57 protein-coding genes and 3 pseudogenes are annotated in these 55346 nt (G+C 66.3%); 35 read left to right on the top strand and 25 right to left on the bottom strand.

The window, feature by feature from the left end; all coding sequences use genetic code 11:
* Positions 1-186: 186 nt before the first annotated feature.
* Both A5691_RS05765 and A5691_RS05760 read right to left on the bottom strand, forming a co-directional pair.
* The gene (locus A5691_RS05765) at positions 187-1071 is read right to left on the bottom strand and encodes an NAD(P)-dependent oxidoreductase (RefSeq protein WP_068016697.1); all 885 of its coding nucleotides are present in this window, start codon (positions 1069-1071) and stop codon (positions 187-189) included.
* Between the two features lie 9 nt (positions 1072-1080).
* Entirely contained in the window at positions 1081-1458 is a 378-nt protein-coding gene (locus A5691_RS05760; protein ID WP_067753252.1) for a carboxymuconolactone decarboxylase family protein, read from the bottom strand.
* Positions 1459-1653: 195 nt separating this feature from the next.
* Here A5691_RS05760 and A5691_RS05755 point away from each other — a divergent pair, with 195 nt between their 5' ends.
* The 3 genes from A5691_RS05755 (at position 1654) to A5691_RS05745 (ending at position 4592) form a co-directional block, all read left to right on the top strand.
* The gene (locus A5691_RS05755; RefSeq protein ID WP_067753254.1) at positions 1654-2310 is read left to right on the top strand and encodes a nitroreductase family protein; all 657 of its coding nucleotides are present in this window, start codon (positions 1654-1656) and stop codon (positions 2308-2310) included.
* Between the two features lie 124 nt (positions 2311-2434).
* Positions 2435-3433 (top strand): acyl-CoA dehydrogenase family protein, encoded by a 999-nt coding sequence (locus A5691_RS05750; protein ID WP_067753257.1) that lies wholly within the window; start codon positions 2435-2437, stop codon positions 3431-3433.
* Complete coding sequence (locus A5691_RS05745; RefSeq protein WP_067753260.1) at positions 3417-4592, top strand: acyl-CoA dehydrogenase family protein; 1176 nt, start codon at positions 3417-3419, stop codon at positions 4590-4592. Before A5691_RS05750 ends, A5691_RS05745 begins: the two co-directional genes overlap by 17 nt.
* Positions 4593-4648: 56 nt before the next feature.
* On the opposite strand, the gene A5691_RS05740 is transcribed toward A5691_RS05745, so the two are convergent.
* The 6 genes from A5691_RS05740 to A5691_RS05715 form a co-directional block, all read right to left on the bottom strand.
* The gene (locus A5691_RS05740) at positions 4649-5221 is read right to left on the bottom strand and encodes a hypothetical protein (RefSeq protein WP_067753264.1); all 573 of its coding nucleotides are present in this window, start codon (positions 5219-5221) and stop codon (positions 4649-4651) included.
* Positions 5218-6072, bottom strand: a complete 855-nt coding sequence (locus A5691_RS05735; protein ID WP_067889777.1) for a hypothetical protein — start codon at positions 6070-6072, stop codon at positions 5218-5220. Before A5691_RS05735 ends, A5691_RS05740 begins: the two co-directional genes overlap by 4 nt.
* A 55-nt stretch (positions 6073-6127) precedes the next feature.
* Positions 6128-6571 carry a hypothetical protein gene (locus tag A5691_RS05730; protein ID WP_197499097.1) on the bottom strand — a complete coding sequence of 148 codons (444 nt, stop codon included), beginning with the start codon at positions 6569-6571 and terminating at the stop codon, positions 6128-6130.
* Between the two features lie 113 nt (positions 6572-6684).
* A complete protein-coding gene (locus A5691_RS05725; RefSeq protein ID WP_067889774.1) occupies positions 6685-8049 on the bottom strand; it encodes a cytochrome P450 in 1365 nt (454 codons plus the stop codon).
* Between the two features lie 21 nt (positions 8050-8070).
* A complete protein-coding gene (locus A5691_RS05720; protein ID WP_067273711.1) occupies positions 8071-8265 on the bottom strand; it encodes a ferredoxin in 195 nt (64 codons plus the stop codon).
* Positions 8266-8313: 48 nt separating this feature from the next.
* Positions 8314-9015 (bottom strand): SDR family NAD(P)-dependent oxidoreductase, encoded by a 702-nt coding sequence (locus A5691_RS05715; RefSeq protein WP_067753277.1) that lies wholly within the window; start codon positions 9013-9015, stop codon positions 8314-8316.
* Positions 9016-9464: 449 nt separating this feature from the next.
* On the opposite strand from A5691_RS05715, the gene A5691_RS05710 reads away from it, so the two are divergent.
* The 9 genes from A5691_RS05710 (at position 9465) to A5691_RS05670 (ending at position 20609) form a co-directional block, all read left to right on the top strand.
* Positions 9465-10670, top strand: coding sequence for a CaiB/BaiF CoA-transferase family protein (locus A5691_RS05710; RefSeq protein ID WP_067889771.1), 1206 nt, complete (start codon positions 9465-9467; stop codon positions 10668-10670).
* 381 nt (positions 10671-11051) lie between these two features.
* Positions 11052-11870 carry an ABC transporter permease gene (locus A5691_RS05705; protein ID WP_067753283.1) on the top strand — a complete coding sequence of 273 codons (819 nt, stop codon included), beginning with the start codon at positions 11052-11054 and terminating at the stop codon, positions 11868-11870.
* 9 nt (positions 11871-11879) lie between these two features.
* Positions 11880-12725 carry an ABC transporter permease gene (locus A5691_RS05700; RefSeq protein WP_067753287.1) on the top strand — a complete coding sequence of 282 codons (846 nt, stop codon included), beginning with the start codon at positions 11880-11882 and terminating at the stop codon, positions 12723-12725.
* A gap of 19 nt (positions 12726-12744) precedes the next feature.
* Entirely contained in the window at positions 12745-14007 is a 1263-nt protein-coding gene (locus tag A5691_RS05695; RefSeq protein WP_067753290.1) for an MCE family protein, read from the top strand.
* The gene (locus A5691_RS05690; RefSeq protein WP_067753297.1) at positions 14004-15026 is read left to right on the top strand and encodes an MCE family protein; all 1023 of its coding nucleotides are present in this window, start codon (positions 14004-14006) and stop codon (positions 15024-15026) included. Before A5691_RS05695 ends, A5691_RS05690 begins: the two co-directional genes overlap by 4 nt.
* A complete protein-coding gene (locus A5691_RS05685) occupies positions 15026-16144 on the top strand; it encodes an MCE family protein (RefSeq protein ID WP_067753405.1) in 1119 nt (372 codons plus the stop codon). Before A5691_RS05690 ends, A5691_RS05685 begins: the two co-directional genes overlap by 1 nt.
* Positions 16141-17556: an MCE family protein gene (locus tag A5691_RS05680; RefSeq protein ID WP_067753300.1), complete on the top strand. Its 1416-nt coding sequence runs from the start codon at positions 16141-16143 to the stop codon at positions 17554-17556. The genes A5691_RS05685 and A5691_RS05680 overlap by 4 nt, the downstream gene beginning before the upstream one ends.
* Positions 17553-18851, top strand: coding sequence for an MCE family protein (locus A5691_RS05675; protein ID WP_067889768.1), 1299 nt, complete (start codon positions 17553-17555; stop codon positions 18849-18851). Before A5691_RS05680 ends, A5691_RS05675 begins: the two co-directional genes overlap by 4 nt.
* The gene (locus A5691_RS05670; RefSeq protein ID WP_067889765.1) at positions 18852-20609 is read left to right on the top strand and encodes an MCE family protein; all 1758 of its coding nucleotides are present in this window, start codon (positions 18852-18854) and stop codon (positions 20607-20609) included. It abuts the gene before it with no gap.
* A 55-nt stretch (positions 20610-20664) separates the two neighbouring features.
* Here A5691_RS05670 and A5691_RS05665 read toward each other — a convergent pair whose 3' ends face one another.
* The 3 genes from A5691_RS05665 to A5691_RS05655 all read right to left on the bottom strand — a co-directional run bounded on the left by A5691_RS05665 (position 20665) and on the right by A5691_RS05655 (position 22708).
* The gene (locus A5691_RS05665; protein ID WP_067753308.1) at positions 20665-21186 is read right to left on the bottom strand and encodes a hypothetical protein; all 522 of its coding nucleotides are present in this window, start codon (positions 21184-21186) and stop codon (positions 20665-20667) included.
* A gap of 131 nt (positions 21187-21317) precedes the next feature.
* Complete coding sequence (locus tag A5691_RS05660) at positions 21318-21959, bottom strand: hypothetical protein (RefSeq protein ID WP_067784116.1); 642 nt, start codon at positions 21957-21959, stop codon at positions 21318-21320.
* Entirely contained in the window at positions 21956-22708 is a 753-nt protein-coding gene (locus A5691_RS05655; protein WP_068016715.1) for a hypothetical protein, read from the bottom strand. The genes A5691_RS05660 and A5691_RS05655 overlap by 4 nt, the downstream gene beginning before the upstream one ends.
* A 266-nt stretch (positions 22709-22974) precedes the next feature.
* Here A5691_RS05655 and A5691_RS05650 point away from each other — a divergent pair, with 266 nt between their 5' ends.
* The gene (locus A5691_RS05650) at positions 22975-23358 is read left to right on the top strand and encodes a hypothetical protein (protein WP_197499169.1); all 384 of its coding nucleotides are present in this window, start codon (positions 22975-22977) and stop codon (positions 23356-23358) included.
* A gap of 5 nt (positions 23359-23363) precedes the next feature.
* Here the strand turns inward: A5691_RS05650 and A5691_RS05645 are convergent, their stop codons facing one another.
* On the bottom strand, positions 23364-23966 hold the full coding sequence (locus A5691_RS05645; RefSeq protein ID WP_067753315.1) for a TetR/AcrR family transcriptional regulator: 603 nt from the start codon (positions 23964-23966) through the stop codon (positions 23364-23366).
* 94 nt (positions 23967-24060) lie between these two features.
* Between A5691_RS05645 and A5691_RS05640 the strand changes: the two genes are divergently transcribed.
* Genes A5691_RS05640 through A5691_RS05625 form a run of 4 tightly spaced genes read left to right on the top strand, consistent with a single transcriptional unit; the run spans position 24061 to position 26535 of the window.
* Entirely contained in the window at positions 24061-24846 is a 786-nt protein-coding gene (locus A5691_RS05640; RefSeq protein WP_067753414.1) for a hypothetical protein, read from the top strand.
* Positions 24843-25655 (top strand): hypothetical protein, encoded by an 813-nt coding sequence (locus tag A5691_RS05635; protein WP_067753318.1) that lies wholly within the window; start codon positions 24843-24845, stop codon positions 25653-25655. Before A5691_RS05640 ends, A5691_RS05635 begins: the two co-directional genes overlap by 4 nt.
* Entirely contained in the window at positions 25655-26251 is a 597-nt protein-coding gene (locus A5691_RS05630; RefSeq protein WP_067753321.1) for a cytochrome c oxidase subunit 3 family protein, read from the top strand. Before A5691_RS05635 ends, A5691_RS05630 begins: the two co-directional genes overlap by 1 nt.
* Positions 26251-26535 carry a cytochrome C oxidase subunit IV family protein gene (locus A5691_RS05625; protein WP_068016718.1) on the top strand — a complete coding sequence of 95 codons (285 nt, stop codon included), beginning with the start codon at positions 26251-26253 and terminating at the stop codon, positions 26533-26535. The genes A5691_RS05630 and A5691_RS05625 overlap by 1 nt, the downstream gene beginning before the upstream one ends.
* A gap of 1 nt (position 26536) precedes the next feature.
* On the opposite strand, the gene A5691_RS05620 is transcribed toward A5691_RS05625, so the two are convergent.
* Positions 26537-27829: a cytochrome P450 gene (locus A5691_RS05620; RefSeq protein ID WP_067753324.1), complete on the bottom strand. Its 1293-nt coding sequence runs from the start codon at positions 27827-27829 to the stop codon at positions 26537-26539.
* A 205-nt stretch (positions 27830-28034) separates the two neighbouring features.
* Here A5691_RS05620 and A5691_RS05615 point away from each other — a divergent pair, with 205 nt between their 5' ends.
* Positions 28035-28745 (top strand): TetR/AcrR family transcriptional regulator, encoded by a 711-nt coding sequence (locus tag A5691_RS05615; protein ID WP_067753328.1) that lies wholly within the window; start codon positions 28035-28037, stop codon positions 28743-28745.
* On the opposite strand, the gene A5691_RS05610 is transcribed toward A5691_RS05615, so the two are convergent.
* Both A5691_RS05610 and A5691_RS05605 read right to left on the bottom strand, forming a co-directional pair.
* Positions 28661-29044, bottom strand: a complete 384-nt coding sequence (locus A5691_RS05610) for a hypothetical protein (protein ID WP_082950159.1) — start codon at positions 29042-29044, stop codon at positions 28661-28663. The two genes, A5691_RS05615 and A5691_RS05610, sit on opposite strands and share 85 nt — an antisense overlap.
* 41 nt (positions 29045-29085) lie before the next feature.
* Positions 29086-29832, bottom strand: a complete 747-nt coding sequence (locus A5691_RS05605) for an enoyl-CoA hydratase/isomerase family protein (RefSeq protein ID WP_067753334.1) — start codon at positions 29830-29832, stop codon at positions 29086-29088.
* 114 nt (positions 29833-29946) lie between these two features.
* On the opposite strand from A5691_RS05605, the gene A5691_RS05600 reads away from it, so the two are divergent.
* From A5691_RS05600 to A5691_RS05580, 5 genes are all read left to right on the top strand, one after another.
* Entirely contained in the window at positions 29947-30366 is a 420-nt protein-coding gene (locus A5691_RS05600; RefSeq protein ID WP_369827084.1) for a lipoprotein LpqH, read from the top strand.
* 85 nt (positions 30367-30451) lie between these two features.
* Entirely contained in the window at positions 30452-31642 is a 1191-nt protein-coding gene (locus tag A5691_RS05595) for an amidohydrolase family protein (RefSeq protein WP_067779271.1), read from the top strand.
* A gap of 41 nt (positions 31643-31683) precedes the next feature.
* Positions 31684-33087, top strand: coding sequence for a FadD3 family acyl-CoA ligase (locus tag A5691_RS05590; RefSeq protein WP_068016721.1), 1404 nt, complete (start codon positions 31684-31686; stop codon positions 33085-33087).
* Positions 33084-33710: a fatty-acid--CoA ligase gene (locus tag A5691_RS05585; RefSeq protein WP_067753345.1), complete on the top strand. Its 627-nt coding sequence runs from the start codon at positions 33084-33086 to the stop codon at positions 33708-33710. Before A5691_RS05590 ends, A5691_RS05585 begins: the two co-directional genes overlap by 4 nt.
* 13 nt (positions 33711-33723) lie before the next feature.
* Positions 33724-33915, top strand: coding sequence for a bacterioferritin-associated ferredoxin (locus A5691_RS05580; protein WP_068016700.1), 192 nt, complete (start codon positions 33724-33726; stop codon positions 33913-33915).
* Here the strand turns inward: A5691_RS05580 and A5691_RS05575 are convergent.
* A complete protein-coding gene (locus A5691_RS05575; RefSeq protein ID WP_369827081.1) occupies positions 33912-35657 on the bottom strand; it encodes an alpha-keto acid decarboxylase family protein in 1746 nt (581 codons plus the stop codon). The genes A5691_RS05580 and A5691_RS05575 overlap by 4 nt on opposite strands.
* On the opposite strand from A5691_RS05575, the gene A5691_RS05570 reads away from it, so the two are divergent.
* From A5691_RS05570 to A5691_RS05555, 4 genes are read left to right on the top strand one after another with little or no spacing between them, the layout of a single operon-like run.
* Complete coding sequence (locus A5691_RS05570) at positions 35656-36099, top strand: SRPBCC family protein (RefSeq protein ID WP_067753348.1); 444 nt, start codon at positions 35656-35658, stop codon at positions 36097-36099. The genes A5691_RS05575 and A5691_RS05570 overlap by 2 nt on opposite strands.
* Positions 36100-36104: 5 nt before the next feature.
* Positions 36105-37184, top strand: a complete 1080-nt coding sequence (locus A5691_RS05565) for a CaiB/BaiF CoA-transferase family protein (protein ID WP_068016703.1) — start codon at positions 36105-36107, stop codon at positions 37182-37184.
* A gap of 58 nt (positions 37185-37242) precedes the next feature.
* Positions 37243-37698: an SRPBCC family protein gene (locus tag A5691_RS05560; RefSeq protein ID WP_067753354.1), complete on the top strand. Its 456-nt coding sequence runs from the start codon at positions 37243-37245 to the stop codon at positions 37696-37698.
* A gap of 57 nt (positions 37699-37755) precedes the next feature.
* Complete coding sequence (locus A5691_RS05555) at positions 37756-38211, top strand: SRPBCC family protein (protein WP_082950154.1); 456 nt, start codon at positions 37756-37758, stop codon at positions 38209-38211.
* Here the strand turns inward: A5691_RS05555 and A5691_RS05550 are convergent.
* Positions 38203-39381 carry a pyridoxal phosphate-dependent aminotransferase gene (locus A5691_RS05550; RefSeq protein ID WP_067753357.1) on the bottom strand — a complete coding sequence of 393 codons (1179 nt, stop codon included), beginning with the start codon at positions 39379-39381 and terminating at the stop codon, positions 38203-38205. The two genes, A5691_RS05555 and A5691_RS05550, sit on opposite strands and share 9 nt — an antisense overlap.
* A gap of 205 nt (positions 39382-39586) precedes the next feature.
* On the opposite strand from A5691_RS05550, the gene A5691_RS05545 reads away from it, so the two are divergent.
* Positions 39587-40798, top strand: a complete 1212-nt coding sequence (locus tag A5691_RS05545; protein ID WP_067753360.1) for an acetyl-CoA C-acetyltransferase — start codon at positions 39587-39589, stop codon at positions 40796-40798.
* A gap of 4 nt (positions 40799-40802) precedes the next feature.
* Positions 40803-42947, top strand: a complete 2145-nt coding sequence (locus A5691_RS05540; protein WP_067753363.1) for a 3-hydroxyacyl-CoA dehydrogenase NAD-binding domain-containing protein — start codon at positions 40803-40805, stop codon at positions 42945-42947.
* A gap of 152 nt (positions 42948-43099) precedes the next feature.
* On the opposite strand, the gene A5691_RS05535 is transcribed toward A5691_RS05540, so the two are convergent.
* Together A5691_RS05535 and A5691_RS05530 are read right to left on the bottom strand one after the other, a co-directional pair.
* Entirely contained in the window at positions 43100-43960 is an 861-nt protein-coding gene (locus tag A5691_RS05535) for an LLM class F420-dependent oxidoreductase (protein WP_068016706.1), read from the bottom strand.
* Positions 43951-45192, bottom strand: a complete 1242-nt coding sequence (locus A5691_RS05530) for an FAD-dependent monooxygenase (RefSeq protein ID WP_067753369.1) — start codon at positions 45190-45192, stop codon at positions 43951-43953. The genes A5691_RS05535 and A5691_RS05530 overlap by 10 nt, the downstream gene beginning before the upstream one ends.
* A 77-nt stretch (positions 45193-45269) precedes the next feature.
* On the opposite strand from A5691_RS05530, the gene A5691_RS05525 reads away from it, so the two are divergent.
* A complete protein-coding gene (locus A5691_RS05525; RefSeq protein WP_068016708.1) occupies positions 45270-46259 on the top strand; it encodes an LLM class F420-dependent oxidoreductase in 990 nt (329 codons plus the stop codon).
* Here the strand turns inward: A5691_RS05525 and A5691_RS05520 are convergent.
* Positions 46256-46549, bottom strand: coding sequence for a putative quinol monooxygenase (locus tag A5691_RS05520; RefSeq protein ID WP_067778611.1), 294 nt, complete (start codon positions 46547-46549; stop codon positions 46256-46258). The two genes, A5691_RS05525 and A5691_RS05520, sit on opposite strands and share 4 nt — an antisense overlap.
* Positions 46550-46688: 139 nt before the next feature.
* Between A5691_RS05520 and A5691_RS05515 the strand changes: the two genes are divergently transcribed.
* Together A5691_RS05515 and A5691_RS05510 are read left to right on the top strand one after the other, a co-directional pair.
* Entirely contained in the window at positions 46689-47123 is a 435-nt protein-coding gene (locus A5691_RS05515) for a Zn-ribbon domain-containing OB-fold protein (protein ID WP_067778613.1), read from the top strand.
* A 1-nt stretch (position 47124) separates the two neighbouring features.
* The gene (locus tag A5691_RS05510; RefSeq protein WP_068016710.1) at positions 47125-48270 is read left to right on the top strand and encodes a thiolase family protein; all 1146 of its coding nucleotides are present in this window, start codon (positions 47125-47127) and stop codon (positions 48268-48270) included.
* 109 nt (positions 48271-48379) lie between these two features.
* On the opposite strand, the gene A5691_RS05505 is transcribed toward A5691_RS05510, so the two are convergent.
* The 3 genes from A5691_RS05505 to A5691_RS05495 form a co-directional block, all read right to left on the bottom strand.
* On the bottom strand, positions 48380-49564 hold the full coding sequence (locus A5691_RS05505; RefSeq protein ID WP_068016713.1) for an FAD-binding domain: 1185 nt from the start codon (positions 49562-49564) through the stop codon (positions 48380-48382).
* Between the two features lie 223 nt (positions 49565-49787).
* Complete coding sequence (locus tag A5691_RS05500; RefSeq protein WP_067753390.1) at positions 49788-51437, bottom strand: DNA repair helicase XPB; 1650 nt, start codon at positions 51435-51437, stop codon at positions 49788-49790.
* Positions 51438-51486: 49 nt separating this feature from the next.
* Complete coding sequence (locus A5691_RS05495) at positions 51487-53745, bottom strand: helicase-associated domain-containing protein (protein WP_067753393.1); 2259 nt, start codon at positions 53743-53745, stop codon at positions 51487-51489.
* Between the two features lie 118 nt (positions 53746-53863).
* On the opposite strand from A5691_RS05495, the gene A5691_RS05490 reads away from it, so the two are divergent.
* From A5691_RS05490 to A5691_RS05480, 3 genes and pseudogenes are all read left to right on the top strand, one after another.
* Positions 53864-54064: a hypothetical protein gene (locus tag A5691_RS05490; RefSeq protein WP_139273158.1), complete on the top strand. Its 201-nt coding sequence runs from the start codon at positions 53864-53866 to the stop codon at positions 54062-54064.
* Positions 54065-54072: 8 nt separating this feature from the next.
* The gene (moaC, locus tag A5691_RS05485; RefSeq protein WP_067753399.1) at positions 54073-54600 is read left to right on the top strand and encodes a cyclic pyranopterin monophosphate synthase MoaC; all 528 of its coding nucleotides are present in this window, start codon (positions 54073-54075) and stop codon (positions 54598-54600) included.
* A pseudogene (locus A5691_RS05480) lies at positions 54600-55073 on the top strand (molybdenum cofactor biosynthesis protein B); the annotation flags it as partial. The gene moaC and the pseudogene A5691_RS05480, both read left to right, overlap by 1 nt.
* On the opposite strand, the pseudogene A5691_RS27125 reads toward A5691_RS05480, so the two are convergent.
* Positions 55044-55265, bottom strand: a pseudogene (locus A5691_RS27125) (molybdenum cofactor biosynthesis protein MoaE); the annotation flags it as partial. The pseudogenes A5691_RS05480 and A5691_RS27125 sit on opposite strands and share 30 nt — an antisense overlap.
* Positions 55262-55346, bottom strand: a pseudogene (locus A5691_RS05475) (MogA/MoaB family molybdenum cofactor biosynthesis protein); the annotation flags it as partial. The pseudogenes A5691_RS05475 and A5691_RS27125, both read right to left, overlap by 4 nt.

The raw sequence follows: 55346 nt of genomic DNA, 5'->3' as shown, positions 1-55346 counted from the left end.
TAGACAACCTAACATTCTTCTCGGTGGCCGATCAATGGGGTTTCCGGTAAGCATTTCGTTTAATCGTTGTCCCTGGTAGCAGGCGCTTTCGAAGTCTGAGTGCAAGTATGGTTCTTAAATGTGGATAATACCATTCTCCCGCCCATCGAGAAGGGCCGTCCGCCCCTTGCCGACGGGGCAGGGACGCTAGGCGGGGGACGGACCGACGGTCACCCCGGCCGCCTTCTCCAGCGGTTTGATCACGGTCGTGAAGTCGGCATCGGGTCCCTGGTCCTCGGCGGCCGTCTCCCACAACCGGCTGATCGTGGCGGCGACCTCCGTCGGCACGCCGAGCTCCTGCGCCTCGTCGAGGTACAGCCGCACGTCCTTGACCATCAGGCCGGTGGCGAACCCGTAATCGAACGTCCGGGGCAGGATCGCGCGGGGGAATTTGTCCCGGCTCGCGCTCGTCGCGCCCGAGCCGGCGTTGAGCACCTCGATCATCACGGTGGGGTCGAGACCGGCCTTAACGCCCATCACCACGACCTCCGCGGTCGCGGCGAGGACGTTGGCCGCCAGGATGTTGTTGGCGAGCTTCATCGTCTGAGCCGAGCCGGGTTTGGCCCCGACGTAGAAGGGCCGGCCGATCGCCTCGAGCATCGGCCGGATGGCCTCGAATTCAGCGCGCGGGCCCGACACCATGACCGCGAGCGCGCCCTTCTCGGCCGCGGCAGCGCCGCCGCTGACCGGGCTGTCGATCCCTGCGATGCCCCGTTCCGCGAGTTGCCCATGGACCAGAATTGCCGTTCGCCTGCCCACCGTGGACAAGTCGACATAGCGCTTGATGCGTGCGCCCTCGGCCACGCCCATCGCCACCTCGAGCGAGGCGGTCGGTGTCGGGAGGCTGGCCAGGACGGTCTCGGCACCGTCGGCGACCTCTTTCGGAGACGACGCGGCCCGCGCACCCAAGGCGACGATGCGCTCCAGCGCCGCGCCGCGCGTGTCGAAGGCGACGACGTCGTGGCCTTGCTGAATCAGGCGGCGCGCGATGGGAAAACCCATGTTTCCCAGCCCGATGAATCCAACCTCCATGCCGAACTCCTAGTCCTCGAGGCCGGCGAACGCCTCGCGCGCGATGCGGAAGCTGTCCACCGCGGCCGGCACGCCGGCGTAGATGGCGACCTGCAGGAAGATCTCGCGAATCTCGTCGCGGGTGACGCCGTTGGTCAGCGCGGCCTTGACGTGCGTGCGCAATTCGTTCGGCCGATTCAGCACCGAGATCATCGCCAGGTTGAGCATGCTGCGCGTCTTGCGGGGCAGCTCTTCACGACCCCACACTGCGCCCCAGCAGTATTCGGTGACGAGGTCCTGCAGGGGCTTGGTGAAGTCGTCCGCCTCGGCCAGGGCGCGATTGACGTACTCCTCGCCGAGCACCTCGGAGCGCACGTGCAGCCCGCGCTGGTAGGTTTCGCGATCCAATGGTCTTCTCCTTCGTCGTGTCGGCGTGGCGCTGTCATCGCCTGAGCGCAGTCTCGCATCGACGCACTTTCGCGCGGTCTACAGTCGGGGGTCGATGCATCGCCTCCCAGCTTCCGCGGGCCCACGCGGCAAACCGTCCGGGCTGCAGCGTCGCCGGAATCGGCTGTCCCGCATGGCAATCAACGAGGAGAGACCATGACCGGAGTAAGCTCCGACATCTGGGAAGTCATGTCGACCGCTCGGACCATCCGGCGCTTCACCGACGAGCCGGTCGACGACGCCACCCTGGTGCGCTGCCTGGACGCGGCCAGATGGGCGCCCTCGGGCGCGAACGCCCAGGGCTGGCGCTTCGTCGTGCTGCGGTCACCCGAGCTTCGCGCGGTGGTGGCCCAGGCGGCGGCCCGCGCCCTGGAGGTGATCGAGCCCGTCTACGGCATGAGCCGCCCCGCCGCCGATGACCGCAGCCGCCGGGCGCGCACCTATCGCGCGACCTACGAATTGCACGACCGGGCCGGCGAGTTCACCTCCGTCTTGTTCGCCCAGCAGCACTATCCGACCGCGTCGGAGCTTCTGCTCGGCGGATCGATCTTCCCCGCCATGCAGAACTTTCTGCTGGCCGCACGCGCTCAGGGGCTCGGGGCTTGCCTGACCAGTTGGGCGTCCTACGGCGGCGAGCGCCCGCTGCGCGAGGCGATCGGCGTACCGGAGGACTGGCTGGTGGCCGGCCACGTCGTGATCGGTTGGCCCAAGGGCAGGCATGGGCCGCTGCGCCGTCGGCCGCTCGCCGATTTCGTGGCGCTCGACCGCTGGGATCGGCCCGCCGACGACCTGTTTGCCGCTCCTGCGGGCTGAACGGCGAACCGGTCCCTGGCAGCCGGGCGCTCGGCCTGGCACGCCATAACCCGTTTGCGAGATTATTACTTCCGCGTGCGAGAATGATATTCTCGCACGACGGCGGTGACAGGAGGCGGCCTTCATGCTGTTGGAGTTCGATGCCGATCAGCGGCTGTGGCAGAAGACCGTCCGCGACGCTGTCGCCAAGCAATGTCCGCCGTCGCTGGTGCGCAGCGTGGCCGAGGATGGCGTCGACCCAACCCCGTTGTGGAAGTCGTACGTGGATCAGGGCTGGACCGAGCTGGGCGATCCCGAAAGCGCCGTCGAGTTGGCCATCGTGCTCGAAGAATTGGGGCGGGCGACCGATCCCACCCCGTTCCTGGCGACGATGAGCCAGTACGCACCGTTGGCGGGCGAGCAGTTCGACCCCCACGAGTCGGGCACCGCCGTCCACGCCGGGGTGACGGCGCACCGCGACGCCGAGGGTTGGGTCTTGGACGGCACGGCCCGCCATGTCCTCGACGGCGACCGTGTCGACCGCCTCGCGGTGGTCACCGACGCCGGGGTGTTCATCATCTGGGCAAACCAGGTCTCAGCGCGGCGCGCCGCGGCCTTCGACCCCGTCCTGCACGTCGCCGACTTGTCATTCAACGAGGTTCGCGTGCCGGACACCGCACGGCTCACCGTCGACTCCGAACGCGCGCACCACATCGCCCTGACGGGCTTGGCGATCACCATGGTCGGGGCCTGCCAGCGCATCCTCGACCTGGTGCTCGAACATGTCGGCAGCCGACAGCAATTCGGGGTGCCGATCGGTTCGTTCCAGGCCGTCCAGCACAAGGCCGCCGACATGCACGTCGCGGTGGAACGCGCACGGGCGCTGGCGTACTTCGCGGCGCTGACGATCGCCGCCGACGATCCCCGCCGCCGGCTGGCGGCGGCGATGGCCAAGGCGTCGGCGGGGGAGTGCCAGTCACTGGTATTCCGGCACGGCCTACAGCTGCATGGCGCAATGGGATTCACGTGGGAGAACGACCTGCAGTTCGCGCTGAAACGGGCCAAGGCGGGTGAGCTGATGCTCGGCGGCGCCGCCGAGCACCGCGCGCGGATCGCGGAGGAATACCGTGCAGCTGACTTTTGATACCGACGTCGAGGAATTCCGCGCCGAGTTCTCCGCCTTCCTCGACGAGAACCTGCCTGCCGCAAGCGAAACGCTCGAGCGCCCCCGGTCGGTTTCGCACATGCCGCAGTGGGCGCGCCGGTGGCAGCGGCTGCTGTTCGACAACGGGTGGCTGTTGCCGAGCCAGCCGCCGGAGTTCGGTGGCCGCAACGCTACGGTCATCCAGCAGTTCGTCTACCTCGAGGAACTCAGCCGCCGCCGGATCTACCACAGCTTCAACCCGCAGGGCGTCAACATCGTTGCGGCGTCGCTGTTGTCGTTCGGCAGCGACGAGCAGAAGCGGCGCTGGGCGGTGCCGATTCTGCGGGCCGAGATCACCGCGTCGCTCGGGATGAGCGAACCCAGCGCGGGCTCAGACCTGGCGTCGTTGCGCACCCGCGCGGTGCTCGACGGGGATCACTTCGTGGTCAACGGGCAGAAGGTGTGGACCTCGGGCGCCCACGACGCCGACGTCCTGCTGACCTTCGTGCGGACCAACCCGGATGCGCCGAAACACAAGGGAATAAGCGCGCTGATCATCCCCACCGACACCCCGGGTCTGGTGCGGCGGCCGTTCCCGTCGATCTGCGGCGCCGACGATCTGGACTTCAACGAGGTCTTCTTCACCGACGTGCGGGTGCCGGCGGAGAATCTGGTCGGTGAGCTCGACCAGGGATGGCGGGTGGCCAACGGCTCGCTGGGGCACGAGCGCACCATGATGTGGCTCGGTTTCGCCGATCGACTTGAGAACATGATCGACGACTTTCATCCCAGCACCGACGTCGAGCGCGACCAGTACGCCAGCACGATCATGGACAAGCAGGCGTTGCGGCTGTTGGGTTCGGTGGCGTTGGCGCGTGCGGCGCGCGGTGAAGACGACGTGGCCGCGATTTCGGTGCTCAAGCTGCTCGGGTCCGAGGCCGAGCTGCGTGGCATGGAGCTCGCGCTGACGTCGGCGGGGTCCGACGGGCTCGTGCACCCCGGGCTGACCGGGCCGTACGCACACATGAACCTGGACCATTATTTCGCCAGCTGGTTCGAGCGATACGCCCGCAGCTTTTCCGGGACGATCGCCGGGGGCACGTCGGAAATCCAGCGCAACATCATCGCCCAGCGGGTGCTCGGCCTCCCACGGGGCTAGCGGCCGGCGCTATCGCGGGTCGCGAATTCCGCTCTAGTGCAGCGGCATTCGGCGTTCTAGACCGGGTCGAATTTCGTGATCAGCCACTGGCCGTTGACTCTGGTCAGACTCACCAGCACACTGCTGGACGCCATCGCGGGGTCCGGGTTGTCCTTGCTGGTGGTGCTCTGGTCGACCAGCACGAGCACGACCGCCGAGTTCGGATGTAACTCGGAGACCGCGGCACCGATCACCCGGGCGCTGGTCTTCAGCGACTTTTGTTTGGCAGCCGGGGCGACGATCTGGTCGGTGAACTGGTTGTAGTACGACAGGAAATCCCCGGACAGGTGCGACTTCGCGGCGGCGAAGTCCTTGTCGAGGGTGTCGGGCGAGTAGGACAGCAAGGCGACCGTTCCGTCGGATGCCGCACCTACGACAGCGCTCGCAACGCGGGGGTCGGTCTGCTTATCGGGCCGGTACTGCTTGAAGTACAGCCAGGTCGCCACGCCAGCGGAAATCAGCAGCAGCGAAATCAGGATGGCGGGAACGGCTTTCACTCTCCGCCGGGCGCGAGGTTCGATGCTTTTATTGCGGTCGGTCTGTTCGGCAGAGTCGTCGGCGGTTTCGGTGCTCTGCTTGTCCTCGCTCATGGGATGAACTCCACGTTGGACATCTTGTATTGCCCGGCTTCGTCTTTGACGGTTACCTTGAGTCGCCAATTGCGTGGTTCATCTTTTGCGCCCGCGGCGTTGGTGATGTGCGATGTCGCCGCGACGAGAACCAACGCGAAATCCCCGTTTATGGATTGCACGGCCGCCGCATTCACGGTTCCCTGGGTGACCACTTTCGACTGCTCGACAACGGTCGTGAAATCTTTTGCACGGGCCTGGAAGTCGTCCCGGAACTGGCCGGTCGAGCTGTCGATCACCCGCTGGACATCCTCCTTAGCCTTGTTGAAGTCCATGGAGGTCAGGTTGACGACACCCTGGCGGGCCCCCGCGATGAAGTTCGCGGCGCGCTGATTGCGCTCGACGGTTTCGTGGCGGTTCCACATCATGTATCCGCTGGCCGCGGTGAAGGCGCAGATAAGGACGATGACGGCCGCCTTCCACACGACGGACCAGGAGGGCACGTGCACGCGTCGCCTGCGAGTCGGCTTGGATTCCGATTGGGGGTCTTCGGCGGTTTCGCCGGGGGCCTCTTCGTCCGTTGTTTCGTCGTCGTCGGTTATCGCGGCCGTGTCGGTGACGACAGTCTCCGGCTCGTCGGCGTCGGTGGTGTCCTCGTCGACCTCCGGCGCTTCTTCCGTGGTCTCGGCCTCCGGCTCGGCCTCAGACTGGGCCAGCGCCTCGCGCCGGAGCCGGGCGGCACGAGCGCGGGCGCGAGCCGCGGCCGCCAGCGCTTCGGCTTCGGCTGCCTCGGCCTCGGCTTCCTCGAGTAACGCCTTCACGTCGGCTCTCGAAGTGGCCGAATCGTCCTGCGTTTTCTTTGCCTCAGCCATCGTGCTTACTGCCCGCAGCCCTCATGACCGACCGACTCCTATACCTCTCACGCGGCTACCATCGCACGAGCGAGAACGGCCAACTGCTGGTGCCCCCCGGTCCGCCGCCGCAGCCGGTGTCGAACGTCGAGTCGACCTGACCCGCCAGCGTCACCGCATCCCACGAGTAGACGTCATGCGAGGGAAAGAACTGGACCACGCAGCGCACACCGAAGGGATCATCAACGGACAGGGTGTAGCGACCGTTCGACAGATGGGCGTCTCCCCGGTAGGGCGCCGCTTGCCCGTTGGGCTGCGGAGTTGCGTACACGCTCACGCATTCCGGCTCCGGATGGGCGCACGGGTTGATCGACCAAATCCAGCTGTGGCCGGGGTCCCGGGGCGTGTCCACCCGGTAGTTGGCATACGGCATGCCCGCGTGGGCGCTGGGCGGGACAGTCAGCGCGACCATGGCAAGCGCAAGGCTCACTGCGAAAGTCTTCACGGCTGCGTCTCCCATCTCTGCATACGCGCTTGGCCCAAATATAGGGTGCGGCCACCCTGAGCAGGGCTACTCGTAAGAATTGGCGCAGTCGGCGTCCGGCTGTCGCCGGGGCGAGGTCGCGGGCCCACCTAGTCGATTACCGCGGCTTCCTTGCGTTCGGTGATCGGCCGGGCGAGTTCTTGCTCATCGCAGATGCGCTGCAGCTTTTCCAGTGTCTCGTCCAGCCCGGCCCCCACCCTGCGGCCGGGCCTGAAGGTGGCCGGCAGTTTGCGCATGCCCTGGATGACGCCGATGGTTTCGTAGTGAACGGTGCCGTCGGGGTCGCATCGGTAGTCGGGGATTCGATCGAGGACCGCGGTCAGCATCGACTTGAACACCGTGCGGGCGACATTGGATCCGATGCATCGATGGACGCCGAGACCGAAACTGAAGTGGCGGTTGCCCTTCCGGTCCAGGACGATCTCGTCGGGGTCCCTGAACACCGCTGGGTCGCGGTTGGCCATGGCCCACGAGATCCACAGCCGCTCACCCTCTTTGAACTGGGTGCCGTCGAGCTCGACGTCGTCGGAGAAGGTCCGGCCGTCACCGGGCGCCGGCGTGAAGTACCGCAGGAATTCCTCGGTCGCGGGGTCGAGCAGGGCATCGCGTTGCTTGCTGAGCAGCTCGCGTTGATCGGGGTGCTCGGAGAGCCATTCCAGTGAATGGGCGGTCAACGCCGTGGTGGTGTCGAAGCCGCCGCCGATCACCAGCCCGAGGTTGCCGAGGATTTCCAGGTCCGGGGCGGGCTCGCCGTCGATGCGCATCTCGAGCAAAGCATTGACGATGCCGGGCCGGGGATTCTCGCGGATCTCGATCATGTTGTTGACCAGGTCGAGCCCCATTTGCCGATGCATCTCGGTCACCCGCTGGATGTCCGGGGAATGCTCGGGCGTGTACACGGCCGCATGGGTCGGCTCGCTGTACATCTGCCAGTTCTTCAAGGGAATGCCGAGCATGGCCAGAGTCAGCACCGCCGGCACGACGTTGGCCAGATCGTCGACGAAGTCGATCCGGCCGCCTTCGATCTTCTCGTCGAGGCAGGCCCGAGTCACGTCGTCGATGAACGGCTTCCACCGCTTGACGGCTGCCGGTGACAGATAGGGGTTGAGAACGTTGCGATAGATGCGGTGCTCGGGGTCGTCCATCTCCAGGATGCCGCCGCGCACCCCGTTGATCCGGCTGGCCGTCGGAATCGAAATGCCTTTGTAACCGCGGCGCTGGTTGTTGACATCGTGATCGTTGGACACCGCGGGGCAGCGAGCGAGTTCGAACACCTCGTGGCTTCCTGCCGCCACCCAATGGCCGCCGTAGGTGTCGCTCCAGGCCATCGGGCAATTCGCGTGCATCTCTTCGGTGATGGCCTTGAAGTTCGACCGGTAATCCGCGGAATGCCGCTCGAACTGATACCGCTTCTTCTTACGGTCGCTATCGCTGACCGTGTCGTCGACACTCAACGCTCTGTCTCCCTTTGCGCGTCATTCGGTGATGATGATGGCTTGCTCCGGGCATGATTGCGCCGCTTCGCGAACCTGGTCCTCCCGATCGGCCGGCACCACTTCGTCGATCGCCGACGAACTGCCGTCGATGTCGCTGAGCTCGAACGAATCCGGTGCGATCATCGAGCACAGCGTGTGACCCTGGCAGCGTTCCGGATCGACCCAGACCTTCACGGTGTCTCCTTGCGAATTAGTTGCCGACGATCGCCTAGGTGCGACGGCTCAGGTGTTGCGGCCGCCGTTGACGCCCAGGATCTGGCCCGTGATGTAGCCGGCTTCCTCGGACACCAGGAAGGCACATGCCGCCGCGATGTCTTCCGGCTTACCCATGCGGCGCACCGGCGTTCGGGCGATGGTCTCGTCGATGCTGCCCAGATACCCGTTCTTCTCGGCGGCGCGCAGCATCGGGGTGTCGATGAAGCCCGGCGGCACGGCGTTGACCGTGATGCCGCTCGGTCCGTACTCGAGGGCCAGGGATTTGGTGAGCCCGTTGACCGCGGACTTGGCCGCGACGTAATGGCTCATGTAGGGCGCGCCGGAATGGGTGCTTGACGAGGAGATGTTGACGATGCGTCCCCACTTCGCTTCGATCATGTCGGGCAACACCGCCTGGATGGTGTGGAAGACGCCGTTGAGGTTGACGTCGATCACGCGCTGCCAGTCGTCGAACGTGATGTTGTTGAAGCGCTTGAATCCGTCCAGGCCGGCGGCGTTGACGAGAACAGTGACCGGCCCCAGCTTGGCGCGGATCGCCGCGAAGGCCGTCTCGACCTGAGCTCGGTCGGTGACGTCGGCGGTGAACGAGTGGTCGCTGTCGGACGGTGTGAGGTCGATGACGGCAACGTCCAGACCGTCGGCGCGCAGGCGCCGCGCGACGGCAAGCCCGATGCCGGATCCGCCGCCGGTGACCACCGCAGTCTTCACGTTGAGACCTCTAATCCACAGGTGACCGTCTCAGCCACAAAGAATCTCGCTTGCAATTATGAGAACCCTACTCTCACGGCAGAGTGGGTTGCAACAAACCCGGGAAACACTGTTTGGCCTGCGTTGAACTGGGTGGCCAGGCAACCCGCTGGCGCTTGCGTCGCTGGTCAGGGGCCGGTCGCATTCCTGTGAGTTTCTTGAATTATCGAGACACGAATGTAAGATTCGCCGGGGAAGAGAATGAAATTATCGTGACCGTCACCACATGAGGGGGTCGGAATGCCTGCGCAGGACACGGCAGAACTAGCCGCGACCATCGCGGATGCCGCGCCTGAGTCACAGGTCGACCGTCGACTCCTGATCGGTGGCCGGCTGGTCACCGCGGACAGAACCTCCCCGTCCAGCAATCCCGCCACCGGCTACCGGATGCCGGCACCGGGGGCCCCGGCGTGAGGCCGCTCGAGGGCATCCGCGTCCTGGAAGTCGCGATGTACGGATTCGTTCCATCGGCGGGCGCCGTGCTCGCCGAATGGGGCGCCGACGTCGTCAAGGTCGAGCACGCGGTCACCGGCGACCCGCAACGCGGTCTCCGGCAGACCGGAATGTTGCGCGTCGAGGGGGATCCGAACCCCAACATCGAACACGCGAACCGCGGCAAGCGCAGCATCGGACTGGACATGTCGGTGCCGGAGGGCAAGGACGTGCTCTACGAGCTGGCCCGCCGCTCGGACGTGTTCCTCACCAGCTTCCTTCCCGCTCATCGGAAGAAGTTCGGCATCGACGTCGACGACATTCGTACGGTCAACCCGAACATCGTCTACGCCCGCGGCAGCGCGCTCGGCCCGCGTGGCGCCGAGTCGCAGAAGGGCGGCTACGACATGACCGCGTTCTGGTGCCGGGCCGGAACCGCCGCGACCATCACCCCGGCGGGGATGCCGGGGATGATCGCGCCGCCCGGACCGGCCTACGGCGACACCATCTCCGGCACCAACCTCGCCGGGGGCATCGCGGCGGCATTGCTCAAGCGCGAACGCGCGGGAGAACCGTCGGTCGTCGACGTGTCGCTGCTCGGCAGCGGCCTGTGGTCGATGGGGCACACGGTCGCGCTGACGAACCATCTCGGGCAGCGACTCGAGGCCCCGCCACCGGGAGTGCATGGCGCACCCAACAATCCATTGGTGGGGCTGTACACGACCTCGGACGGCCGGTACATCTCCTTCGTGATGATGCAGCCCACCAAGTTCTGGGCCGACGTGTGTCGGCACGTCGATCTGCCGGAGCTGGCCGACGATCCGCGCTTTGCGACCGTCGAGGAGATCGCCGCCAACACCGCAGAGGCGGTCGAGTTGTTGACCAAGGCCATCGCGGCCCACACGCTGGCCGAGTGGAGCGAACGGTTTGCCACGCTGGCCGGACCGTGGGCGCCGGTGCAGGACACGCTGCAGGCGGCCGAGGACGCGCAAATCCGGGCCAACGAGTACATGGTCCGCGCGGGCGAGCTGGAACTGGTCGCCAACCCGGTCCAGTTCAATGTCGCGGCGCCACAGACCGGTCCGGCGCCCGGCTTCGCCGAGCAGACCGACGAAATATTGCGGGAACTCGGCCTTGATTGGGATCGCATCATCGAGCTCAAGACGGCCGGCGCCGTCACTTAAGAGTGGAGCTGCTTGTCTATGTTGGGATTACGGCCCGCCCTCGTTGTCGCCGGGACCCGCTCGCGGCCCCCTGAGCTCGCGGTTACGGGTTGTTCCATAACGGTTAAGCGTTTTTTGCTCCACCTGGACTCGGCATGAGTCATAATCGCCGAACGCTTCAAGGCGCGGAGCACTCTGTCTTGCGGCGTCAACTCACGCGACCGAACGGAGGCACCGGCGTGAGGATGAGAAGCGTTACCACGCCGGCCGAATTTCGGCTGTTCGCTGGGCGTTTCGTGGTCGGCGGCATCCGCTTGGGATCGCCGGTTCAGCCGAATCTACCCCAGCCGGTGCGCAACAACAAGACTGTCAGTCTCGTAGCGATGGAAAGGGTCGGCGCCGATGGCAACTAAGGGTGCCGACCACTGGTCAGCGGGATTGCCGCAGCTGAAACTGAAGTGGAACATGTCGGGGTCGATGCAGGCCGTCGGCGCCCTGTTCGCCATGTCGGCCGACGCGGTCAAGTTTGCGTTCCGCCGGCCCTTCCAGTGGCGGGAGTTCTTGGAGCAGTCCTGGTTCGTCGCGCGGGTGTCACTGGCGCCGACCCTGTTGGTCGCAATTCCCTTCACCGTGCTCGTCAGCTTCACGCTCAACATCCTGCTGCGCGAACTGGGCGCGGCGGACCTATCCGGCGCGGGGGCCGCGTTCGGCGCGGTCACGCAGCTCGGGCCACTGGTCACGGTCTTGATCGTGGCGGGCGCGGGCGCTACAGCGATGTGTGCTGACCTGGGCGCCCGAACGATTCGTGAAGAGATCGACGCGATGGAGGTGCTGGGCATCAACCCGGTGCAACGGCTGGTCACACCGCGCATGTTGGCTTCCGGCCTGGTCGCGTTCTTGCTCAACAGCCTCGTCGTCATCATCGGAGTGCTTGGTGGTTACGTCTTTTCGGTGTTTGTCCAAGACGTCAATCCCGGCGCGTTCGCCGCGGGTATCACCCTGCTCACCGGCGTGCCCGAGGTGATCATTTCGTGCGTCAAGGCAGCGCTTTTCGGCCTCATCGCCGGCTTGGTCGCTTGCTATCGCGGCCTGTCGATCACCGGCGGGGGCGCCAAGGCCGTCGGCAACGCGGTGAACGAGACCGTGGTCTACGCCTTCATGTCCCTGTTTGTCGTCAACGTGGTCGTCACCGCGATCGGCATCAAGATGACGGCGAAGTAGGGGCTGTCAATGGCGCTGAGGGCCACGTATCCGCGACTGTTCCGTCAGCTCGAGCGGCCGGTCGCCTTGATGGGCCGGATCGGCGACCACACCCTGTTCTATGGCAAAGCGCTTGCCGGGATGCCCTTTGCGGCCACCCGGTACACGCGCGAAGTCGTGCGACTGGTCGCCGAGATCAGCATGGGCGCGGGAACTTTGGCGATGATCGGCGGAACCGTGGTAATCGTCGGGTTCCTGACGCTGGCGGCCGGCGGCACATTGGCGATTCAGGGCTACACCTCGCTGGGCAACATCGGCATCGAGGCGCTGACGGGCTTTCTGGCGGCGTTCATCAACGTGCGCATCGCGGCACCGGTGGTGGCCGGAATCGGGCTGGCGGCCACCTTCGGCGCCGGGGTGACCGCCCAGCTGGGTGCCATGCGGATCAACGAGGAAGTCGACGCGTTGGAGAGCATGGCGATTCGGCCGGTCGCCTACTTGGTGAGCACCAGGATTCTGGCGGGAATGCTGGCCATCACGCCGTTGTACAGCATCGCCGTCATCCTGTCGTTCGTGGCCAGTCAGTTCACCACGACGTTCTTGCTCGGACAGTCGCAGGGTTTGTACCAGCACTACTTCAACACGTTCCTGAACCCGATCGACCTGTTGTGGTCGTTCCTGCAGGCCATCTTGATGGCGCTCACCATCCTGCTCATCCACACCTATTACGGCTATTTCGCTTCGGGTGGCCCTGCCGGCGTGGGCAACGCCACCGGCAACGCGGTGCGCACCTCGCTCATCGTCGTGGTGTCGGTAACGCTGTTGGTTTCGCTGTCTATTTACGGTACGAACGGCAACTTCAACCTGTCCGGTTAGCAAAGGAGGTGGTACGGCAATGACGCAGAGTGTGCCAGCGGGTCGCGGCGCGGTCGCCGGCCGACCTGTGCGCACCGGCCATGCGCGTCCGCCGGCCGGAAGGCATTACCTGCCGCCCCTGATCGGGTTGGCCACGGTTCTCATCATTGGCTTGATTTTCGCCGTGGCGGTCGGTCTGTTTCAGGGCTCCTTCACCGAAACCGTGCCGGTGACGGTGATCTCGCAACGAGCCGGCCTTGTCATGAATCCCGACGCCAAGGTCAAGATGCGCGGCGTGCAGGTGGGCAAGGTCTCCTCGATCGAGCCGCTGCCCAACGGCGAGGCCGCCATTCATCTGGCGATGGACCCGTCGCAATTGCGCTTCATCCCCAGCAACGTGCTCGTCGACATCGCGTCGTCGACGGTGTTCGGCGCGAAGTCCGTCCAGCTGGTGGAGCCCGCCCAGCCCGCGGCCCAGCGTCTGCACGGGGGCCAGACGCTGCAAGGCCAGCACGTCATGGTCGAAATCAATACCGTGTTCCAGCAACTGGTTTCGGTGCTCAGCCACATCGACCCGCCCAAGCTCAACGAGTCACTGGGCGCCCTCGCCCAAGCGTTCAGCGGGCGGGGCCCACAGCTTGGTCAGTCGCTGAGCGACCTGGATTCGTTCCTGGCCAAACTGGAGCCGAGCCTGCCCGCGTTCCGTCATGACTTCTCGGTCTTACCGGCGGTAGCCAACGCCTATGCCGACGCGGCACCCGACCTGGTGAAGACCGCGGCCAACGCGACCCGAATCAGCAAGACGATTGTCGATGAGCAGCACAACCTTGATGCGTTGCTGATCAGCACGATCGGCTTGGCCGACATCGGCAACGACGTCCTGTCGACGAACCGCCAACCGCTGACGGACGTCATGCATCTGTTGGTGCCAACCACCGATCTGACCAATGAGTACAACCCCGCGCTTACCTGCGCTTTTGGCGGACTCGTACGCCTATCGCACGCGGCGCCACTGTCGGAACCCAGTATCAACATCTCGGCGAGTCTCGTCTGGGGTGCCGAACGTTATCGGTATCCGACGAACCTGCCCAAGGTTGCGGCGACGGGCGGTCCGCGCTGCGTGGGTCTGCCGTCGCTGCCGTTCAATACGAGTCCCCCGCAGCTGATTGCCGACATCGGCGCGGACCCGGTGGTGTACGGGAATCCGCAGCTGATGATCAATTCCGATCTGCTCAAACAGCTGCTGTACGGACCGATCGCCGGACCGCCGCGCAACTCTGCCCAGATCGGACAACCGGGATGAGAACACGCGCCACGCTGGTCAAATTCACGATCTTCGCGGTCGTGATGGCGACGCTGACCGCCTTCCTGTTCTTCATCTTCGGCCAGTACCGGACGGGTGCGACGAATGGGTATTCGGCGGTGTTCACCGATGTTTCGCGTCTCAAGCCGGGGCAGTCGGTGCGGGTCGCCGGGATCCGGGTCGGCACCGTCAACGGCGTCTCTCTGCAGCCGGACAAGAAAGTCGTGGTGAAGTTCGACGTCGACCGCAACATCGTCTTGACGGAGGGCTCCAGGGCGGCGGTCCGCTACCTGAACCTGGTGGGCGATCGCTACCTCGAACTCGTCGATGGCCCGGGCTCGACCAAGCGGCTGCCGGCCGGCGGGCAGATCCCGGTCAACCGGACGGCGCCAGCGCTAGACCTCGATCTGCTACTCGGTGGACTCAAACCCGTCACCCAAGGCCTGAATGCGCGCGACGTCAACGCGTTGACCGCGGGATTGTTACAAGTTTTCCAGGGGCAGGGCGGGACCCTCGACTCGCTGTTCGCCAAGACGACGTCGTTCTCAAACGCTCTGGCCGACAACGATCAAACCGTGCAGCAACTGATCGACAACCTCAACATCGTGATCGGCACGGTCTCCAAAGACGGCAAACAGTTCTCTGGCACGATCGATCGACTCGAGCAGCTTGTCAGCGGCCTGTCGAATGACCGCGACACGATCGGCTCCGCCATCGACGCCTTGGACAAGGGAACCGCGTCGTTGGCGGATCTGCTTGCCGAGGCCCGCCCGCCGCTGTCTGGCACAGTAGCTCAGCTGAATCGGCTGGCGCCGATTCTCGATAACGACAAGGACCGCCTCGACGGCGCACTTCAGAAGGCGCCGAAGAACTACCGCAAGCTGGTCCGGCTCGGCGTGAACGGCGCCACCATCCCGTACTACCTCTGCCAGTTCGGGATCCGCGGCACAGATCTTCAGGGCAAGACAGTGCGCGCCAACATCTATCGTTCAGATGCAGGAAGGTGCACGGAACCCTGATGCTCAAGTATCGCGGAGCTCAGCTCGTCAAGCCTGGCTTCATCGGCGTCATCCTGGCGGTGATGGTCATCCTGGTCGGCCTGTCACCCGACCGATTCATCCAATGGGCGACGATGGTCAGGTACCAGGCGCTGTTCACCGAAGCCGGCGGCCTAGCGAAGGGCAATCCGGTAATCGTGTCGGGGATTAAGGTCGGCACGGTGTCGGACGTGAAGCTGCGGCACGGCGACGCTCTCGTGACGTTCGCGATGAAGGGCAACGTCCTGCTCGGCTCGGAAACGTCCGCCCACATCCGCACGGGCACACTGCTCGGCGAGCGCATGCTGACGGTGGAGTCCGCCGGCACCGGCACGATGCACCCGATGGCTCTCATTCCCGTCTCGCGCACCTCTTCTCCGTACTCGCTGACGGAAGCGGTCAGCGACTTCACGTCGGATACGGCCGGCACCAACACCGCCGCGCTGAATCAATCGTTGGACACGCTGGCGGCAACGCTCGACCAGATCGCACCCCAAATGGGGCCGGCCTTCGACGCGCTCACCCGGCTATCGCGAACCCTCAACAGCCGTAACAAGAACCTGGGCGAGTTATTCAAAAGCGCCGGCGACGTCACCGGGATACTTTCCGAACGCAGCATGCAGGTCAACAAGCTCATCCTCAACTCCGATTCCCTGCTCCAGGTGCTGGTCGCACGCCGGCAAGAGATCGTGGACCTGCTGGCCAACACCTCGGCAGTGGCCAAGCAGCTGACGGCATTGGTGCACGACAACGAAAGCACCTTGGCGCCAACGCTGGAGAGGCTGAACAGGGTCCTCGCGGTCTTGGAAAAGAACCGCGACAACATCGGCAAAGCCCTTCCGGGCCTCGCCAAATTCCAGATCACGGTCGGTGAGGCCATCGCCGGTATGTACGCCTACCAGGCGTTCGTCCCGAACTTCCTTGTCCCGCAACTTTTCCAGGAGTTCTTCGACTACCTCTGGGGATTCCGCACCTTCGATACTTCAAAGGGTCCGGGCTTCCCGTCACCGGTACCTCGGGCGCTGACCCCCTGGCCGTACAACTCCATTCCGCAGTGCCCTGGCTGCACGTTGGGCGGACGGATCGGGGGATCACAATGACCTCCCGGATTCCGCGCAAGCGGCTGGCGGCCGTCACGGCGGTTGTCTTGGTCGGGCTGACAATTGCCGCCGCCGCCGTGCTCGTCCGTAATACGTTTTTCGGCCCACGAACGATCACCGCCTACTTCACCACCGCCACCGCGATCTATCCCCATGACGAGGTACGGGTCTCGGGCGTCAAAGTCGGCAGCATCAAGTCCATTGCGCCGCAAGGCACCCAGGCCAAGATGGTCCTCACGGTCGACCGCGGCGTGCCCATCCCGGCCGACGCGAAGGCCGTTATCGTCGCCCCGAATCTGGTGGCTGCCCGCTACGTCCAGCTCACGCCGGCTTACCGCGACAGTGGGCCGGTGATGCGCGACGGGGCGGTCATCCCGGTCGAACGGACCGCGGTGCCGGTTGAGTGGGACGAGGTCAAAACCCAGTTGATGCGGCTGGCAACGGATTTGGGTCCCAAGAGCGGGGTATCGGGCACGTCGGTGGGCCGATTCATCGACAGCGCCGCCAATGCGCTCGACGGCAACGGCGACAAGCTGCGCCAGACGCTCGGTCAATTGTCGGGCGTGGGCCGGATCCTCGCCAACGGCAGCGGCAACATCGTCGACATCATCAAAAACCTGCAGACCTTTGTCGGCGCCCTGCGCGACAGCAACGTCCAGCTCGTGCAGTTCAATGACCGCCTGGCCACGCTCACCAGTGTGGTCAATGACAGCAAATCCGAACTGGACGCGGCTCTGACCGATCTGTCGACGGCGGTCGGCGAGGTGCAGCGATTCATCGCCGGGACTCGCAACCAGACCAGCGAGCAAATCGCCAGGCTGGCCGATGTCACGCAGAACCTGGTCGATCACCACATGGCCCTGGAAAACATCCTGCACGCGGCGCCGAACGCGTTCGGCAACTTCTTCAACGACTACAACGCCGACACCGGAACCATCATCGGAGGATTCGGGCTCATGAATGCGGCGAATCCGACATGGGGCGGTCAGGTTCTGCTGTCCGTACCGGGCTGCACGCAAATCGGCGCCATCGAGAACATCACGGCGGTCGAATCCGGCAAGCTGTGCTCGCTGTTCCTCGGACCCGGACTGCGGCAGACCAACTGGAATAACTCGCCCATTCCCATCAACCCGTTCCTACACAAGTCGATTGACCCGTCCAAGGTTCTCTACACCGAACAGCGCCTGGCGCCCGGCGGCGAGGGTCCGAAACCCGGACCGCCCGAGATTCCGCCCGCGGTGTCGGCCTACACCGGGCTGCCGGGCGATCCGGTCGGCCCCCCGGGGGCGGTGCCGCCGGAGCGGATACCGGGCGCGGCGATGCCGCTGCCGCCCCCGCCTTCGACACCGCCACCACCGCCGGCGCCCAGCGTGTCGGGCATGCTGCTGCCAGACGGAGGGCCACAACAATGAGCGCACGGGTTGCGGCCAAGCGGGTATTCGCCACCGGCTGTTGCGTGGTGGTGACGGCCACGGGATGCGCATTTCACGGCCTGAATTCGCTACCGCTACCCGGCGCGGTCGGACGCGGGCCAGGGGCCAACATCTACCACGTCGAACTCCCGAATGTCGGTACGATGGAGTCGAATTCGCCGGTGATGATCGATGACGTCGTCGTCGGCAGTGTCGGTGCGATGAAGGTGCAAGGCTGGCACGCGGACGTCGAGATCTCGGTCAAGCGCGATGTGGTGGTCCCAGCCAATGTGGTGGCCACCGTCGGTCAGACGAGCCTGCTGGGCTCGATGCATGTGGAGCTCAATACTCCGCCGGGTCAGCAGGGAAGCGGACGGCTGCAGCCGGGCGCCACCATCCCGCTGAGTCGGTCATCGGCCTACCCGTCGACCGAGCAGACGCTGTCGTCGCTGGGCGCGGTCGTCAACGGCGGTGGACTGGGACAGATCGGGGAGGTCATCCACAACTTCTCGGCCGCCCTGTCCGGGCACGAGGGCGCCGTGCGTGATTTGATTACCCGCCTGGACACGTTCGTCGGGACTTTGGACGACCAGCGCGACGACATCGTCGCCTCCATCCAGGCGCTGAATCGGCTGTCGGCAACGTTCGCCGACCAACGCGACGTTCTTACCGATGCGCTGCGTAAAATACCGCCGGCGCTCGAGGTGTTGACCAGGGAGCGGCCTCGTCTGACGGCCGCGCTGGACCACCTCCGTGTGTTCAGCAACACCGCCAACAGACTGGTCAACGATGCCCAGGCCGATCTCGTCACGAACCTCAAAAACCTGGAGCCGACCATCAAGGCGCTCGCCGACGTCGGACCGGAGTTCGGCGCGGCCATCGCGGGGTCGTTCGTGTTCCCGTTCACGCAGAACTTTGTCGACCGAGCGGTCCGAGGCGACTTCTTCAACCTGCATTTCGACTTCGACCTGACGATTCCCCGGCTTAAGAGGGGCTTGTTGCTAGGCACCCACTGGGGACAGCTGGATATGCCCGAGCCGCCGGTGCCCGGGGACCCGTATCGCCTGAATTACACACTCGATCCGCTGCATAACCCGCTACGGCCGCCGTGGATCGATCCCGATGCCTTACCGCTGCCCCCGCCACCGCCGGGTGCGGTACCGGGACCGGGGCCGGGGCCGGGCAATTATGGACCGCTACCCGGACCTCCGCCGGCTGCGGCCTCGCCGCCCGACGCGGGTCCTGGTCAGACGCCGGCGCCCGCAGAGGCGCCTGGAACGGGAGCCGGTGGATAGATGCTGACGCGCTTCGTTCGGATCCAGCTGGCGATCTTCGCGATCGCCGGGACCATTGGCGTGATCGCGATGGTCCTGTTCTACATCCAAGCGCCGACGCTACTGGGCATCGGTCGGATGACGGTGACGCTGGAGCTGCCGGCCACCGGCGGCCTCTATCGGTTCTCCAACGTGACCTATCGTGGAGTTCAGCTCGGCAAGGTCACCGCCGTGGGTTTGACACCGACCGGCGCCAAAGCGACGCTGTCGCTTAGCACTTCACCCAAGGTCCCCGCGGACTTGACCGCCGAGGTGCTCAGTGTCTCCGCGGTGGGTGAACAGTACGTGGACCTTCGGCCCAGAAACGACTCGCCGCCCTACCTGCACGACGGCTCGGTTATTGCCATGCGCGACACGACAATTCCGCAACCGGTCGCCCCAATGCTCGAGCAGGTCAATGCGTTGGTCCAGAGCATCCCGAAGACCAAACTCGGCCAATTACTCGACGAGTCGTTCCAGGGCTTCAACGGTTCCGGTTACGACCTGGGGTCACTGCTCGACTCCTCACAGACGTTGTCCCGCGACGCCAACGGCGTGGTCGATCGCACCCGGGCCCTCACCGAAGACACCGGGCCGCTGCTGGACACCCAGGCGCGCACCCTCGATTCGATAAGAACGTGGGCGCGCAGCTTCGCGGGCATTTCGGATACGCTGGTGACCAACGATTCTCACTTCCGCACCATCCTGCAAACGGGTCCGGAGACTGCGAACGAAGCCTCCCGGCTTTTCGAACAAATCAAACCGACACTGCCGGTGTTGCTTGCCAACCTCACCACCATCGGCCAGATCGGCGTCACCTACCATCCCTCGCTCGAGCAGCTGCTCGTATTGCTTCCGTCGGGCGTCGCGATCGAGCAGGCCGCTGCGGGTGAGAACCACCCCGACGGTAGGGCTTACGGTGACTTCGCAGCCACGGTCGAGGATCCACCCATCTGCACGGTCGGCTTCATGCCGCCCAACACATGGCGATCCCCGGACGACCTCACCGACATGGACACACCGGACGGGTTGTATTGCAAACTCCCGCAGGATTCACCGATCGCGGTTCGCGGCGCCCGCAACTACCCCTGCATGGGTCACCCGGGTAAGCGGGCGCCGACCGTCGAAATCTGTAACAGCGACAAGCCGTTCATGCCGCTGGCGATGCGCCAGCACGCCCTCGGTCCCTATCCGCTGGATCCGAATCTACTAGCCCAGGGCGTCCCGCCCGATGACCGGATCACCACCAACGACAGGATTTTCGGCCCAGTCGAGGGAACGCCGCTGCCGCCTGGGGCGGTGCCGCGCGGCGCACCCGCGGGGCCCCGGGGTGAAAATCCCCCACCGGGCACGGTGGGAGCTGCTGTACCGCCCATGCCTTCGTCCGGACCCCCTGCGCTGGCGCCCATGTCGAGAATGTCGGCGGACCTTCCGCCCTTCGCGCCACTCGACGTCCCTGCGCCGGGAGAGCTTCCCGCACCGCCCGCTGCGCCGGCACCGCCGCCGGCCCCACCCGTTCCTTCCGATTCGGCACCTGCAGACACAGCTGGCGGCGGAGGACCCCAGGCTGCGCCAAGCTCGTTCGGAGCCAACGCATCCAAACCCGCGCCCTCGGTCGTGGTGGCAAAGTACGATCCGCGCACCGGTCGTTATGTCGGCCCGGATGGGAAGCTGTATCAGCAGTCGGACCTCGTTGCTCCGAAAGCGCCCAGGACGTGGAAGGACATGCTTCCCACCTGAATTCGCCCCGACATGAAGCGGTCGGCAGGGCTGGCCTGCGGCTACGACCGCCCGGTCAGGAGAGCTGGTCCAGGCGCAACGGCATCGTGATATCAAGCCAATTGTTCTGCCCGCAGGCGCCGCTTGGGCCGACGGTCTTGTCCTTGCCCGAGAAGACGCGCGACCCGAGTTGGAATCCACCATTGTCATTCACCGGGTAGAAAAAGAAGGCCTGCATCCCGGGGAACGCGGTACCGTCTTCGCACCGCTCCCAGTTCGGCACTTCGCGTTTCACCTTCCACATCTGGCCATCGTTCATATACATGGGCGCGCTCCAACCCTGGTCGCTCGTGACCGTGCCATGGCACTCCTGGGTGGTTTCGCACGTCGAGTTGATGGTCCATACTTGGTAGACCGTCGGTTCGCCGAAGTACTGGTCATTTCTCTGGGCCCAGTCGCCGATGGACGTGGCACGGTAAGTCCCATTGATCGCCACGTCTTCCTTGGTTATAGCCTTGGCCGTGGGCGCAGTGCTCAGACCGCCGAAGGCGGTGAGAGCCACCAGCGTTGCAGTGCTGAGTGTTTTGGCTGGACGCATCGGCTGCTCCTCGAACCGGGTAATCCGAGAGTGCCTGTGGCACCTTTTCGCCGTCGGTTGCGGCGCTCTTGAGCGATGACGTTACACCGCTTCGGGCCGCCGGTTAACGGTTAGGGCAAGATCAGCCGCGCTCATCCGGAGGGGTCGAATTTCGCGATCAGCCAGGAGCCGTTGACTTTCCACAGCGTGACCAGGACGCTGCTCTGCGTGTTCTCAGGATCCTTCTTTTGCTCGCTTTTCGTCGTCTGGTCGACGAAAACCAGCACGACGGCCGAATCGGGATGCAATTCCGAGATTGCGGCCCGAATCACCTTGGCAGAGGCCGTCAGCTGTCCCTTCTGCGCCGTCGGCGCGACGACATCGTCGCTGAATTTGCTGTAATACCTCAGAAGGTCACCGGTGAGATGTGACTTCGCGTTGGTGAAATCGCGGTTCAAATGGTCATAGGAATACGACAACACCGCCACGGCGCCATCTGACGCCGCCTGGATCGCCCGGTGCGCCGCCACATCGTCGACCTGCTGATCCGGCCGGTACACGATGAAGTACACGCCGCCAGCGACTCCCAGTGCGGCAATAACCAACGTTGTCGCGACGATCGAACGCCACCTCGCCGCATACCGGCGGCCCCGGCGCCCGATCTCCGCCAGCCGGTGCAAGCGCGCCGGTCCCACTCCAGCGCGCGCCAGTCCGTCCTCGCCGTCGGGCGAAGTATGGGCGCCGTCAATCGCCTTTCCGGTCCCGTCCGGCGGCGAGCCGGGTTCGACAGTCATCGCACGAATTCAACTTTCGACATCTTGAGCTGGCCGCCGTCGCGGTCCATATTGACGCTGAGCCGAAACAGGGCGGGCGGCGGTTTGGCGGTATCTGGCCCAATGGGATCGGTTTTCGCCGCCACAAGCACGACTCCGGAATTGTCGCTAAACGACTGGACGGCGACGGCTTCGATGGTGACCTTGGCGCCGACCTTAGTCTCCTCGGCCCTCTTGACCATCAGGGGCGACAGCACGGAGAGCTGGTCCTTCTGGTCGCCCGTGGAGGCATCGATGGCGCGCTGGACACTCTCCTTGGCGTGATCGGGGTCAATCGACATGAAGGCCTTAATCCCTTGCCGGGCGGCTGCACTGAACTCCGCGGCGAGTTGGCGATTATGCAACGCGGTGTGATGCTGCCACAGCATGTAGCCGCTCGCGGCGAGAGAAGTGGAGAAGAGAACGATGCCGATGCCGGCGGCTACAGTCTTCCGCCCTGGGCGCCGTAGCCACCGTGGCCGCCTGGGTCGTCGCGGCAAACGTAGCCGTTTCCGCGTGGACGTCGCGGATCGCTGCTCGACGTCGTGGGCGTCGTCCCCCGCGTCCTCGGTTTCGGCTGCCCCGCGCAGGCTCTCCAGGCGCGCCCGAGCCGCCGCGGCGCGCGCTTCAGCCTTGGCAACTTCGTCTTCTTCCGGATGCTCTCCGGATGCGGCCGCTACGTCGCCGCTCTCAGCCCCTGCGTTTGACCGCGGTTCGTCGGGATCGGTCATATCCCTCGGGTCACCACAATCGTCGGTGTCGGGTCCCACCGGATCGTGCACGGGGAGGAAGCTTATCACTCCGACCTGGGGTCAACGCCTTCACCGGACGGCTGGGTTGTGCCCCTGACATGCGGAACTGCTCCCCCCGGGAGGCGCGCGGAGCGGCGTTCGAGACGGCCTGGCGCCCACCCCCGGTTGCCCGAAGTGATCTTCTCCAAGCAGGAGAATTTTCTTTTCGGGTGTGGCAAAGTAATTGGGTGCGATTCATCGTGGCGATGGCAGCCGCGTTGGTCGGCGCCGGCCTGCTGGCGGCGCCGCCATCCTTCGCGGGGCCGACGGTCTGCGACTACCCCGCCTGCACCCCGGGGATCATGCCGCATCAGGTTCTAGGTGCGCCGTGTGACAACACCTCCTATTACGCCTTCGGCGTCGCCGACGGTTATGTCTCGTTCGCCTCGGAGCCCGGACGCTTGATGTTCTGCGGCTCGCCGAGGAGGTACCAGCCGCGTTGGTTCCGCTCACCTCCGATGGCGGGGGTCAAGGAGGAGAACGCAAACTGCCAGAACTACCTGAACTACGTCGCGCAGGCACCTGACGGTTTGTTCCTGATTTGTATTGCTCACGACGGCATAGCCAGTTGGGTCCGCGCTGACACGTAGCCGCGTCAGCCGCGGCCTTCCCGTGGCAGACCCAGCAGGCGTCGGCTCAAATCGGTGACCCGGTCGAGCAATGTGTCGTCGTCGATGTCGGCGACCAGCGGATGCATGACGGCGGTGCTGAGCGCGCCGGAGAACATGGCCGCTTCGATCCGTCCGTCCAGACCGGCATCGCTGAGCAGCACCCGGTACAGGCGGTCCATGAAGAGCTGAAACGGCTTGTGTTCGGCCAGCAATCGGACTACGACGGGATCGAATTGCAGCGTGCGCACCAGCCGGCGGTCACGGACGGCCATCTCAATCACGCGGACCAGCAAGGCATCTCGCGCTTGCGGGCCGTCGTCGTACGCTTCGGCCTCCTCGAGTGCCGGCTCGAGCCGGCCGAGCTCGCGCTCGGTCACGGCGATGACGATCTGCTCTTTGGTCCGGAACTGATGGTAGACAGCAGCTTTCGTGATGCCGACGGCGTCGGCGATCATCTGCAGCGACGTGCCGCTGACACCGTGCATAGCGAACAGATCCAGCGCGGCATCGAGTACCCGCGTCCGGGCCGGGCTGTGCTCGATCAGCCAGAATTGCTCGCCGGTGAGGTGTTGCCGCGCTGTTCCCACGCACCGAGACTAGACGATGCCCTTGACCGAAGCTAGCCGATCGGCTAGCTTCGCTGACGAGCCGTGTGTGTAGCCGATTTCGGGAGGGGTGCAGATGTCCGACGCCGACGGGGGCGATGCACCGGGCCGGGGGAGGACGCGGGCCGCGCAGCGGCGGACCGACGGTGAGCTGATCCTGCTGTGGACTCTGCCCGCGGCCCTGATCCTGTGGATCACCTCGTTCCTTCTCTTCCCGGGTTTCAACCCGCCGATGTCACCGTCGATGTCCGCGGAACAGGTCGCCGCGTTCTATCGCGATCCGGCCCACCTGCCGGAGATCCGGTACAGCATGATCGTGTTCAACTGGTTCGGCGTATGCCTGATCCCGATCCTGGCCCTGATCGTGCTGCAGATCCGCCGGATGGCGCACCGGACGCCGATCTTCTCCTACGCGATGCTGGGTTGTGCGGCCGGCGGCCCGACCCTCTTCCTCGTCGCCAACGTCTGCTGGTTACTGGCCGCCTTTCGTCCGGAACGCAGCCCCGGGCTGACCCAGCTGCTCAACGACTTCGGCTGGATCACCTTCACGATCCTGGTTCCTTTCCTGATCGGCCAGAGCGTGATCCTCGCCCTGGCAATCTATTTCGATGATCAGCCGCGCCCGGTCTTCGGTCGCTGGGTGGCTTACTTCAACCTTCTGGTGGCAGCCGCATTGGTCCCCGCCGCGTTCGTCGGCGTCTCGTTGACCGGGCCGCTGGCGTGGGACGGCTTCCTGTCGTTCTGGGTGAAAAACGCTGCGATCGCCGTCTGGATCGTCGTGATGGGCGTTGTCCTGGCGCGTGCCCTATATCGCGAGCGCGCCGAGAACCACGGGCCCGCAGGCGAATTGGTTGGCGCATGAGCGCGGTGATCACACCGCCGACTTCCCCGGCCCCACCCCCCGCGGGCTCGCTGCCCGAGCGAATCCGCTGGCACATCAGGCATAACCCCAAGCGAGAACTGTGGTTGGCGTGGGGGGCCCTGATGGTGTTCTACACCATCTTTTTCCCGATGTTCTTCATCGTGGCGCAGGTCCAGCCCCCGCCGGAGCCCACCTGGGATCTCGCCACGCAGGCGCACTGGTTCTCCGAGCGCCATCTTGGGATACCGGTCGGCTTCGGCATCATCTTCGCGATCAGCGGCATGATCGCGTTCAACAATGCGATCATCGCGTACTCGATGCGGCGCATGTCGGTCAGCCGCGCCTTCGCGTATTCATATCTGCTCATCTATTCGCTCAGCGCTGTTCCCGGCATGCTGCTGCTCAACATCGCGCTGATCGTCGGCACCCTGCGACCCGAGCGCGACCCCGAGGCGATCGGCTGGCTGTACGACTTCGCCTTCTTGTCCTTCGACGGCACCATGGGGGTGTTCCTGATCGGCTCGCTGATCTGGATGGTCGCCATCCTGCTCGACAAGAATCGGGTGTTCCCCAAGTGGTTCGGGTATTTGAACCTGTGCAACGCGCTGACCGAGGTGGTGGTGGCACCGTGCTGGATCTTCCGGCGCGGCGTGTTCGCGTGGGACGGCGAGATTGCCTGGTGGCTGGACATGGTCGTATTCGGCGTCTACCAAGTCACTTTCATCGTGATGCTATTTCAAATGATCCGCCGCGAAGACTTCGGTACCGGACCACTGCCCAAGCTGCCGGCAAAAGAGGCAGCTGCCTGATGACCGAGGTGGCCGACGAGAACCAACGATCCAGATTCGTGCCCGGTCAACCCGACATGTGGGCCTTCGTGCTGTTCGAGACACTGGTCTTCACAGCGTATTTCGGCTTCTATCTGTTCTCCCGGGCTCGCGATCCCGAGCTGTTTCTGCAGTCGCAGGCGCACCTCGACCTGCGCATCGGGGTATTCAACACCCTTGTCCTGCTCCTGAGCTCGTGGTCGGTGGCGCGGTGTGTCCAGTCCGCCCGCGCCGGCGCCTACCCGGCGGCACTGCGGGACGCGTTCATCACGGCGGGGTTCGCGGTGGTCTTCCTGCTCGGCAAGGTCTTCGAGTGGGCCCGACTGGTCGGCACGGGTAACGGTTTGGGCAGCAACGATTTTTTCACCTATTATTTCTTCCTCACCGGCATCCACTTCGTACACCTGCTGATCGGTTTCGTCGCCCTCGGCGTCATCGTCTACCAACTTCGCGGGAAGGCGCGAAAAGCCCACGAAACGCGGGAATCTCAGCAGCTCGTCGAAACCTGCGCGACCTACTGGCACACCGTCGATTTCCTGTGGGTACTCATCTTCGCGTTGCTGTATGTGGTGAGGTGATCGGAATCAAATTCAACAAACGGCTGCTGGTGGTGTGGCTGATCCTGGCGTCGCTGACGCTGACCTATCTGTGGCTAGACCATTCCGCGGGCGGATCGCTGAGATCCAGCGCGGTGGTCACGTCGAGCGTCATCGTGATCGCACTTGTCAAGGTGCGCATCATTTTTCGAGAGTTCATGGAGGTGCGCAACGCTCCCGTGCTGCTGTGCCGGCTTATGGACGCGTGGGTGCTGCTGATGGGCGTCGCCCTGCTCAGCTGTTACTTCGTCGGCTTGTACCTCTGATTCAGCCCGCGACCGCGACCGCGTCCGCGGTGGTGAACGTGAGGTGGAGTTCGCTCAGGCCGCGCAGGATGTACGTCGGCTCGTAGGTGTAGCGACGCTCGGCGGCCGGGCCGTGATGGGCTTCGTCGATCTCGATGTGCGGCATCCGGTCCAGGATGCGTTCGATCGAAACGCGGCCCTCGACTCGGGCGAGCGGACCGCCCGGACAGGAGTGGACACCCCGGGCGAACGCCATGTGCTCGCGAACGTTCTTGCGGCGCAGGTCGAATTCGTGCGGGTTGGAGAACCGACGCGGGTCGCGGTTCGCGGCGCCCGGCAGGATCATCACCACCGTGCCGGCGGGGATGTCGACACCCCCGACGGTGGTGGCCTTGCGGGCCAGCCGCGAGTCGCTCTTGACGGGGCTGTCCATCCGTAACGATTCCTCGATGAACCCCGGGATCAGGCTGCGGTCCTCGCGCAGCTCCTGCTGGATGTCCGGTCGGTCACCGAGCACCTGAAGTGCCGCGCTGAGCAGCTTGGCCGTCGTCTCCTGGCCCGCGGCGAACAGGAACGTCGCCGAGCGGACCACCTCGATCACCGGGGGCGTCGACCCGTCCGGATACTTCGCCGAGGCGAGCGAGGTCAACACGTCGTTACGCGGCTCGCGCCGCCGGTCCTCGATGTAGTTGCAGAACTTGTCGTCGAGCCACTCCAGCGGGTTGATGCCGACCGACTCGTGGTCGAGGGCGCCCACTCGACCGGGCCTATCGGCACCGAGGACTGAGCGGAACTCCTTGTGGTCTTCCTCGGGCACGCCGAGCAGGTCGGCGATCACCAAGGTGGCGAACGGCTTTGAGTATTCGGCGATGAACTCGCACTCGCCGTTCTGCAGGAACTCGTCGAGCTGCCGGTCGGCCAGGCGCCACATGAACTCCTCGTTGTGCTTCAGCCGGCTGGGGGTCAGCAGCTTGGCCAGCACGGACCGGGCCTTGGTGTGGTCCGGCGGATCCATGGTGACCATGTGCTCGAACATGGGGAAGGAGCTGCGGTGCGCATCGATCTGGGCGCTGATGTCGTCGCCTTCGGGCGTGAACGGCAGCGGCGGGAACGGGCCGCCCAGCGCGACGATGTTGGAGAACGTGTCGGGATCCTTGTAGATCTCGCAGGCTTCGTCGTAGCCCGTAACCGCGACGACGCCATAGTGCGGCAGCCGCAACACCGGGTTCTGGCTGCGCAGGTAATCGAAGTAGGGGTGCGGATCGGGCACCAGAGACGGGTCGGTGAAGAAGTCGATCGACTCGTAATCGCTCATCGGATTGCGTCTCCCTGGCTTGGATTACCGGCTGTGTTCGGCGGCAGGGGCATGGGGCCGCGCGATCTCGAAACCGAAATGTGCTGAGCACCTGCTTAGCATGGCGGTAATGTCAGGGTCAAGATCGCAACGCCGGGGCAGAGCGATGACCTGGCTACGATTTGACTAGGTCGACACCGGAATCTCGAGAGCATGGAGTGACGGCATGACATCTGCTTCTGCGGCCCGCCGGATCGGGGCGCCGGACGCGAAGAATCGCGGCCTGCTGCTCGACGCGGCCGAGCAGCTGATGCTCGAAGAGGGCTATGCCGCCGTGACGTCACGCCGCCTCGCGAACAAGGCGGGGCTGAAACCGCAGTTGGTGCACTACTACTTCCGCACCATGGAGGAGCTGTTTCTGGAGGTCTTCCGCCGCCGCGCCGACGAAGGACTGCAGGCGCAGGCCCAGCTGCTGCAATCGCCGCAACCCTTGTGGGCGCTCTGGCGGTTCGGCACCGATCCGGGCTTCACCCGGATTTCGATGGAATTCATGGCGTTGGCCAATCATCGCAAGGACATGCGGGCCGAAATCGCCTACTACGCCGAACGTTTCCGCGAGGAGCAGCGCAAAGCGGTGGCCGCCGCGTTGCAGCGTTACGGCGCGGGCAACGAGGACGTGCCGGCGGTGGTCTGGACGGTGTTGATGACCAGTTTGTCGCGCATGCTGGTGCTCGAGCAGGCGATCGGCATGTCCGGCGGTCACGCCGAGACCGTGGAGTTGGTCGAGCAATACCTGCGTCGCCTAGAGGGCGAGCCGCGACCGATCGAGGATGTCCCGCCGACCTGGGTAGTTCACCAGTTGCGCAGCGAGCAGAGCACGCCTTTGGGGCCGTCCTTGGACACGACGACGGCTCCGTCCACCGCCAGATCACAGTGAAGCCCCGGCGTGCCGGGCTCGGTGCCCGTGCTCGCCACGACCATCGCGTAGTCATCGGGGTTGGACATGTCCAGGTCGAAGCTCCACGGTTTGCCCGGGCCGAGATCGACATCGACGTGCGGCGTGAAGGAGTAGGGGTTGTGGCTGTAGTCGGAGAACTTCTCCGGCTGGTGGTCCAGGTAGTAGATGTCGGTGTAGATCGGATTCTGCGCGGTGACGGTGTACTTGACGTGGTGCATCGCCGGGTCGGCGACGGCGTGCGCGGCGCTCACGACCGAACCGGTCGCACCAACCAGCAACGCCGACAGGGTCGCTGCGCCCACGCCCAATCGTCTGTCCGTCATCTCGCTCCTCCAGCCGCCCGTCCCGCACTCGTGGTGCGGTTCATGACTCGCTCCGCGGCCCGCCAGTGTGCGTCGGCGACCCACAGCCGCGCAAAGGATGCTATCGCTTCGTCGGCCGAAACCCCGCTGATTACGCGCTTTATCTCGGTCGCCGGGTGCCGGGCCAACGACCTGGCGACGGATTGCCATCCCGCGTCGAACTCCGCGCGCGGCAGCACCCGATCGACCAGGCCGACTCGTTGCGCCTCGGCCGCCGTGAGGGCGGTTCCGGTGCCGGCCAGCAACAGCGCCCTGCTCTTGCCGACGAGCGCGGCCAGCCGCTCGGCGCCGCCCCAGGCCGGCATGATCTCCAGCTCCACCTGGTTGAAGGCGATCTTGACGTCGTCGGCCGCCAGCCGGATGTCGGCCGCGACCGCGACTTCGGCGCCGCCGCCGAAGGCGTGGCCATTCAGCGCGGCGATCACCGGCGCCGGGAAGCTGGCCAATTGGTCGCATATCGCTCGCATCCGCTTGGCCATCGCCGCGGCATCCTCTTCCGTCCGCAGTGCGCGCAACTCCTTGAGGTCGCCGCCGGATACGAAGGCCCGATCACCCGCGCCCTTGATCACCAGGGCTTTGGCGCCCGCCGCCGCGTCGAGCGCCTTCTCCAGCTGCTGCATGGTGTCCAGCGCGATGGCATTGCGCGCTTGCGGGCGATCGATGGTCAGCACCGCCAACCCGTCGTCGATCTCCAGGTCCACCATGCGTCATTCGCTCCTCGGATGAAAATGCACGATATTGGCATTCTCTCGGTGCGAGAATAACATCGTCGTCGCAGGCCGAAGGGCTATCGTCAACGAAGACAGGGGTGCTCGGTGCTGGATCGAAGCGTGGCCACGGTCGCGGCGGCACTGGCCGTCGCCGCAGTTGCGGGTTGCGCGTCGCGACCGTCGACCCAGATCTCCAGCACCGCCTCGGTGACGGTCGACGGTAACGACCGGACCTTCCACATCGTGAAGTGCGGCCAGTTGCAGTGGACCCGGACGATCGACATCGGCGGCAACTTCGCCGGCGCCAAGATCGTCATCGACGAAAACGCGCAACCCGCGTCCGCCGAGTCCGTCCGCATCCAGAACCTGGGCGGGTTCAGCGGGATGTACTCCCGGGGCGACGGCGGCAACGCCGACCTGAGCGTTACCGGTGACAAGTTCACCGTCAGCGGCACCGCCAACGGCTACAAGACCGACAAACCCGGTGAGCCGGCCACCGCGACGTTCAAAATCGTCGTCACCTGCTGACCGCTCGGAACCGCAATCGGCGGGCGGCGTTGCGATTCGACGCCCGTAGAGAATAGTATTCTCGTAAATCAAGAAGGAGGATTCCATGGGCCAGTTGTCGCATCGTGAAGACGTCCCGTTCCCGATCTTTGACGCGGACAACCACCTCTACGAGCCGCCGGAGGCGCTGACCAAATACCTGCCCAAGGCGTACCAGGACTACGTCCAGTACGTGCAGGTCAACGGGCGGACGAAGATCGCGATCCGCGGCCACATCAGCAACTACATCCCCAACCCGACCTTCGAGGTCGTCGCCCGGCCGGGCGCCTGGGAGGAGTACTTCAAGTACGGCAACCCGGAGGGCAAATCCAAGCGCGAACTGTTCGGCGAGCCGATGCGCGCGATTCCGGCGTTCTTCGAACCCGGCCCGCGGCTGGAGAAGATGAACGAGCTGGGTCTGGACCGCACCCTGATGTTCCCGACGCTGGCCAGCCTGCTCGAGGAGCGGCTGCGCGACGACCCGGTCGCCATCCACGTCCTGGTCCACGCGCTGAACGAGTGGCTCGACGACGTCTGGGGGTTCAACTACCAGAACCGCATCTTCACCACGCCGGTCATCACCCTGCCGATCGTCGAGAAGGCGATCGAGGAGCTGGAATGGGCGGTCAAGCGCGGTGCCCGCTGCATTCTGGTGCGCCCGGCTCCGGTCCCCGGCTTCCGCGGCCCCCGGTCGTTCGCCCTGCCGGAGTTCGACCCGTTCTGGGAGCGCGTCGTCGAGCACGACGTCCTGGTCGGCATGCATTCCAGCGACAGCGGCTACTCCCGCTACACCTCCGAGTGGGACGGGGCCGAACAGGAAATGCTGCCGTTCCAGACCAACGCGATGGGCATCCTCAACGAGTGGCGGCCGATCCAGGATGCGGTGGGCTCGTGGGTGATCCACGGCGCGCTCTATCGCCACCCCAAGCTGAAGGTCGCGATCGTCGAGGCGGGTTCGAAGTGGATGACCCCGCTGCTCGACGGCCTCGCCGAGGTCTTCCGCAAGGCGCCGGAGGCGTTCCCGAGCGACCCCGTCGAGATGGTCAAGAACCGGATCCACGTCAGCCCGTTCTTCGAGGACGGCATCGACGACCTGATCAGCCTCGTCGGGGTGGATCAGGTGCTGTACGGCTCGGACTGGCCGCACCCGGAGGGGCTTGCGGAGCCGACGTTCTACGTCAACGCGCTGTCGCACCTGTCCGTCGACGACCAGGCGAAGATCATGGGTGGCAACCTCGGTCGGCTCGTCACGGTGTGACTGGCGCGCCGGCCGGCCAGCATTGGGAGACCATCCCCGCGATGGTCTCGAGCGCGGCGGACCGCTTCGGCGACTCGGAAGCGGTCGTCGACGGTCCGCTGCGCTTCACCTTCACCGAGATCGTCGACAGAATCCGTTGCGCAGCAGGCGCTTTCGCCGAGCTGGGCGTCGACAAGGGCGATCGTGTCGCGGTCTGGGCGCCGAATTCCGCGGAATGGATCATCGCGGCCTTCGGGCTGCTCACCGCGGGCGGTGTGCTGGTGCCGGTCAACACTCGGTTCAAGCCGGACGAAGCGGGCGACATCATCGCCCGCAGCAAGGTCAAGGCCGTCCTGGTCCAGAAGGGCTTTCTGGGCCAGGACTACACCGCGCCCGCGGGGACGCCCGTCATCGACCTGAAGTCCGACTTCCTCGCCAGCGGTGCACCGTTCGAGCGGGCGGTGAACGGCAGCGACATCGCCGACATCATCTTCACCTCGGGCACGACCGGCCGCCCGAAGGGCGCCATGATGAACCATCGGCAGACGCTGCGGATGTACGAGGAATGGGCGACGCTCGCGGATCTGCGCCAGGGTGATCGTTACTTGCAGATCAACCCCTACTTCCACACCTTTGGCCTCAAGGCCGGGCTGATCACGTCATTCCTGCGGGGCGCGACGATGCTGCCGGTGCCGGTGTTCGACGTCGACGCCGTGGTGGAATTGATTGCCCGCGAACGGATCACGATGCTTCCCGGGCCGCCGACGCTCTACCACTCGCTGCTGACCGTCGCCGACAAGTCCAAGCTGTCGACCCTGCGCGCCGGCGTGACCGGCGCCGCCGACATCCCCGTCGAGCTGGTCCGTCGCATCCATGACGAATTGCCGTTCCAGACGCTGATGACCGGATACGGCCTCACCGAGGCGGGCAACGTCACGCTGTCCCTGCCCGGGGATTCGTTCGAGGACGTCGCCACCACCGCGGGTGTGCCCTGCGACGGGGTCGAGGTGCGCATCGCCGGCGATGGCGAGGTGCTGGTCCGCGGCTACGGCGTCATGCAGGGATACCTCGACGACCCGGCGGGCACCGCCGAGGCGATCGATCCGGACGGGTGGTTGCACACCGGCGATTTGGGCCGCCTCGATGCGGCGGGCCGGCTGCGGATCGACGGGCGCAAGAAGGACATGTTCATCGTGGGCGGGTTCAACGCCTACCCGGCGGAGATCGAGGGCTACCTGCTGGAGCACCCGGCGGTGGCGCAGGCCGCCGTGATCGGGGTTCCCGACGATCGCCTGGGCCAGGTCGGCAAGGCCTTCGTGGTGGCGAAAACCCAGGTTTCCGAGGATGACCTGTTGATATGGTGCCGGGAGCGGATGGCTGGTTTCAAAGCGCCGAGATCCATCGCGTTTCTCGACGAGCTGCCGCTCAATGCGACCGGGAAAGTTATGAAGGATCAACTTCGTTGAGCGACGGCGACATTCATTCGATGGTCATCGCGTCGGACTATCGTGTTCCCGACCCCAGCCGGGTATGGCCGCTGCTCGAGCGCAGGAAGGCGGCCCTTGCCGATATCGGCGCCCACCACGTCCTGGTCTACACCTCGACGCATGACTACGGCCGGGTGCTGGTGATGATCGGAGTCCACAGTCGCGAGCCGATCGTCGAGTTGCTGCGCTCGCGCGTGTTCTTCGAGTGGTTCGACGCGGCCGGCGTCGACGACATTCCCGCGGTCTTCGCCGGCGAGATCGTGGACAGGTTCGTCCCGGAGGCCCCGGCGACTCCGGAGGCGCCCGGCGTCGTGGTCGCCGCCATCGCCTCCGTCCACGACGTGTCGGCGCTCACCGCCGAAGTCGCCTCGGCCAGGGACAGATTCGTCGCGGCCGGCATCCGCAAGACCTGGATCTTCCAGGCCTTCGACGACGAGCACGAGGTGCTGATCATGTCGGAGTTGCCCGACGAGGAGAGCGCGCGGCGGTGGATCGAGCACCCCGACGCGGCGGCCGAGTGGATGAGCGGCGCCGGGGTGGGCCCCTACCCGCCGGTTTTCGTCGGGCGATTCTCCAACATGATGCGCATCGAGGCGGACTGAGCGGTCCGCCGGAATGTTCGTCTGCCTGTGTAACGGAGTCACCAGCCAAACGGTGACCGAGGCGCTGCAAGCCGGCGCCTGCACGACCAAGGAGGTCGCGGCAGCCTGTGGGGCGGGCGCCGACTGCGGGCGCTGCCGGCGAACCGTCCAGGCGATGCTGCGATCGTCGGATCCGAACGGCGCTGCCACCCGGCCGCGGTCTTAGCGGCGAACGCTGCCGTCCGGCGACATCGGCTGGACGAGTTCGACCAGCAGGGGCGGGATTTCGAGCCGCGGCAATACCACCTCGACGAGCACCATGCTGTCCCGGTGCTGCGCGGCGGCGGTCAGGGCGTCGTCGAGCTCACCGTACGTCTGCACCCGGAACGCCAGGTGATCGGCGACCCCCAGCGCGTTGGGGATGTCGGTCCATTTCCAGTTCACGATGTCGTTGTAGGGCGCCGTTTCCCCGTGGATCGCCCGTTCGACGGTGTAGCCGTCGTTGTTGACCACCACGATGACCGGTGACAGCCCTTCGCGCGAAAAGTTGCCGAGCTCTTGGACGGTCAGTTGCGCGGCACCGTCACCGATCAGCAGCACCGTCCGCCGGTCCGGATGTGCCACCCCGGCACCCAGCGCCGCCGGCAGCGTGTATCCGATTGAGCCCCAAAGCGGTTGGCCGATGAACGTCACGCCCTGGGGCAGGCGGTGGTCGGCCATGCCGTAGAACGAGGTGCCCTGGTCGGCGAGGACTACGTTGCCCGGTGTCAGGGCCACGCAGAGGCGGTCCCACAGCATCTCCTGCGTCAGCGGTTGATCGCGTGGCGGTGGCGGGGGCAGGGCCTCGGCGGGCGGCGACGCCACGGGCGGCGACGTGATCGCGCGGCGGGTCAAAATGGTGGCCAACGCCTCGAGCGCGGCGCCCATCTCCAGCGGAGCGAAGACCTCACCGGCCACGGTGGTCTGGTACTGCGCGACGTCGATGGTGCGCGCCGGGTCGATCCGCTGGCTGAAGAAGCCGCTGACCATGTCGGTGAACACCACGCCGGCGGTCACCAGAACCGGCGCCTCTTCGATCGCGGTGCGCACCGCCGGGACGCTGGCAGACCCGGCGTAAATGCCCAAGTAGTGGGGTGAGCTTTCGTCGAGGAGGCTCTTACCCCACATCAGCGTCGCGTAGGGCACCACGTCGGCCGCCAGCAACGCCTCGAGTTCTTTGACCACCTGCAACCGGTGCACTAGCAAGTCGGCCAGCACCGTCAGCTGGTGGTCACCGATGAGTTCGGCGGCGGCCTCAACGAACAGTGAAAGCGCGCGCGGGCTGGTGCCGCCGGTGTAGCGGGGCAGCGGGTCCGCGGGCGGTTCGGTGGGGAAGCGGGCCACGTCGGTGGTCAGCAGGATGTACCCGGGCCGCTTCTGCTCGCGCACCTCGGACAGCACCCGGTCGATCTCGCGGCGGGCGGTCGCGGGCATCAGGTTGGCTTGGGCACAGGTGATCTCGCGACTGACGCGCAAGAAGTGCTCGAAGTCTCCGTCGCCGAGCGAGTGGTGTAGCGCGCGCCGGGTGCCCTGCGCGTCCTTGGACGGGCCCCCGACGATGTGCACGACGGGCACCTGCTCGGCATAGCTGCCCGCGATCGCGTTGGCCGCCGACAGTTCGCCCACGCCGAAAGTCGTTACCACCGCAGACATTCCGCGCAGCCGGCCGTACCCGTCGGCGGCGTAGCCGGCGTTCAGCTCGTTGGCGTTGCCCACCCAGCGGATGGTCGGGTGGGCAACGATGTGGTCGAGGAACTCCAGGTTGTAGTCACCGGGAACGCCGAAGATCTCGGTGACGCCGAGTTCGGCGAGGCGGTCCAACAGGTAGTCACCGACGGTGTAGACGGGCTGGTTGTCAGGCACAAGCACGACGGTACCTCGGTCAAATTCATTCCGGCGGGCACGGCGTTTCAGTATCGTGCGGGCCATGGCACTCAAAGAATCCCGTGACATCGTCATCGAAGCCAGTCCGGAGGAGATCCTGGACGTCATCGCCGATTTCGAGGCGATGCCCGAATGGTCCGAACCCCATCAGAGTGCCGAGGTCCTCTCGACCGGCGACGACGGGCGGCCCAGCCAAGTGAAGATGAAGGTGAAGGTCGCCGGGATTACCGACGAACAGGTGGTGGCCTACACCTGGGCGCCCGACGCGGTGAGCTGGACGCTGGTGAGCTCCTCGCAGCAGAAGGCGCAGGACGGCAAGTACACCCTGGTACCGCAGGGAGACGCGACCCTGGTCAAGTTCGAGCTTCTCGCGGACCCGAACGTGCCACTGCCCGGCTTCGTCTTGAAGCGCGCGGTGAAGGGGACGATCGATTCCGCGACCAAGGCGCTGCGCGAGCGGGTACTGAAAGTGAAGAAGGGCAAGTAGCCGCAGTGGGTGGCGCCGGACCCCTGGCCGGGGTGAGGGTGATCGAGCTCGGCGGGATCGGACCGGGGCCCCACGCGGGCATGATGCTCGCCGACCTGGGTGCCGACGTGGTGCGGGTGCGCCGGCCCGGTGGCCTGAAGATGCCGGCCGAAGATCGCGATCTGCTGCATCGCGGGAAGCGGATCGTCGACCTGGACGTCAAGACGCGGCCGGCGGCACTGCTCGATCTCGCCGCCAAGGCCGACGTGCTGTTGGACTGTTTCCGCCCGGGGACCTGTGAGCGACTCGGCATCGGTCCCGACGAGTGCGCGGCGGTCAATCCGCGCCTGATCTTCGCGCGGATCACCGGCTGGGGGCAGGACGGGCCGCTGGCCCGGACGGCGGGCCACGACATCAACTACCTGTCGCGGACCGGCGCGCTCTCCGCGCTGGGCCACGCCGACCGGCCGCCGATGCCGCCGCTGAACCTGGTCGCCGACTTCGGTGGCGGCTCGATGCTGGTGCTGCTCGGCATCGCCGTCGCGCTTTATGAACGGGAACGTTCGGGCCGGGGTCAGGTCATCGACGCGGCGATGGTGGACGGCGTCAGCCTGCTCGCCCAGATGATGTGGACCATGAAGTCGACCGGGGCGCTCAGGGACCGGCGCGAGTCGTTTCTGCTCGACGGCGGCGCTCCCTTCTATCGCTGTTATGAGACCGCCGACGGCAAGTACATGGCGGTCGGCGCCATCGAGCCGCAGTTCTTCGCGGCGTTGCTGACCGGGCTCGGCCTGTCGGCCGACGAGGTCCCCGGCCAGCTCGACGTCGGGTCCTACCCGCGGATGTACGACGTCTTCACGAAGCGATTCGCCAGCCGCACCCGTGACGAGTGGACGGCCACATTCGCCGGCACCGATGCGTGCGTCACCCCGGTGCTGACGTGGAGCGAAGCGGCGGCCGACGAGCACTTGAGGGCACGGTCCACCGTGATCACCGAGGACGGCGTCGACCAGGCCGCCCCGGGCCCCCGCTTCTCCCGCACCCCGGCGGCACCGGTCGGGCGGCCGCCCGCGGCCACCACGCCACTTAGCGAAATCGACTGGTAGCCAGCGTTTTTACGCCGAATCGATCCGGATGCGGGTCGTTGTTGCTAGGTTGAGCTCAGTGGCCGTAAAAGCATCACGCGAATTTGTCGTCGACGCGCCGCCCGAAGTGGTCATGGAGGCGCTGACAGATGTCCGCGTCCTGTCGTCGTGGTCGCCCCTGCACAAAGACATCGAAGTGATCGACCGTTATCCCGACGGCCGTCCCCACCACGTCAAAACCACCATCAAGATCCTGGGGCTCGTCGACAAAGAGATCCTGGAATATCACTGGGGCCCCGACTGGGTCGTCTACGACGCCAAAGGGACTTCCCAGCAGCACGGCCAGCACGTCGAATACAACCTCACGCCCGAGGGCCTCGACAAGACCCGGGTGCGGTTCGACGTGACGGTCGAACCCGGCCGGCCGATGCCCGCCTTCATCGTCCGGCGGGCCAGCGAAAGCGTGCTCGACTCGGCGGTAAAGGGATTGTGCGAATTGGTAAAGCACGTCGACGGTACAGCCGAGTCGGAATAGTCGGCGGCACGCATTTTTGCCTTCGGGACGGCCGGAGCGGTTGCTAACTTATTAGCAGTGGCCGTTCAAGCATCGTCGGAAATTGTGATCGACGCGCCTCCGGAGGTGATCCTGGAGGCGCTGGCCGACATGGACGCCGTGCCGTCATGGTCGCCGGTGCACAAGCGGGTGGAGGTCGTCGACAAATATCCCGACGGGCGGCCGCACCACGTGAAGGTCACCATCGCGGTGACCGGCATTCACGACACCGAATTGCTGGAATACCACTGGGGCCCGGACTGGATGGTGTGGGACGCCGCCAAGACCGCCCAGCAACGGGGTCAGCACGGGGAGTACAACCTGAGCCGCGTGAGCGACGACAAGACGCGGGTCCGATTCACCATCACGGTCGAACCCTGGGCGCCGCTGCCCGAATTCTGGGTCAACCGGGCACGCAAGAAAATCCTCCATGCCGCGCTGGAGGGCCTGCGAAAGCGGGTGACCGAGGGCTACGGCCCGGCCGGGTCACCGTAGGACGGCCAACCGCCTGATCGCCTCGTCGAGGGTGTCCTCGTGTTTGCAAAAAGTGAAGCGCACCAAGTGATTCCACACTTTGGCTTGGGCCGACGCGTGCGCGGCGGCCGGGTCGCAGAACGGCGACAGCGGGATGGCGGCCACCCCCGCCTTCTCCGGAAGCGCCGCGCAGAACGCGGCGCTGTCGTCGTAGCCCAGCGGCCGCGGGTCGGCGCACAGGAAGTACGTGCCCGCGCTGTCGTGCACCTCGAAGCCGATCTCCGACAGCCCGGCGGCCAGCCGGTCGCGACGGGCCTGCAGCGAGCGGCGCAACTCGGCGACCCACGCGTCCTCGGTGTCGAGGGCGAGGGCCACCGCCGGCTGGAACGGCGCGCCGCCGACGTAGCTCAGGTACTGTTTGGCCGCCCGCACCCCGGCGATGAGTTGTGCTGGGCCGCAAGCCCATCCGATCTTCCAGCCGGTGCAGTTGAACATCTTGGCCGCGCTGGAGATGGTGACGGTGCGCTCGGCCATGCCGGCGAAGCCGGCCAGCGGCAGGTGCCGGTGGTGATCGAACACCAGGTGCTCGTACACCTCGTCGGTGATCACCAAGAGGTCGGCGGCGACCGCGACCTCGGCGATGGCGGCGAGCTCGGTGGCGCTGAGCACCGTGCCGGTCGGGTTGTGCGGCGAGTTGACGATCAGCGCGCGGGTGCGTGGCGTCACCGCCCGGCGCAGCGCGTCGGCGTCCAAGGCGAAGCCGCGGCCGTGGGGGACCAGGGGGACGGCCACCCGGTCCGCGCCGGCCATCGCCAGCACCGGCGAGTAGGAATCGTAGAACGGCTCGACGAGCAGCACCTCCGAGCCGGGCTCGATCAGGCCGAGCACCGCCGACGCGATGGCCTCGGTCGCCCCGACCGTCACCAGCACCTCGGTGTCGGGGTCGTACTCGATGCCGAAGTGCCGCCGCCGCTGGGCGGCGATGGCGTGCCGCAGCGACTCCACGCCGATGCCGGGCGGGTACTGGTTGTTCCCCTCGGCAATGGCATCTTGGGCCGCCTTCAACATGGCCGCGGGGCCGTCCTCGTCGGGGAAGCCCTGGCCCAGGTTGACCGCACCGACCCGCGCGGCCAGCGCCGACATCTCGGCGAACACCGTGGTCGCGTATGGACGCAGTCGCGACACCGTCATGCTGGTCGAGCTTAGGGGTCGCCAGGACTCGAACGTCACGCCAGCGTGGCGCTCGCGTGCGGCGGCCACGCTGGCGTGACGCTCGGCAGGCTTTACCAGCGGCGATCGGCCCAACCAACAGGTTGGCCGGGCACTTTGTTAGGGTGCGGTATCCGGACCTACCTTTAATACGGATCCGAAACCCACTTGTGAAGAGGAACTCGACATGTCCGAAGAAGCCTTCATCTACGAGGCCATCCGCACGCCGCGGGGCAAGCAACGCAACGGCTCGCTGAACGAGGTCAAGCCGGTGAACCTGGTCGTCGGGCTGGTCGACGAGCTGCGCCGGCGCAACCCCGACCTCGACGAGAACCTGATCAGCGACCTGATCCTCGGCGTGGTGTCCCCGGTCGGTGACCAGGGCGGCGACATCGCCCGCACCGCGGCGCTGGTGGCGGGGCTGCCCGAGACCACCGGCGGCGTGCAGCTCAACCGGTTCTGCGCCTCGGGCCTCGAAGCCGTCAACACCGCCGCGCAGAAGGTGCGCTCCGGCTGGGACGACCTCGTGCTGGCCGGCGGTGTCGAGTCGATGAGCCGCGTTCCGATGGGCTCCGACGGCGGCGCCTGGGCGACCGACCCCGAGACCAACTACCGGATCGGCTTCGTGCCGCAGGGCATCGGTGCCGACCTGATCGCCACCATCGAGGGCTTCTCCCGCGAGGACGTCGACGCGTACGCGCTGCGGTCGCAGCAGAAGGCCGCCGAGGCCTGGTCGGGCGGCTACTTCGCCAAGTCGGTCATTCCGGTGCGCGACCAGAACGGCCTGGTCATCCTGGACCACGACGAGCACATGCGGCCCGACACCACGATGGAGGGCCTGGCCAAGCTGAAGACCGCGTTCGACGGCATCGGCGAGATGGGCGGCTTCGACGACGTGGCGCTGCAGAAATACCACTACGTCGAGAAGATCAACCACGTCCACACCGGCGGCAACAGCTCGGGCATCGTCGACGGGGCCGCGCTGGTGCTGGTCGGCTCCGAGGCCGCCGGCAAGTCGCAGGGCCTGACCCCCCGCGCGCGCATCGTCGCCACCGCGACCAGCGGGTCCGACCCGGTCATCATGCTGACCGGCCCGACCCCGGCCACCCAGAAGGTCCTCGACCGCGCCGGGCTGACCGTCGACGACATCGACCTGTTCGAGCTGAACGAGGCGTTCGCGTCGGTGGTGCTGAAGTTCCAGAAGGACCTCAACATCCCGGACGAGAAGCTGAACGTCAATGGTGGCGCCATCGCGATGGGCCACCCGCTGGGCGCCACCGGCGCCATGATCACCGGCACCATGGTCGACGAGCTCGAGCGCCGCAACGCGCGTCGCGCGCTGATCACGCTGTGCATCGGCGGCGGTATGGGCGTCGCCACCATCATCGAGAGGGTTTAGGACCATGGCAGAGAACACCATCACTTGGGACAAGGATGCCGACGGCATCGTCACGCTGACGCTCGACGACCCCACCGGGTCGGCGAACGTGATGAACGAGCACTACAAGGAGTCGATGCACAAAGCCGTCGAACGCCTTGTGGCGGAGAAGGATTCGGTCACCGGCGTGGTGATCACCAGCGCCAAGAAGACGTTCTTCGCCGGTGGCGACCTCAAGAGCATGATCAACGCCGGCCCCGAGAACGCCGGCGACGTCTTCACCGAGGTCGAGGACATCAAGCGCGACCTGCGCACGCTGGAGACCCTGGGCAAGCCGGTCGTGGCCGCCATCAACGGCGCCGCGCTCGGCGGCGGACTGGAGATCGCGCTGGCCTGCCACCACCGCATCGCCGCCGACGTCAAGGGCAGCCAGCTGGGCCTGCCCGAGGTGACGCTGGGCCTGCTGCCCGGTGGTGGCGGGGTCACCCGCACCGTGCGGATGTTCGGCATCCAGAACGCGTTCATGAACATCCTTTCGCAGGGCACCCGTTTCAAGCCGGCCAAGGCGAAGGAGATGGGGCTGGTCGACGAGCTGGTCGGCTCGGTCGAGGAACTGGTGCCCGCCGCCAAGGCGTGGATCAAGGCCAACCCCGACTCGCACACCCAGCCGTGGGACGCCAAGGGCTACAAGATGCCTGGCGGCACCCCGTCCAGCCCCGCGCTGGCCGGCATCCTGCCGTCGTTCCCGGCGCTGCTGAAGAAGCAGCTCAAGGGTGCGCCGATGCCCGCGCCGCGGGCCATCCTGGACGCGGCCGTCGAGGGCGCGCAGGTGGACTTCGACACGGCCACCCGCATCGAGAGCCGCTACTTCACCCAGCTGGTCACCGGCCAGGTCGCCAAGAACATGATCCAGGCGTTCTTCTTCGACCTGCAGCACATCAACGGCGGTGGCTCGCGACCCGACGGCATCGAGCCGGTCAAGATCAACAAGATCGGCGTGCTGGGCGCGGGCATGATGGGCGCGGGCATCGCGTACGTCTCGGCCAAGGCCGGTTTCGACGTGGTGCTCAAGGACGTCAGCATCGAGGCCGCCCAGAAGGGCAAGGGCTACTCGGAAAAGCTTGAGGCCAAGGCGCTTCAGCGCGGTAAGACCACCGAGGAGAAGAGCAAGGCGCTGCTGGACCGCATCACGCCGTCCGCCGACCCCGCCGACTTCAAGGGCGTCGACTTCGTCATCGAGGCGGTGTTCGAGAACCAGGACCTCAAGCACAAGGTGTTCCAGGAGATCGAGGACATCGTCGAACCCAACGCGCTGCTCGGGTCCAACACCTCGACGCTGCCGATCACCGGTCTGGCGACCGGCGTCAAGCGCCAGGAAGACTTCATCGGGATCCACTTCTTCTCTCCGGTGGACAAGATGCCGCTGGTCGAAATCATCAAGGGCGAGAAGACTTCTGACGAGGCACTGGCCCGGGTGTTCGACTACACGCTGGCCATCGGCAAGACCCCGATCGTCGTCAACGACAGCCGCGGCTTCTTCACCAGCCGCGTCATCGGCACCTTCGTGAACGAGGCCCTGGCGATGCTGGGCGAGGGCGTGGAGCCCGCCAGCATCGAGCACGCCGGCTCGCAGGCCGGCTACCCGGCGCCGCCGCTGCAGCTCTCGGACGAGCTCAACCTGGAGCTGATGCACAAGATCGCCGCGGCCACCCGCAAGGGCGTCGAGGACGCCGGCGGCACCTACGAGCCGCACCCGGCGGAGGCGGTCGTGGAGAAGATGATCGAGATCGGCCGCCCGTCGCGGCTCAAGGGCGCGGGCTTCTACGAGTACGTCGACGGCAAGCGCACCCGGTTGTGGCCGGGCCTGCGGGAGACGTTCAAGTCGGGCAGCGCGCAGATCCCGTTGCAGGACATGATCGATCGGATGCTGTTCGCCGAGGCGCTGGAAACCCAGAAGTGCCTCGACGAGGGCGTGTTGACGTCGACCGCCGACGCCAACATCGGTTCGATCATGGGCATCGGGTTCCCGCCGTATACCGGTGGCAGCGCGCAGTTCATCGTCGGCTACGAGGGTGCGGGAGGGACCGGCAAGGAAGCGTTCGTGGCGCGGGCACGCGAGCTGGCCGCCAAGTACGGTGACCGCTTCCTGCCGCCGGACTCGCTGACCTAGTTTCAGTCGCAAAAGCCCCCGAAGCCGTTGGCCTCGGGGGCTTTTGCGTGGCGTGGTCCCGCGAGACTTAAACCATGGCGGTGCGTTACGGCGTGTCGTCGCCGTGGTTTAAGTGTCGCGGCAATGGAAGGGGCGGTACCGCGTCGGCGGCCTCAACCGGAGGCGGCGGCGATCCTGCGCCATTGCTCGCGCGGGAACGCCTTCGGGTCCTCCAGCAGCACTTGCACGCACACGTGGTCGGCGCCCGCCGACCGATGCTCGTCGACCCTGCGCATGATCGCCCCTTCGTCGCCCCACGCGATGATGGCATCGAAGAGACGGTCGCTCACCTGCGCCAGGTCGTCTTCGGAGAACCCGCTGCGCAGCAGGTTGTTGGCGTAGTTGGGCAAAGCCAAATACGCACGCAGCCAATCGGTTCCGATTCGCCGCGCCTCGTCGGCGCTGGCGGTCAGGATCACCGTCTGTTCAGGCAGCAGCAGGGGGCCCTCACCCAGAGTCGCGCGAGCGGAGGCTGTGTGGTCGGGCGTGACGAGATAAGGATGCGCGCCGCGGGACCGTTCCGCCGACAGGGTCAGCATCTTGGGGCCGAGCGCGGCGAGCACCCGGTTCTCGGCGGGCACCGGCCGCACGGCGGCATCCAGCCCGTCCAGGAACGACGCCGTCGCCGCCAGCGGCTTGCGGTAGCGCCCGGGCTGGCCGGCGTCGATGAGCGGCGCGTGGCTGACGCCGATGCCGAGCAGGAACCGGTCCCCGTGCTCGTCGGTGAGTGCCGCGTAGGACTCGGCGACGTCGCCGGGTGCATGCATCCACAGGTTGAGGATCCCGGTCGCGACCACGGTCCGCTCGGTCGCGGCGAGCAGGTTGCCGACGGCGTCGAACACCGGTCCGCCGACGTCGGGTATCCACAGCGCGGGGAAACCCAACTCGTCCAATTCCGCTGCCGCCTCGGCGGATTCGGACGGATCGCCGTAGCGCAGTTGACTGCTCCAGATTCCCACACCGGCTAGTTCCATCGGCGGTTGTTCCTTTCGTTCGCTTGTCGGTCGGTCGCGCTGTAGTCGGGCACCGGCATCGAGTCGTGCATCCGGACGCCCTTGGCGTTCAGCTTGGCCAGCGACCGCGACAACGACCCGGGCATGGCCGAGACCAGCTGCGCGCCGCGGGTCAACGCCCACACGCCGAACCGCGACCCGGGAATGATGCCCTTGGCGGCGCCGCGGGCGAACGCGCGGCTCTGGTGTACCGGCTCGCGCATCTGCAGTTCGTAGGCGGAGAACGCGCGCAGGAGGTCGCCGTCGGCCTGGGCGAGCTCGCCGGCCAGTACGTAGGCGCCGAGCACCGCGAGGCTGGTACTGCCCCCGACCGCCGGGCCGGGGCAATATCCCGCGTCGCCGACGAGGGTGACCCGCCGACGTGACCATCGGTCCAGTCGCAGTTGGCTGATGGAGTCGAAGTAGAAGGCGGGCGTGCTGTCGACTTCGGCTAGCCAATCGTCCACCTGCTCGTGCATATCGGCGAACGCCGAACGCAATAAGTCCTTCTGCCGCAACGCATCCCGGTGGTCATAGTCGAGTTCACGGCTACTGCGGAACAGGAAGACGGCGCGCGCGTCGTCGAGGTGCTCGGCGGTGTAGATGGCCGCGAGGCGGCCCACGCCGACGTGGCAGGTCATCTCGCCGCGGCCGGCGAGCGCCTTGGGTGCCGACACCACCGCCAGATAGCCGCCGAGGAACCGGGTTAGGTTGGCTTCATCGCCGAAGGTCAGCTGACGGACGTTGGAGTGCAGCCCGTCGGCGCCGACGACGACGTCGAACCGGCGGGCGGGGCCGTGCTCGAACGTCACCTCGCCGTCATGGTCGATCGCGGTGATCGCGTCACCGAACAGGTACTCGACGTCGTCGCGACCGGCGTCGTAATAGATTTCGCTGAGGTCGTCGCGCATGATCTCCACATGCCGGTCCGACGTGGCGGCGTAGATCTTGGTGAGATCGATCTCGAAGGGCCGCGCGCGACCTTCCCGACGCATGATCATGCGGTTCGTTCCGGTGGCGAGCGCTTCGATCCGGGGCAGGACGCCCATCTTCGCCGAAATCTCCATCGCGGGGCGGAACAGGTCGACGGCGTGACCGCCGGTCTTGCGCAGGGCGGGTGCCCGCTCGACGACGGTGACGTCGAAGCCGCGACGGGTCAGCCAGTACGCCAGCACCGGTCCGGCGATGCTGGCACCGGAGACCAGGACCCGCATGACGACCTCCCGCTTGCTCGACGATGGGTAAGCCTAGCGGCGGGTCTGGCCCAACGACCGGGCTAGAGTCCGTTGTTATGCGCTTCGGTCTCTTCATCCCCCAGGGCTGGCGAATGGATCTGGTCGACATCGAACCGGAGAAGCACTGGGCGGTGATGCGCGACCTGGCCACCTACGCCGACAACGGCGCCTGGGACTCACTGTGGGTGTACGACCACTTTCACACCGTCCCGATGCCGACCGACGAAGCCACCCACGAGGCGTGGTCGCTGATGGCCGCGTACGCGGCGGTCACGTCGCGGATCAAACTCGGCCAGATGTGCACTGCGATGAGCTACCGCAACCCGGTGTACCTGGCCAAGGTCGCGGCGACCGCCGACATCATCTCCGGTGGGCGGATCCAGATGGGCATCGGCGGTGGCTGGTACGAACACGAATGGCGCGCTTACGGTTACGGATTTCCCTCGGCGGGCGTACGGCTGGGCCGGCTGGACGAGGGCGTGCGGATAATGCGGGATGCCTGGCGCGACGGCAAGGTCAGCTTCGACGGTAAGCACTACCAGGTCAACGGCGCGATCGTTGCCCCCAAACCGCTGCAGGACAATGGGATTCCGCTGTGGATTGCCGGCGGCGGCGAAAAGGTGACTCTGCGCATCGCAGCGCAATACGCGCAATACACCAACTTCACACCGGAGCCCGAGGCCTTCGCGCACAAGTCGGAAGTGCTGGCCCAGCATTGTCGGCGGCTGGGTACCGACTTCGATGCCATCGTGCGTTCGGCCAACGTCAACGCCGTTGTCGGGACGTCGGACGCCGACGTCCAGGACCGGCTCCAGCGGGTCCGCGACCGCCTCGTCCGCCATGTGCCGGAGGCGGCCGCGGATGCGATGCTCGCCGCCGGCAGCGGACCCGATTCGGCGACGGGCACGCCGGAAGAGGTGATCGAGCGGATGGCCAAGTTGCGCGACCTCGGGTGCGAGTACGCCATCTGCTATTTCCCGGAGGCGGCCTACGATCGGTCCGGCATCGAGTTGTTCGAGCGCGAGGTCATCCCGGCGCTGAGCTAGACATCGGACGTGGCGTATCTCGTCTTGACCGGAGGGGCGGCCAGCAGAGGAGGAAGCTCGGTCAGCTTCCCCTCGCCCGCCCGGAACGCGCGGTACGCCTCGTCGTGCTCGACCGAGTCCCACAGTTCATAGATCAGCCAGTGCGCTTCGTCGTCCTCGTCGACGAGCACGTCGGTGCGGACGTTCCCGGCAAACGCCCGGGTGTCGCGCAACGCGCGGCCCATGACGTCGCGCGCCTGCGGCACCGCGTCGGGCTTGAACTTCAGTTCGAGTATCACCGTGACTGGCATGGTCTCAACGATATCCGCGGGTCCCGGGCGCGCCCGATCAATTAGCGAGAATGCGGTTTCCACTTTTCGGAAAGCTGTTATACGGTTCAGTGAGCAACATTCTGTAGGCGCACCGTGGACGCTTCTGGAGGATCCCCCGATGCAAAAGGCACTCGCCCCCGAGATCTCTACCTGGCCCGATGAGAGCCCACAGCTGATCGGCAGCCGGTGCGGCAGTTGTGGCGCCACCACCTTCCCGGTCCAGCAGTGGTGCCCGCGCTGCAGCCTCGGGGAGATGACCGATGTGCTGCTGCCGCGCCGCGGGACACTGGTCGCGTGGACCACCCAGGGCTTTCCGCCCGGGGCCCCGTACGCAGGCCCGACGGGCAAGGACTTCGTGCCGTTCGGCGTCGGACTGGTCCAACTCGACGACGTAATCCGAGTCGAGGGGCGGCTGACCGAGAACGACCCGGCCGAGTTGCAATTCGGCCAGGAGGTCGAGCTGACGATGGTCCCGCTCACCACCGACGAAGAGGGCACCGAAATCATGACGTTCGCGTTCCGGCCGATCGCAACTTCTCCGGAAGGAGCCTGAGATGACCAACGATGTCGCCATCATCGGCGTGGGCCTGCACCCGTTCGGCCGGTTCGACAAGACCGCAATGCAGATGGGCGCCGAGGCCATTCAATCCGCGCTGGCCGACGCCGGGGTGGACTGGAAGGACATCCAGTTCGGCTTCGGCGGCAGCCACGAAGTGTCGAACCCGGACGCGGTCACCCGTCTCGTCGGCTTGACCGGCATCACGTTCACCAACGTGTTCAATGCCTGCGCCACCGCCGCCAGCGCCATCCAGCAGACCGCCGACACCATCCGGCTCGGCAAGTACGACATCGGAATCGCCATCGGGTTGGACAAGCACCCGCGCGGCGCCTTCACCGACGACCCCGCCAAGCTGGCGCTGCCACAGTGGTACGCGCAGAACGGCCAGTTCGTCACCACCAAGTTCTTCGGCATGAAGGCCAACAAGTACCTGCACGACCACAACATCTCCCAGGCCACGCTCGCGAAGGTGGCGGCCAAGAACTTCCGCAACGGCGCGCTGAACCCGAATGCGTTCCGCCGCAAGCCGATTCCCGAGGAAGAGATTCTCAATTCCGCCGTGCTCAATTACCCCCTGACGCAGTACATGTTCTGCGCGCCCGACGAGGGCGCGGCCGCGGTGATCATGTGTCGGGCCGACATCGCGCACAAGTACACCGACAAGCCGGTGTACGTGCGGGCCTGCGAGATTCGCACCCGCCGGTACGGCGCCTACGAGGTGCACGCCACCTTCGCCCCGCTGGACGAGGACGTCTCCCCGACGGTGTACGCGGCCAAGGCGGCCTACGAGGCCGCCGGCATCGGGCCCGAGGACGTCGATGTCGCGCAGCTGCAGGACACCGACGCCGGCAACGAGGTCATCCACATGGCCGAGACCGGCCTGTGCGCCGACGGCGAACAGGAGAAGCTGCTCGCTGACGGTGCCACCGAGATCCACGGCTCGATGCCTGTCAACACCGACGGCGGGTTGATCGCCAACGGTGAGCCGATCGGCGCGTCGGGGCTGCGGCAGATGCACGAGCTCGTGCGCCAGCTGCGCGGCGAGGCGGGCGAACGTCAGGTGCCCGGCAACCCGCGCGTCGGCCTGGCCCAGGTGTACGGCGCACCCGGCACGGCATCGGCGACCATCCTGTCGCTGTAGTCCGCGACCGCGCGCGGCTCTCGGACCATGCGTGCGTCCCCGAATTTGATATCACCGGTGCTATCAAGTTCGACGAACGTCGCACGGTTCGGAAGAGCTACGCGCACCGCTAAGCGGCGTATTCGGGCAATGCGATGTCGTTTCCGAACTCGCTCCCGACGACCCAATCGGCCAGCAGCGGAACGTTCAGCAGCTTGGACGCCTGGTTGCGCGTCCACAGACCCAGCGCCGTCTTTGGCGCGAACGTGGTGGCGAATGCGCGGGCCGACCGCTGCCGGGCCTCGACGATCGGACGCAGCCGATTCTCATAGCGGCGAAACGCCTCCCGGTGATCGTCTCCCGCGCGGTCAAGTTCGCCCGCCAGTGTGTAGGCCTGCACCATCGCCAGGCCCGTCCCCTCACCCGCCAGCAGCGAGACCGCGCCCGCGGCGTCGCCGACCAGCGCCACCCGCCCGTCCGACCAGTGGTCCATGACGATCTGGCTGGTGCGGTCGAAGTACACGTCGGCTGCCCCGTCGAGTTGGCGCAGGATCTCCGGGCACTCCCAACCCGCGTTGCCGAAGACCTGATGCAATGTCGCGTTAACCTCTGACGCATCGTGCGGATCGGGACCGCTCATGTGCTCAGGCGTGAAAATAAAGAGAAACATGGTCTTCTCGTCGCGCATGGCGAATCGGGCGACCATGCGTCCCGGCATGGTGTAGGCAAGGTAGACGAGTTCGTCGCGCGGTTCATAGCCCTTGGTTTCGAATGCCGCGACCCGGTAGCCGAGATCCTTCTCGAATCTAGAGGAGGGGCCGAATACCAAGTCCCGCACGGGCGAATGAATGCCACCCGCACCGACGAGCAGATCGAATTGCCGTGAGCCGCCCCCGTCGAGGGTCACCCGCACTCCCGAATCGTTTTGCTCGACGGCGGAAACGCTTTCACCGAAAAGGGTTTCACAATGGTTGTCGATGGAGCGATAGATCATGGCCGACAGGTCACCACGGGGCACGGTGACGAACCGGCCATCAAGGTTGCGCTGGAACACCTCGGCCGCAAAGCCGCCCACCCTACGTGAATCGCGATCTACCAGTCGGACCTCGCGCACGGTGTACCCCGCGGCGTGCAGCTCGGCGGTGAGTCCCATGCGTTCGGCCACGGCGTATCCGCCACCCCAGAAGTCCACCACGTAGCCGCCGGTGCGCAGCCGCGGCGCCTTCTCGATCAGGGTTGGCTCGTGGCCATACCGTGATAGCCAGTACGCGAGCGTTGGGCCGGCGATGCCGGCGCCGACAACGGCGATCTTCATTGTGCCCACCCTCCGGTAATTGGAGTTGGGTCCACTATAGCACTATGAAACAGTTGCACTAGGCAATGTTAGTGGAAATCTTTGCGCCAGTGGCCGATCAGGCGGGACGCTCAGGAAGGTGGATGCGCGGCGCCAGGCCGGGACTATGCGGGCCTTCGCAAACTTGATATCGCCCGTGATATCAATTTCCGCCAACGTCGCATGGCGGCGGAGAGCGCTCGGCTTAAATCGCCGGCCCCAGCAGGTCGTCCGCGTCGCGAATGATGTAACCGTAGCCCTGCTCGGCGAGGAAGCGCTGCCGGTGCGCGGCATACTCCGCGTCCAGGCTGTCGCGGGCCACCACAGAGTAGAAGATGGCGCCACCACCGTCGGCTTTGGGTCGCAGTAACCGGCCCAGCCGCTGCGCTTCCTCCTGACGCGAACCGAAGGTTCCCGAAACCTGCACCGCCACAGAAGCTTCCGGCAGATCGATGGAAAAATTGGCGACCTTGGACACCACCAGTGTGGACACCTCACCCCGGCGGAACGCGTCGAACAGTTCCTCGCGTTCCTTCGTCCGGGTCGACCCCTGGATCACCGGGGCGTTCAGTTCGGCGCCCAGTTCGTCGAGCTGGTCGAGGTAGGCGCCGATCACCAGCGTCTGTTCGCCGGGATGCTTGTCCAGGATCGACCTGACCACCGCGATCTTCGAGTGCGCCGTCGAGCACACCTTGTATCGCTCCTCGGGTTCCGACGTGGCGTAGATCATCCGTTCGTTGTCGGTCATGGTCACCCGCACTTCGACGCACTCGGCCGGCGCGATCCAGCCCTGCGCCTCGATGTCCTTCCACGGGGCGTCGTAGCGCTTCGGGCCGATCAGGGAGAACACGTCGCCCTCGCGGCCGTCTTCACGGACCAGCGTGGCGGTCAGGCCCAGCCGGCGTTTGGATTGCAGGTCGGCGGTCATCCGGAACACGGGCGCGGGCAACAGGTGGACCTCGTCGTAGATGATCAGCCCCCAGTCGCGGCTGTCGAAGAGCTCCAGATGCCGGTACTCGCCCTTGGTGCGCCGGGTGATCATCTGATACGTCGAGATGGTGACGGGCCGGATCTCCTTGCGCTCGCCGGAATATTCGCCGATCTCTTCTTCGGTGAGCGAGGTGCGCGCTACCAGTTCGCGCTTCCACTGCCGTGCCGCGACGATGTTGGTGACCAGGATCAGCGTCGTCGCGCTGGCCTTCGCCATCGCGGCCGCGCCCACCAGTGTCTTGCCCGCCCCGCACGGGAGGACCACCACCCCGGATCCGCCGGCCCAGAACGAATCGGTGGCCATCTGCTGGTAGTCGCGCAGGTGCCAGCCGTCCTGCGCCAGGCTGATCGGGTGCGCCTCGCCGTCCACGTAGCCCGCGAGATCCTCTGCGGGCCAGCCGATCTTGAGCAACATCTGCTTGACCCGGCCGCGCTCGCTGGGGTGCACGACGACGGTGTCGTCGTCGATGCGGGCCCCCAGCATGGGGGCGATCTTCTTGTTGCGCAGCACCTCCTCGAGCACCGCGCGGTCCAGACTGACCAGGGTGAGGCCGTGCGCCGGGTGTTTGACCAACTGCAGGCGGCCGTAGCGGGCCATCGTGTCGACGATGTCGACCAGCAGCGGCTGGGGTACCGCGTAGCGCGAGAAGCTGACCAGCGCGTCGACGACCTGTTCGGCGTCGTGGCCGGCGGCGCGGGCGTTCCACAGCGCCAACGGCGTGATGCGGTAGGTGTGCACGTGCTCGGGCGCGCGCTCCAGCTCGGCGAACGGCGCGATGGCGGCGCGTGCCGCGCCGGCCAGTTCATGGTCGACTTCGAGCAGCACCGTCTTATCGGACTGCACAATCAAGGGGCCGTCAGTCAATGGCCCAACTCCTTCTCATTCCTCGCGGTCGCAACGCATCGCAATCCCATTATCGGCCGTTGGCCGACACCACCGACGTGATGCGGTGGATGGCGAAGTCGCGCAGACGCCCGGACGCCGAGTCGAACGCGGTCAGCTGACCGCCGCGAACGGTGATCGGCGCCACGACACGCTGGGTGGCGACACCCGCGGCATCCAGATAACCGATCACCAGCGTCTCTTGTTCCCTGGCCGCCCGCTGCAACAACGACATGGTGACCGCCGGATCGACGCGATTGTTGCCGAACGGCGCGGCGGTCACCTTGCGCAGCACCGCGACCACGGCGTTGAGGCTCTCGCTGTTGGGTCGTGGCATCGGGCGGTAGGGCCGGCGCTGCTGCGGAGTGGGGACCCGGGCGCCGCGGGGGCGGACGTCGACGACGGCGCCGGTGGAGTCTTCGGCCGCCGGGGCGAAACCCGCCGCGCGCAGCGCGGTCAGCACCTCGGCGATCGGCGCCGGAGACACCGCGACCGTCGGGGCCAGCGCGCGCAGTTGCACCCGGTCGGTCGCGGGTGCGGCGACGGCCTGGGCCAGCAGCGCGGGATCCTCGCAGCGCACGAATGACGTGGCCATGCCGATCCGCAGCTGGCCATGCCGTCTCGCGACATCGTCGATCAGGTAGGTGAGCCCCTGCGGCACAGGCGTTTTGGAGTGTCTGGCGAACAGTCCATGCATCCAGTCGCGGGTCTTTCCCACGTCGAGCGCATGCCGGATCGACGGTTCGCTGATGCGGTAGACCATCGCGGTGCCGGCCGATTCGACCGTGGCCACGGTGGCCAGGTCCTCGGCGAGGTCGCGTTCCAGTGGCCCCGGCACGACGACGGTCAGGTCGGCCTGCACCAGGAAGTAATCGATCGGTTTCGGTAGGGCACGCGCCATCGCGTCGACCGCGGGCTGCGGGCCGGTGCTCTCGTCGAGCAGGGCGCGGCCGGGGGTACTGAGCGCCCCGCGCCCCACCAGGCCCAGCGCGTGGCTCTCGGCGAGCAGATCACCCACGGGTCCGGGCTGTAACCGCTTGGCCCAGCGGGGGCGCCGCCAGATGAGCGCCGCCGACGCTGAAACCGCGTTGACGCCGGCGCCCGAAGGCAACTGGGCCAGCGTGCCCAGCAGCAGCCGGCGATCCAGCGGCGCGGCAGTCGAGTACAGCGCATCGGTAAGGGCGCCATACGGTTTGGCGTCGGGCCCCCGGCTGCCGATCAAGGCCGGCCGGCTCGGCAGGTCCAGCCAGCTGCCGGCCAGCAGCTGCCAGCGCTCCGCGGTGGGCAGCGCGGTGAACCGGTCGGTGGCCACCGTCGGCGCCCAGTACGGCCCGTCGCCGGTGGCCGGTTCGGGGTCGGGCATCCCGCTGGCGATCAAGCCGGCCGCGGCCGCCACCTCGAGGATCAGGCCCAGCCGCGACTCCTCGATGCCCGTCGTCTTGCTGAGCCGCTTGACGTCGCGGATCCCCAGTCCACCGCTGCGCAGCTCCGAAACCGGTGCGGCGGCCAGCGTTTCGATCAGGACGTCGAGCTCTCGCAGCAGGTCGATGGTGGCCCCGGCCGCCGCCGCGTCGACATCGTCGGCGGTGGTCGTCGACACCACCGGGTCGGGTGCGGTCAGCTGCATGGGACCGGCTTGTTCGCCGCGCAGCACCTGCCCGACGTGGCGGGGCAGGATCACGGTCTCGGCGTCGATGCGTCGCAGCAGTCCCATCGCCAGCAGCTGGGGCACCGGCCGGTCCGTGGGAGCGCCGGGCGCGGCGTCACGGGTGCGGCCCATCGGCGAACCCTCGAGGAGCTTCTCCAGCACGTCGAGCTGGGCCTGGTTGAGGTCGTCGATGAGCCGCGCGATCTCCTCGCCCGTGCGGGCGGCGTCCTCGAGGGTGACTTGGCCCGGGTACCAAGGCAGCGCCGTGCCGGCGTCCGGGGCGATGCGGAGCGCGGTGTCGCCCCAGACCAACGCGCGCGCGCGGAGGTCGTCCAGCGCGTCCGCTATGTCGGCGTCGCGAGCGCGCTCGCCGATCAACGCCAGCAGTTTCGTCGTCGGCACCGGCGTGGCGTCGGCCTGCAGCACCAACAGCGCGTCGAGCACCGCGAGCCGCAGGAAGTCGAGCTCGTCGGTGGCGGCCTTGACCGACTGGCGGGCCTGAGCGCGGGCGGCCAGCGCGGCGATGCTGCCGGGCGGGGGCTGGGCGAGGTCCGGCCTCAGCTCCAGCAGTCGGATCAGCCGCTCGTCGGGCAAGTCGGCCAGCCACGACCCCAGCGGGATGTCCGGGGTGTTGTCGGTCATTGCTGACCAGCGTAAAACAGTCGGCGGGTCGCACGTCGGCCACGAATGGCGGGGCCTCCTCGGTCGAACTGCCGATCTTGCACGACATGCGCAGGAGCGACCTGTCAGAATGGACGCCGTGGCTGACACTGCTGAGGGCAAAGCCCGCAAAACCAGGTATGTCGACAACGGGTGGCCGACGACGGACCCCGACGACCACGCGGTGAGCGAACTCGTGACCGACCGCACGGGCGCGTTGTCGCCGTTCGGCGAGCTGGTGTTCCCGCTGCCCTCCACTGACCTGCCCTACCTGCACCCGGTTACCGTCGTTAACCGGTAGGCGCCAGGATGGCTAAGGCCTCCGAGGCCGCCAAGCCCGCGGCGACCTGGGCATCGGGAGAATCCGGCCCGGGCGCGTTGTCACACCTGGACGACCGAGGCGCGGCCCACATGGTCGACGTCAGCGAAAAGGGAACCACGAAGCGCACCGCCGTGGCCGCCGGCGCCTTACACACTTCCCCGCACGTGGTGGAGCTGATCTCGGCCGGAGGGCTCCCCAAGGGCGACGCGCTGGCCACCGCCCGCGTGGCGGGCATCCTCGCGGCCAAGCGCACCAGTGAGCTGATCCCGCTCTGCCACCAGTTGGCGCTCACGGGAGTCGACGTGGAATTCACGGTGGGACCCGCCGACATCGAGATCATCGCGACCGTTCGCAGCACCGACCGCACGGGGGTGGAGATGGAGGCGCTGACCGCTGTCAGTGTGGCAGGCCTGACGCTGTACGACATGATCAAAGCTGTGGATCCTGCCGCGCGCCTCGACGACATTCGGGTGCTGCGCAAGGAAGGCGGCAAGACCGGAACTTGGGTGCGGTGATGGGCACCCGATCCGCCCGCGTCATCATCGCCTCGACCCGCGCGTCCGCCGGGGTATACGACGATCGCTGCGGGCCCATCATCGCGGAATGGCTTGCAGAGCGCGGGTTTTCGTTTGCCGAGCCGGCGGTGGTCGCCGACGGTGAGCCCGTCGGCGAGGCCCTGCGCAAGGCGGTCGACGACGGCGTCGACGTCGTCATCACGTCGGGCGGCACCGGTATCTCGCCCAGCGACGGCACGCCCGACCAGACCGTCGCCGTGCTGGACTACATGATCCCGGGGCTGGCCGACGCGATCCGCCGGTCGGGCCTGCCGAAGGTGCCCACGTCGGTGTTGTCCCGAGGGGTGTGCGGTGTGGCGGGACGGACCCTGATCGTCAACCTGCCCGGTTCGCCCGGTGGCGTGCGGGACGGCCTGGGCGTGCTCGACGACGTGCTCGATCACGCGCTCGATCAACTCGCCGGCGGAGACCACCTTGGCCAACACCTCTTCGGCCGACGGATGCGCGGAGTACTCCAGCCGCACCACCCGCCGTCCGCCGTCGTGGTCGCGAATCATGCCGACGAAGCCGACGACAGCCCCCGCCGACTGATGGGCCACGAGCTCTTCGTGCTCGGCCAGGAAGATCGGGTGATCGGTCATGGCCGCACGGACGACCAGCGTCATCGCTGGTGGTCTCCGCCGGCGAGTTGATCGAGCGCGTGATCGAGCACGTCGTCGAGCACGCCCAGGCCGTCCCGCACGCCA

The sequence above is a fragment of the Mycobacterium sp. E183 genome (assembly GCF_001667735.1).
Lineage (GTDB): Bacteria > Actinomycetota > Actinomycetes > Mycobacteriales > Mycobacteriaceae > Mycobacterium.
Note: the sequence above shows the minus strand (reverse complement) of the source record. Positions and strands in the feature narration are given on the sequence as shown.

What these genes read in the sequence shown, in the direction of transcription:
- A5691_RS05605 (WP_067753334.1), bottom strand. Translation starts at nt 29,832, where the DNA reads ATGGTGGACCTGGAGATCGACGACGGGTTGGCGGTGCTGACCATCGAT.
- A5691_RS05615 (WP_067753328.1), top strand. Translation starts at nt 28,035, where the DNA reads ATGACATCTGCTTCTGCGGCCCGCCGGATCGGGGCGCCGGACGCGAAG.
- A5691_RS05675 (WP_067889768.1), top strand. Translation starts at nt 17,553, where the DNA reads ATGAGCGCACGGGTTGCGGCCAAGCGGGTATTCGCCACCGGCTGTTGC.
- A5691_RS05575 (WP_369827081.1), bottom strand. Translation starts at nt 35,657, where the DNA reads ATGGCCCGCACGATACTGAAACGCCGTGCCCGCCGGAATGAATTTGAC.
- A5691_RS05665 (WP_067753308.1), bottom strand. Translation starts at nt 21,186, where the DNA reads ATGCGTCCAGCCAAAACACTCAGCACTGCAACGCTGGTGGCTCTCACC.
- A5691_RS05620 (WP_067753324.1), bottom strand. Translation starts at nt 27,829, where the DNA reads ATGAGCGATTACGAGTCGATCGACTTCTTCACCGACCCGTCTCTGGTG.
- A5691_RS05515 (WP_067778613.1), top strand. Translation starts at nt 46,689, where the DNA reads ATGCAAAAGGCACTCGCCCCCGAGATCTCTACCTGGCCCGATGAGAGC.
- A5691_RS05650 (WP_197499169.1), top strand. Translation starts at nt 22,975, where the DNA reads ATGGCAGCCGCGTTGGTCGGCGCCGGCCTGCTGGCGGCGCCGCCATCC.
- A5691_RS05550 (WP_067753357.1), bottom strand. Translation starts at nt 39,381, where the DNA reads ATGACGGTGTCGCGACTGCGTCCATACGCGACCACGGTGTTCGCCGAG.
- A5691_RS05570 (WP_067753348.1), top strand. Translation starts at nt 35,656, where the DNA reads ATGGCACTCAAAGAATCCCGTGACATCGTCATCGAAGCCAGTCCGGAG.
- A5691_RS05755 (WP_067753254.1), top strand. Translation starts at nt 1,654, where the DNA reads ATGACCGGAGTAAGCTCCGACATCTGGGAAGTCATGTCGACCGCTCGG.
- A5691_RS05630 (WP_067753321.1), top strand. Translation starts at nt 25,655, where the DNA reads ATGACCGAGGTGGCCGACGAGAACCAACGATCCAGATTCGTGCCCGGT.
- A5691_RS05740 (WP_067753264.1), bottom strand. Translation starts at nt 5,221, where the DNA reads ATGAGCGAGGACAAGCAGAGCACCGAAACCGCCGACGACTCTGCCGAA.
- A5691_RS05670 (WP_067889765.1), top strand. Translation starts at nt 18,852, where the DNA reads ATGCTGACGCGCTTCGTTCGGATCCAGCTGGCGATCTTCGCGATCGCC.
- A5691_RS05685 (WP_067753405.1), top strand. Translation starts at nt 15,026, where the DNA reads ATGCTCAAGTATCGCGGAGCTCAGCTCGTCAAGCCTGGCTTCATCGGC.
- A5691_RS05705 (WP_067753283.1), top strand. Translation starts at nt 11,052, where the DNA reads ATGGCAACTAAGGGTGCCGACCACTGGTCAGCGGGATTGCCGCAGCTG.
- A5691_RS05750 (WP_067753257.1), top strand. Translation starts at nt 2,435, where the DNA reads ATGCTGTTGGAGTTCGATGCCGATCAGCGGCTGTGGCAGAAGACCGTC.
- A5691_RS05540 (WP_067753363.1), top strand. Translation starts at nt 40,803, where the DNA reads ATGGCAGAGAACACCATCACTTGGGACAAGGATGCCGACGGCATCGTC.
- A5691_RS05735 (WP_067889777.1), bottom strand. Translation starts at nt 6,072, where the DNA reads ATGGCTGAGGCAAAGAAAACGCAGGACGATTCGGCCACTTCGAGAGCC.
- A5691_RS05535 (WP_068016706.1), bottom strand. Translation starts at nt 43,960, where the DNA reads ATGGAACTAGCCGGTGTGGGAATCTGGAGCAGTCAACTGCGCTACGGC.
- A5691_RS05655 (WP_068016715.1), bottom strand. Translation starts at nt 22,708, where the DNA reads ATGACCGATCCCGACGAACCGCGGTCAAACGCAGGGGCTGAGAGCGGC.
- A5691_RS05660 (WP_067784116.1), bottom strand. Translation starts at nt 21,959, where the DNA reads ATGACTGTCGAACCCGGCTCGCCGCCGGACGGGACCGGAAAGGCGATT.
- A5691_RS05590 (WP_068016721.1), top strand. Translation starts at nt 31,684, where the DNA reads ATGGTCTCGAGCGCGGCGGACCGCTTCGGCGACTCGGAAGCGGTCGTC.
- A5691_RS05520 (WP_067778611.1), bottom strand. Translation starts at nt 46,549, where the DNA reads ATGCCAGTCACGGTGATACTCGAACTGAAGTTCAAGCCCGACGCGGTG.
- A5691_RS05525 (WP_068016708.1), top strand. Translation starts at nt 45,270, where the DNA reads ATGCGCTTCGGTCTCTTCATCCCCCAGGGCTGGCGAATGGATCTGGTC.
- A5691_RS05680 (WP_067753300.1), top strand. Translation starts at nt 16,141, where the DNA reads ATGACCTCCCGGATTCCGCGCAAGCGGCTGGCGGCCGTCACGGCGGTT.
- A5691_RS05765 (WP_068016697.1), bottom strand. Translation starts at nt 1,071, where the DNA reads ATGGAGGTTGGATTCATCGGGCTGGGAAACATGGGTTTTCCCATCGCG.
- A5691_RS05730 (WP_197499097.1), bottom strand. Translation starts at nt 6,571, where the DNA reads ATGGGAGACGCAGCCGTGAAGACTTTCGCAGTGAGCCTTGCGCTTGCC.
- A5691_RS05530 (WP_067753369.1), bottom strand. Translation starts at nt 45,192, where the DNA reads ATGCGGGTCCTGGTCTCCGGTGCCAGCATCGCCGGACCGGTGCTGGCG.
- A5691_RS05545 (WP_067753360.1), top strand. Translation starts at nt 39,587, where the DNA reads ATGTCCGAAGAAGCCTTCATCTACGAGGCCATCCGCACGCCGCGGGGC.
- A5691_RS05700 (WP_067753287.1), top strand. Translation starts at nt 11,880, where the DNA reads ATGGCGCTGAGGGCCACGTATCCGCGACTGTTCCGTCAGCTCGAGCGG.
- A5691_RS05495 (WP_067753393.1), bottom strand. Translation starts at nt 53,745, where the DNA reads ATGACCGACAACACCCCGGACATCCCGCTGGGGTCGTGGCTGGCCGAC.
- A5691_RS05690 (WP_067753297.1), top strand. Translation starts at nt 14,004, where the DNA reads ATGAGAACACGCGCCACGCTGGTCAAATTCACGATCTTCGCGGTCGTG.
- moaC (WP_067753399.1), top strand. Translation starts at nt 54,073, where the DNA reads ATGGCTAAGGCCTCCGAGGCCGCCAAGCCCGCGGCGACCTGGGCATCG.
- A5691_RS05510 (WP_068016710.1), top strand. Translation starts at nt 47,125, where the DNA reads ATGACCAACGATGTCGCCATCATCGGCGTGGGCCTGCACCCGTTCGGC.
- A5691_RS05695 (WP_067753290.1), top strand. Translation starts at nt 12,745, where the DNA reads ATGACGCAGAGTGTGCCAGCGGGTCGCGGCGCGGTCGCCGGCCGACCT.
- A5691_RS05635 (WP_067753318.1), top strand. Translation starts at nt 24,843, where the DNA reads ATGAGCGCGGTGATCACACCGCCGACTTCCCCGGCCCCACCCCCCGCG.
- A5691_RS05640 (WP_067753414.1), top strand. Translation starts at nt 24,061, where the DNA reads ATGTCCGACGCCGACGGGGGCGATGCACCGGGCCGGGGGAGGACGCGG.
- A5691_RS05595 (WP_067779271.1), top strand. Translation starts at nt 30,452, where the DNA reads ATGGGCCAGTTGTCGCATCGTGAAGACGTCCCGTTCCCGATCTTTGAC.
- A5691_RS05505 (WP_068016713.1), bottom strand. Translation starts at nt 49,564, where the DNA reads ATGAAGATCGCCGTTGTCGGCGCCGGCATCGCCGGCCCAACGCTCGCG.
- A5691_RS05580 (WP_068016700.1), top strand. Translation starts at nt 33,724, where the DNA reads ATGTTCGTCTGCCTGTGTAACGGAGTCACCAGCCAAACGGTGACCGAG.